Raw genomic sequence first — 57,429 nt, forward strand, 5'->3', positions numbered from 1 at the left:
GGCAGGCGGTAAAGCCCTGGCCCTGCAACTCGATGTGCGTGACGAGAACGCCGTCAAAGTCGCCATGGCCCAAGCCGCCGAGCACTTCGGCGGGATCGACGGGCTGGTCAACAACGCCGGGGCGATCAAGCTGGTCGGCGTCGAGCACTTGGAGCCCAAGCGCTTCGACTTGATGTTCCAGATCAACACCCGCGCGGTGATGGTCTGCAGCCAAGCGGCGCTGCCGTATTTGAAGAACAGCTCCGCTGGGGGGAATAACAGCGCCAGCGGCCACATCCTCAACCTCTCGCCACCGTTGAATATGGACAGCAAGTGGTTCGCCCAGCACGGCCCCTACACCGTGACCAAATACGGCATGAGCATGCTGACGGTGGGCATGAGTGAGGAGTTCAAGAAATACGGTATCAGCGTCAACTCGTTGTGGCCGAAGACCATGATCGCCACCGCCGCCATTGAGTTCGAACTGGGCAGCCGCGAGGCCTTCAAACGCGCCCGCCTGCCGGCGATCATGGCCGACGCCGCCCATGCAATTCTCAGCAGCAGCGGTCGCAGCATCACCGGCCGCCTGCTGATCGACGAGGAAATCCTGCGCGAACAAGGCCAGAGCGAGTTCGAGCAATACCGTTTCGATCCAGCCGGCGGTTCGCTGATTGCAGACCTGTTTGTGGATTGATTAGCTTCACCTCTCCCTCGGGAAATGCCGCAAGTCCATCAGGAGCTACGGTGTCTCCCTCTCCCCCAGCCCCTCTCCCGACGGGAGAGGGGTGCAAACCGATTTGCCGATCTGCCCTTGTTCATTCGCGTGAGGGCCATAGCCGCAAACCAGCGCCCGCCCTAGATTGCTTGTCACGCCGTTTCGCCTGTGCACAACAACGACAAAAGCCAGAGCCATGACCCACGCCGACCTGATCACCCCTACCCGCTTTATCGCCCAGCTGCCCGCCACCCTCAGCCGCGTGCCACGCATGCTGCGCGGCCTGTATTACGCCGGCATTCGCAACCGCGAGAAAAGCCTCTCGCTAGCCTGGGCATTGGAGCGCGCGGCCAACCTTTATCCGAACCGGCCGGCGGTACTGGACGAGCAACGGCAGCTCTCCTACGCCAGCTTCAACTCATGGGCCAATCGCTTGGCGCAGGCGTTCAAGGCAGAAGGTGTGTGCCACGGCAGTGTCGTGGCGGTGATGCTGGAGAGCCGCATCGAGGTGCTGGCAGTCCTCGCCGCCCTGGCCAAGCTCGGCGCGGTTGGCGCCCTGGTCAACACCACCCAGCGTGGCCAGGTGCTGATCCACAGCCTGAATCTGGTCAAACCCAGCCATTTCGTGATCGGCGAAGAGCTGCACGCCCCCTTCGAAGAAGTCCGTGGCGAGCTACTCAAAAGCAGCGGCCACTGCTATTGGGTCGCCGATGGCGACAGCTTCAGCGAGCCCGGTCACGCGCCGACAGGTTGGCAGAACCTGATCCGCCTGGCGCAAAACCTGGCGGGTGAGAACCTGCCGGAAACCGCTCAGGTGCGCCTGAAAGACGCCTGTTTCCTGATCTACACCTCCGGCACCACCGGCCTGCCAAAAGCCTCGATCATGAGCCACGGTAAATGGATCAAGGCCTACGGCGGCTTCGGCCATTCCGGCCTCGGCCTGAACAACACCGACGTGCTCTACCTGACGCTGCCCTGCTACCACAACAACGCCGTCACGGTGTGCTGGAGCGCGGTTCTGGCCGGCGGTGCGGCCATCGCCCTGCGCCGGCGCTTTTCCGCCAGCGCCTTCTGGAAAGACGTCAAACACTACCAAGCCACCTGCTTCGGCTATATCGGCGAGCTGTGTCGTTACCTACTGAACCAACCGCCCTGCCCGGAAGAACAGCACAACAGCCTGACCTGCATGATCGGCAACGGTCTGCGCCCCTCGATCTGGAGCGAGTTCAAACAGCGTTTCGGGATTGAGCGGATCACCGAGTTCTATGCCTCCAGCGAAGGCAATATCGGTTTCACCAACGTGTTCAACTTCGACAATACCGTCGGCTACTCCCCGGCGCCCTACGCCATCGTCCGCTACGACCTGGAGAATGACCGGCCACTGCGCAACAAAAAGCACTTCATGGAGAAGGCCAAGAAAGGCGAGCCGGGCCTGCTGATCAGCGAGATCAGCCCGAAATGGCCGTTCGACGGCTACACCGACCCGGCGAAAAGCGAGGCGGTGATTCTGCGTAACGTGTTCAAGAAGGGCGACGCCTGGTTCAACACCGGCGACCTGATGCGCGACATTGGCTTCAAGCACACCCAGTTCGTCGACCGGCTGGGCGACACCTTCCGCTGGAAAGGCGAGAACGTCTCCACCACCGAGGTGGAAAACGCCCTCGGCACTTTCCCAGGCATCGAGGATGCGGTGGTCTATGGCGTGGAAATCCCCGGCACCAATGGCCGCTGCGGGATGGCCGCCCTGCGCTTGGCGCAAGGGACTGAAATACCGACGGCCGGCTTGGCGGCGCACCTGGATCGCGAACTGCCGCCCTACGCCGCGCCGCTGTTTTTGCGCTTGCTGAAAGAAGTCGAGACGACTGGCACCTTCAAGTACAAGAAAGCCGACTTGAAAAAAACCGCCTACAATCCAGGCGAAGTCAGCGACCAGATGTTCGTTCGTCTACCCGGCGAAGCCAGTTTCCAGTGCCTGGATGCAGGGCTTTACCAAGCCATCCAGTCGGGCTACTACCGCTTCTGAAACGCACCATTTCCCCTTAGCGCCGGCCGTGAGGTCGGCGTTTTTTTATTGCTGGGCTTATTGTTTAAACTCGAACTGCAACTCAGCCCCTTCCACCGACTGCCAATAATCCTGCTCACGATCATTGGTGATCAGCCGGCCATTCAATTGGAACGGGCCTTGCGCGGGCGGCTTTTCTACGAATAAGGGCGGCAACAGGGACTGGTTGATCGGCTGGTCCACGGATTTACCCGGCTCCAGTTCCCCTACCAGATCCGACGGCAAACGCAGGTCTAGTTTGGTCTTGGGCAGGTCTGGTTTAGCCTTAGGTAGGTCTAGTCCGGCCTTCGGTAGGTCTAGTCTGGCCTTAGGTAGTGGCTCTTTGGCGGCCGTGCTGATGCTGGGCGCGGGACCGGGCGTGGGCGCGATAATCGGCGCCGCCTGCTCCCGTTTGACTACCGGCCTGCTGGGCTTTTCGACTTTGCCAGGAGGCCGATCAGGAGCGGCTTTGGCAGCCGCAGCCGGCTCGCTGACAACCGGTGCGGGGGGTGTCGGTGGTGACTTGGGAGGTGTCGGCTCAACAGGGTCACAGGCGCTCAACAGCACCAGTGCCACAGCAAGCCCCACATAGCGGGTAGCAGTCATTGGGAGCACAAGTAGCGAACATAACTTATTAATGCTCTCTCGGAGTAGATCGGTTGGCAAGCCTGTGATTGAGTCGCCTTGTTGCAAATCAAAGTAAAATGCCGCTCAGCGCAATAACCCCAAGACATAAGCCGCCGGGGTTCAGGCTGGGTTCCACACGCCATGCACGGGAGCCGTTCAGCGGCACGCTACAACAACCTGGGTGAAGCGAACCTCTCTCGCCGCTCCCGCCGATGCGATCAATGCCCAGCGAATGCCTGACCGACTAGCGTGAACCACTGGAATTTTCTGCCTTAGCAGCCTGCAAGCGTTCAAGTTCAGCCTGCAGATCAAGCCCTGGATAGCGCCGCTGCAACGCTGCGAGCTGCTCGCTGGCGAGTTTTTGCTTGCCACTACCTCGCAACTGAATGATCTGCTGCAACGCGCTCTGCAGATCTTCGCTCAGTTGCTGCAGGGGCTGAACGGGCGCGACCGCAGCCATGGGCGCTTCCGCTTTGGCAGCGCTGTCAGCGAGCCGGCCACCGGGGCTGGCTACGGACTTGCTGATTACCCGTTCCTCAGCCATCGGCAATTGCGCCTCGGCCATCGGGGCGACCAGCGCGGGCGGCGTCTCGCTCATAGGCAACTGCACGCTGCGCTTTTGCTCCGCCGGCTGCGGCAGCGCGTATGACTGAACGGCCTCCATGGCAGGTACCGGAGCCTGCATCGGCACAGGCGCTATATCGTAGTGTTCAGGGCTGCGTTCGAACGTACGCAGCGTCAGCCCCACACCTAAGCCAAGGGTCGCCAAGCTGGCGAACGCCACGGACCAACGTGTCCGTTGGCTGTCGCCAAACAACCAGCCATGCAGACGCGCCATGACGCCTGGCTGTGGCACCCGCTGAGCATCGGCGGCTGGCATTGCCGCTGCGGCGGCGGCCAAGATGCGCGCATCCAAGGCGGCCGAAGGCTCGTGCGGGTCATGCGCACGGTAGTGTTGCAACAGCGCCTGCTCGTGCGGTGCGAGCGGCGACGAGTCGGGGCTATGCCCTGTAGGATCATGCGGCTCGTGGCTCATACGGAAACCTCTTCGGCAGTGGCCGGGTCGGCCAGCAACCGACGTAACTTTTGCAGCGCGTAACGCAGACGGCTTTTCACTGTTTCCGCCGGGGTGTGGGTCAACTCGGCGATCTCGCCCAGTTCCAGGCCGCCATGGGCACGCAGCAGAAACACCTCGCGCTGTTCGGTCGGCAGATCGTCCAGCGCGGCCTGTAGTCGCTGTTGATCACGCGCCAGGCTAAGTTGCTGTTCCGGATTAGGCTCGCTGGAGACCTCACCATGCAGCTGCTCGTCGAACTCATCCTGTAACGCCTGGCACTTGCCGTGCTTGCGCCAATGGTCGATCAGACGGTTGCGCGCGATCTGATATAGCCAGGTCTTGAACTGCACCGCTTCGCGCAGCGAAGACTCGCTGCGGATCAGGCTTAGCCAGGTTTCCTGGAACACCTCCTCGGCCAGCGCCGGATCGCTGCACAAGCCGCAGAGAAAACGAAACAGGCCAAGACGATGGCGCGCATAGAGCACGCCAAAAGCCTCGGCATCGCCACGCCGATAACGCCGCAGAAGATCGGCGTCGCTATCGGCGAGGAAAGTCGCAACAGTGGCGGATGTCACTCTCAGTCGACCTTGGTCATGCTGGGAACGGAAGTTGAAGCTGAACTTGAAACCACAGTTTGCAGGCTCTGCGCCAGTTCGACTAGCTGGACGAACTCGGCACGCAGACCAAAACGATCCTCGCCCTTGGCGCCGCGGGCCAGTTTGGCGCTGGCCGCCATATCGAAGGTACCGGTGTATTGCCCGCCCTTGAGCTGCTGAGCGAAACCTGCAACGGCCGCGGCGAAGCGCAGATCCTCGCTGGCCTGAGCGATCGGAGTAGGGTTCTGTTCCGCCTTGATTGGTACTTCCAGCAAGCGGCTCTGGCTTTGCTGCGGCCCTTTGTAGCGGATGCGCAGTAGCGCCAGCTCAGCGGTCTTGGCTGCGGTTGTCTCTGTGCTCTGATAGCGCAGCGGTTCCAGCCAACCTTGGCTGCCCGTCGGCACTATCTCGTACAGTGCGGTGACGGTATGCCCAGCCCCAATCTCGCCGGCGTCGACCTTGTCGTTGCTGAAATCTTCACGTTTGAGCGCACGGTTCTCGTAGCCGAGCAGGCGATATTCACTGACGTGCGCGGGGTTGAACTCGACCTGGATTTTCACGTCTTTGGCCACCACCGCCAGGGTCGAGCTCAGCTGCTCGACCAACACCTTGCGCGCCTCACGCAGGTTGTCGATATAGGCATAGTTGCCGTCGCCGGCATCGGCCAGTTGCTCCATCAGTTGTTCGTTGTAGTTATCGGTACCGAAGCCGAGGGTGGTCAGCGAAATACCGCTTTTACGTTTGTCGGCCGCTAGTTTCTTCAGCGTCTCGAAGTCGCTGATACCGACGTTGAAGTCGCCATCGGTGGCCAACAGGATGCGGTTGATGCCCTTGTCGATGAAGCCCTGTTGCGCCTGTTGATAGGCCAGCTGGATACCCGACTCCCCGGCCGTGGAACCGCCGGCGGTGAGCTGGTCGATGGCCGCACGGATCTTGGCTTTCTGCGCCCCCGAAGTCGGCTCCAGCACCACCCGCGACTCACCGGCGTAGACCACCAGCGAGACCTTATCCTGGGCACGCAATTGCGCGACCAACAGTTTCAAGGTGCTCTGCACCATAGGCAGGCCTTCACGCCGATCCATCGAGCCGGAAACATCTACCAAGAACACCAGATTGGCCGCGGGAAGCTGTTCGACCTGCAGATCCGACGCCTTGATCGCCACCTTGAGCAGGCGACTGTTGGCATTCCACGGCGAGATTGCGAGCTCGGTGCTCACACCGAACGGGGTATCGCCCTTGGGCAGTGGATAGGCGTAGGAGAAGTAGTTGACCAGCTCTTCCAGGCGCACCGCCTCTTCTGGCGGCAGCCGGCCATCGTTCAGAAAACGCCGCACGTTGGCATAGCTGCCAGTATCCACGTCGATGCTGAAGGTCGACACGGGTGTCTCGGCCACCGCGTAAATCGGGTTATCTGCCAGCTTTTGATACTGCTCACGCGACACATCACGATAACCCGGCGGCAGCGCTTCACTCATCGGTGTCGGGGCAACCAGGCTCGGCATGGCCATGCCCGCGATGGCGTACTTCGCCGACTCGGCCTTCTGCTCCAACGGCTGTGCGCGTGACTCTTGGGTTCGTGCATCTTCAGCGACTGCGCCGGCCAGCTTCTCCCGCGCTACCGGCGCGCTCGGGTGCTCGGAGTTCGAGGCGCTGCAGGCGGCTAGTGCCAGCAGCAAACCGCTGGCAAAACCACAGAGCAGTGGTTGGCGGGAAATAACACGGTAACGGGACATGCTGGGCGCCTCCTGGGGACAAAAGATCCATTCGCCCTAGTAGACGCAGAGGTCACCGCCTTCGGGTTAAGCGTGCTGAAAGTTTTTTCAGAAACCGCTGGCCGCCTCCTGGCAAAGCTGATTGGCCAGCATCCCCAACGTCATCAGCGCGCGCTCGGCTTCGCGATTCCATGGAATACCGCAGTTCAACCGTACACAGTGATTGAACTGCTCGGTATTACTGAAAATCAGCCCCGGCGCAATGCTGATGCCCTGCTGCAAAGCGCGCACATGCAGATCCTTGGTATTCACCCGCCTCGGCAGACTGACCCAGAGGATGAAACCGCCCTTCGGCCGGGTGATTTGCGTACCTTCGGGGAAGTACTGCTGGACCGCCAGTTGGAAGGCGCTGAGGTTCTTGCGGTACTCCTGGCGGATATAACGCAGATGACGGTCGTAGCCGCCGTTCTCCAGATAAGCCGCCACGCCCATCTGCGTCACACTGCAGGCCGAATGGGTGCTGAAGGTCTGCAAGCGCTGGATATCATCCTGATACTTACCGGCAATGATCCAGCCGACCCGCACACCGGGCGACAGCGTCTTGGAAAAGCTCGAGCAATACACCACCCGCCCCTCACGGTCATGGGACTTGAGCGCCTTGGTCGGCCCCTGCTCGAACATCAACTCGCCGTAGATATCGTCCTCAATGATCTGGATATCGAAATCCTTCGCCAGGCGCAGCAACTGCTTTTGCCGCTCCTCGGGAATGGTGCCGCCGAGTGGGTTGCTCAGCCGTGCGGTCAGCACCATGGCCTTGATCGGCCACTGATTAGCCGCCAGTTGCAGGGCTTCCAGGCTGATGCCGGTGGTCGGATCACTGGGGATCTCGATCACTTTCAGGCCCAGCAAATCGGCCAACTGCAGCAAACCGTAGTAAGTCGGCGACTCGGCCGCAATCAAATCTCCCGGTTTAGTCAGCACCCGTAGCGACATCTGCAAGGCATCCACACAACCGTGGGTGATCACCACCTCCGCCGGATCGACCACGACACCTGCGTCCCGCATGCGGATCGCCACTTGTCGGCGCAACGGCTCAAACCCTGGGCTAAACATGTAACTGAAGGCGCGCGGGCTCTGAAACCGAGTGACCTTGGCCAATTGTTGATGCAGCGCACGCACGGGCAGGTAATCCACATGCGGCACTGCGGCCCCGAGGGGGAATACCCCTTCGCGCCGCGACTCGGTGAGCACCTGATTGATAATGCTGCTGCGGGTGACCAGGCCAGGCCGCTCAACCCGGGCGATATCCGGGGTTGGCGCCGTCAGCGCCGGAGTCTGGTGGACATAAAAACCGGACTGCGGCCGCGCGCGGATCAACCCCTGATCCTCAAGATTGGCGTAGGCCTGAAGCACCGTGGCATGGCTGACATTTAGCTGCGAGCTCATCTTGCGCACCGACGGCACCCGTTCACCCGGCTGGTAGACGCCACGGCGAATATCCTCAGCCAATTGCTGGGCGATGCGTTGGTAGAGCAACAGATTGGTCATGGCAGCCTTCCTCGGGTCACTGAACCGAAACAGTAGTCGAGCAGATTAAAACTGCACCGGCACAGTTTCTGACAATGTTGCCGATACAGTACAAGTTCGCCAGCGACTGTATCGGTTCAATTGGCAGCAAGAAGGAATTGTTTAGGACAGGCGGGTATAAAAACTTTAAGCTCTGCGGCTTTTATAAGCTCTGCGGCTTTTAACAGAGCAGACGCCGTGCGTCTCGGGCTGCATTCCCACGCAGAGCGTGGGAACGATCAAACAATCTTGCGCCCTACTACTCCCGTCATTCCCGCGCAGGCGGGAACCCAATAAACAACAGGTTTAGCGGGCCGAGCCGAGACGGCCCTGCTCATCGGAGAAGACGATCTCCACCCGACGATTTTGTGCTCGCCCACGGGAGGAAGCATTCTCCGCCACTGGGAAATCGGCCCCATAACCACTCACCTGGATACGTTTGCCATCGATGCCCAAGTCGACCAGCAGATCAGCCACGGTTTGCGCACGTGCGCGCGACAGCTCGAGGTTTTCCTGTTTGCTGCCACGGCTATCGGTGTAGCCCTCAATACGCACGACGCGTTTTGGGTTGAGCTGAAGAAACTGCACCAGTTTGAGCACCGTGCGATTGGCTGAGGCTTTCAACTCGGCGCGGTTGGCATCGAACAGCACATCGCCCAAAGTCATTACCAAACCACGCTCGGTCTCGGCGGTGGCCAGGCTGACGATCTGTTCCTCTAGCCACTTGCCCTGCTGTTGCACGCTGAGCAGTTTGGCTTCACGCAGGGTGAGTTGCAGACGCTCACGCTCCAGCTCGAGCTTGGCCGCACGTTCCTGGTTCAGGCTCAACGCGCTGTGCTGAGCAGCGATATCACTGTAACGCTGACTCAGGTAGGCGTAGTGGCTAACGTCAGCTTCACTGCCCCAGTAACTGGAGAGACGATCGGCACGCGCCAATGACTCACCGGCACGAATCACATCCTTAGGCGCGCTTCGCAGTACATCCGAGTCTTCCTTTACCTTCTGGAAGCTCTCCCGCGCCGCTTCCAGAGTTTGCTCGCTGTCTTGTTGACTGGCGCAACCCGCCAGTAACGCGATGGCCAGCCACAGGCTGCCATTCAAGTAAGGTTTGCAGCTCACTGCAGATCCCCCAACTGCTTGCGCAGACGATTGATCCGGGTGCTCAACTCCGCCAATTGTTTCTGGCTTTTCAGCGTCAGCACACGAGCCTCGGCCAAGCGAGCATCCAGTTCAGCTTGTTCGGCGAGCATCCGCGCCCTCTTGTAGTCCTCTTCGAGCATGTTCTTCTGCGCCAGCGCGAGCTTCTGCTCTGCCAGCAGCATTTCCGGTATCTGCTCATTCGCTCCGACTGCCTTGGCTTGCACTACAGCCTGCTCAGTCAGGCGCATCTGCTCGTTCGGCGCAGGGTCGTTAGCACAACCGGCCAAGGCCATAACGACCAGACTGGTTGCCAGTTTGCGTCTATGGATCACGAAAATTTTCCTACTGATTCGGGGCAGTTGCCGGCTGCAACTGCTGCTCTTTCCAACGCTCTAGATTGCGCTGCAGCAAGGTCTCCGGCACACCGGCGGCGGCCAATTCTGTCATCTTTTTCGCCAGTTGTCCGCGTAGCCAGGGCTCGTTGCAGGCTGAGTCATGCGACAAGGTCAGAAACAACCCTTTACTGGAGATCGGTGGCTCAAGCGTCTCCAAATCATTCTGCATACCGAGCGTGTCCGCCAGAGCAGCCCCTGGGTAGCGCTCGTACAGCACAAATTCGGGACTCCCCAGCAACAGTTTCTGGAACGCCTGGGTCAGACTGGGCATCTGTTCGAGGGTCAAATTGGCCTTAGCAAAAGCATCGAATTGCTGACCGAAGCGGTCATTCGCCAGAATCCCGCCTGTATGCCCACGCAGATCCTCCCAGCCGCCATATGGAAAACCGTGCCCCTTGCGCACCCACACCACACTCGGTGTAGAGAATAAGACCGGATGGATGTAATCCATGGTCTCCAACCGTGGCAAGGTCAGTGCGGCTCCCGCGAGCAAATCGACACGGCCGCTGCGCACCTCTTCCTTGGCCTGCGACCACGGGCCAGTGTAGATAATCTCCAGCTTCAGCCCCAAGGCCGTGGCGATTTGCTGCAGCAGATCGGCATTGGCGCCGATCAGTCGCTGCGGGTTCTGCGGGTCGCGCCAGAGATACGGTGGGTACTCTGGATTCCCGGTGGCCACCAGCCGCTCGCATTTGCCAATCGCTAAAGCCCACCCTGGGAGCAGGGCCAACCCCGTGAGCACCAGCAACAGTTTGAAGAAGGGATATTCACGCATGGAGTACTTCTCAACAAAACATTCGATTGGATAAGGACCACACGCGAACGCCGGGATTGATCTTCATGCTAGCTTAACGCCAGCCACAATAATTATTAGCGATAAGGACATGCCATGAAAAAGCTGCTTCTCGGTTTAACGTTGGTTTTAGCTGCGGCTATTGGGGTGCTGTACTTCTCCCCCGCTACCCTGATGGCCAGTGCGCAACTGGTCGAGCGCCAGTTGGCGGGGCTCACAGCCAAGCACCTGGAGGTAAGCGATCTTAGCATCCATTATTACGAGGGCGGCCCGGCGGACGGCGAAACCATACTGATGGTTCACGGCTTTGGCGCCAACAAGGATAACTGGCTGCGCTTTGCTAAACACTTCACTCAGCGCTACCACGTGATTGCGCTCGACCTCCCAGGTTTTGGCGAGAGCAGCAAGCCGGAGGCCAGTTATGACGTCGGCACTCAGGTGGAACGCCTCGCTGCCTTTACCAAGGCCCTGGGCATCGAAAAACTGCACTTGATCGGCAACTCCATGGGCGGACACATCAGCGCCCTGTACGCCGCGCGCCACCCGGAACAGGTGCTATCTGTGGCACTGCTGGACAACGCCGGCGTAACGGCGCCGAAGAAAAGTGAACTTTTCGAGATTCTGCAACGTGGCGAGCCCAATCCACTGGTTGTGAAGAGCCCTGAAGACTTTTCCCGCCTGGTGAGTTTTGTCTTCGTCGAGCCGCCACCATTACCGGACACACTCAACCGCTACTTGGCCGAACGAGCGATCGCCAACAGCGCGCACTACGACAAGATCTTCAAACAGTTGATGGAGCGTTATATTCCGCTGGAACCTGAACTACCGAAAATCCAGGCCCCCACGCTGCTACTCTGGGGCGACAAGGATCGCGTACTTGATGTCTCCAGCATCGAGGTGATGCAACCACTGCTGAAGAAGCCGAGTGTAGTCATCATGCAGAACACCGGGCACGCCCCCATGATCGAGCGTCCGGAAGAGACCGCCGAGCATTACCAGGCCTTTCTCGACAGCGTGAAAAGTTAAGTTTGAATCGCCCCGGGTTTCGTGGAGGCCTCAACTCTTGAGAAGATGAGGCCATGAGAAAGACCACGACCTACTCCCCCGAAGTCCGTGAACGTGCTGTACGCATGGTTCTGGAGCACCTGAACGACTATCCGTCCGAGTGGGCGGCCATCGAGTCCATCGCCCCCAAGATTGGCTGTGCAGCGCAAACCCTACATGGCTGGGTGCGTCGTTATCAGACCAACACCGGGCAGCGGCCCGGTCAAACCACGGAAGAGCATGAGCGCATCAAGACGCTGGAGCGAGAAGTGCGAGAGCTGCGCAAGGCCAACGAGATCCTGCGCCTGGCCAGTGCGTATTTTGCCCAGGCGGAGCTCGACCGCCGCACCAAGTCCTGAGGGCGTTTGTTGACCAGCATCGTGACCGTCTTGGGGTCGAGTCGATCTGCCGCGTCTTGCGGATCGCCCCATCCGGTTACCGGAAGCATGCAGCCCGGCTTCGTAACCCCGCACTGCGCTCCTGTCGTGCTCGGCGTGACGAGGTGTTGATCGCGGAAATCCAGCGAGTGTGGAATGCCAACATGCAGTGCTATGGCGCGATGAAGGTCTGGAAGCAACTCAGGCGAGAGCGCGTCGATGTGGCCAGGTGCACCGTGGAGCGTTTGATGCGTCAGGTCGGATTACAGGGCATACGGCGTGGTCAGGTCGTGCGGACAACGGTATCGGGCGACCAAACCGTATGCCCGCTGGATCGTGTCCAGCGTCAGTTCCATGCCGACCGGCCTAACCAGCTGTGGGTGTCGGACTTCACCTACATTTCGACCTGGCAGGGATGGTTGTATGTGGCCTTCGTGATCGACGTATTTGCACGCCGTATCGTCGGCTGGCGAGTCAGTACCAGCATGAAGACCGACTTCGTACTGGATGCCTTGGACCAGGCCCTGTATGACCGCCAGTCCAGTCGTACGGGCGGCCTGATCCATCACAGCGACCGCGGCAGCCAGTACGTCTCGATTCGCTACACCGAACGCCTGGCCGAGGCCGGCATCGAGCCCTCGGTCGGCAGCAAAGGCGATAGCTATGACAATGCCCTGGCCGAAACCATCAACGGGCTGTACAAGGCAGAGCTGATTCACCGGCAATCATGGAAGAGCCGCGAGGCTGTCGAGCTGGCCACCCTGAAGTGGGTGCACTGGTACAACCACCAGCGTCTGCTGGGCTCAATCGGCTATATCCCGCCGGCGGAGGCTGAGACAAACTTCTACCGGCAACAAGCCAGTCAGGCCATTGCGGCCTGACTTAAACGAAACGGCCTCCACAATAGCCGGGGCGATTCAGTTTGATCATTTGTCGGCAACAAAAAACCCGCTCGATGAGCGGGTTTTTTGTTGGGCGGATAAACCGGATTAAATCAGTTTTTCCAGCTCAGGTATGGCTTCGAACAGGTCAGCCACCAGGCCGTAGTCAGCCACCTGGAAGATCGGCGCTTCTTCGTCCTTGTTGATCGCCACGATCACCTTGGAGTCTTTCATCCCGGCCAAGTGTTGGATCGCACCGGAGATACCGACCGCGATGTACAGCTGCGGCGCGACGATCTTGCCGGTCTGACCGACCTGCATGTCGTTCGGCACGAAACCCGCATCGACGGCGGCGCGCGAGGCACCGACGGCGGCGCCGAGCTTGTCGGCCAGCGAGTACAGGTACTTGAAGTTATCGCCGTTCTGCATGCCACGACCGCCGGAGATGACGATCTTGGCCGCGGTCAGTTCCGGACGATCGGACTTGGCCAGCTCTTCACCGACGAACGCCGACTTGCCGGCATCGTTAGCCGCCGCCACCGCTTCAATGTCAGCAGAACCGCCTTCAGCCGCGACCGGATCGAAACCGGTGGAACGCACGGTGATCACTTTCACCGCCGCCGAAGACTGCACGGTAGCGATGGCGTTACCGGCATAGATCGGCCGCTTGAAGGTGTCCGCGCTTTCAACCGCGATGATCTCGGAGATCTGATCGACATCCAGCTGCGCGGCAACGCGCGGCAGGATGTTTTTGCCGTTGGAGGTCGCGCAAGCCAGCACGTGGCTGTAAGTTTTACCCAGCTCAGCAATCAGCGGCGCAACGTTTTCCGGTAGCTGATGCGCGTAAGCGGCGTTATCGGCGACCAGGACCTTGGACACTCCGGCGATTTTGGCCGCGGCTTCAGCAGCGGCGCCCACGCCTTGACCGGCAACCAGCACGTGAATATCGCCACCGATCGCTTTCGCGGCGGCAACCGTGTTCAGCGTGGCGGGCGCCAGAGCGGCGTTAGTGTGTTCAGCAACAACCAAGATAGTCATTTAGATTACCTTCGCCTCGTTCTTCAGTTTCTCGACCAATTCAGCCACCGACTTGACCTTGATACCGGCAGTACGCGCGGCCGGTGCTTCGACTTTCAGGGTCTTGACGGTGGACGCGGTGGAGACGCCCAGAGCATCCGGAGTGACAACCTCCAGCGGCTTCTTCTTGGCTTTCATGATGTTCGGCAGCGACGCATAACGCGGCTCATTCAGGCGCAGGTCGGTGGTGACGATGGCCGGAAGGTTCAGGGCTACCGTCTGCAGGCCGCCATCGATTTCACGCGTGACATTAACCTTGTCGCCCGCCACTTCGACCTTGGAGGCGAAGGTGCCTTGCGCGAAGCCGGTCAGGGCGCCGAGCATCTGGCCGGTCTGGTTGTTGTCGCTGTCGATGGCTTGCTTGCCGAGGATCACCAGCTGCGGCTGCTCTTTGTCGACCACGGCTTTCAGCAGTTTGGCCACCGCGAGCGAGTTCAGCTCGTCATTGGTGTCGACCAGGATGGCGCGATCAGCGCCCAGGGCCAGCGCCGTGCGCAGTTGCTCTTGAGCAGCGTTCGGGCCGATGGAGACGACGACGATTTCGCTAGCCACGCCCTTTTCTTTCAGGCGCACAGCTTCTTCCACGGCGATTTCGCAGAAGGGGTTCATCGACATTTTGACGTTGGCGAGATCAACGCCGGAGTTGTCCGCTTTGACGCGAACCTTGACGTTGTAGTCAACCACTCGTTTGACAGCTACAAGAACCTTCATGGATTCCTCGTTACTCTCCGGTGAATAAAGAATGTCGCCAAGACAAACCTGGCCGGTGATGCACGTCAGCCGGAACCGACGGTCAGCCTATAGAATGGCCAGCGCAAAACCGCCCGTATCTTGACCGTATCGCCCATGCCGGTCAATACGACAAAATGGCCACTTATGAGCCGCGGACACCCGATTCTAGCAGGGGTTAACGAAATTCAAACAAACGTTTGTATTGGACCTGCCAAAGGCAGTAGATATAATGCGCCCGCACCGCTCAAGGAACGAGCCTAGTCCGCCAATATAAAACATCGAAAAGAGCCTGAGTAGGAGATAGCCTGTGGAACGCGAATTTATGGAGTTCGACGTCGTCATCGTCGGCGCCGGCCCTGCTGGCCTGTCCGCCGCCTGCCGACTGAAGCAGAAGGCCGCACAAGCGGGTAAAGAAATCAGCGTTTGCGTGGTCGAAAAAGGCTCCGAAGTCGGCGCCCACATCCTCTCCGGCGCGGTGTTCGAACCGCGCGCGCTGAATGAATTGTTCCCGGACTGGAAAGAGCTCGGCGCTCCGCTGAACACGCCCGTCAAGCGCGATGACATCTACATGTTCAAAAGCGCCGAAAGCGCGATCAAGGTTCCCAACCTCTTTGTGCCGAAAACCATGCACAACGAAGGTAACTACATTATTTCCCTGGGCAACCTCTGCCGCTGGCTGGCCCAACAAGCCGAAAACCTTGGCGTAGAAATCTACCCAGGCTTTGCAGCTCAGGAAGCACTGATCGATGAAAATGGCGTAGTCCGCGGCATCCTTACCGGTGACCTCGGCGTCGACCGTGAAGGCCATCCCAAAGAGGGTTACTACACCCCAGGCATGGAGCTGCGCGGCAAATACACCCTGTTCGCTGAAGGCTGCCGTGGCCACATCGGTAAACAACTGATCAAGCGTTTCAACCTGGATACCGAAGCCGACGCCCAACACTACGGCATCGGCATCAAGGAAATCTGGGACGTCGACCCGGCCAAACACGAGCAAGGCCTGGTGCTGCACACCGCCGGTTGGCCGCTGTCGCTGGTGGATAGTGAAAATACCGGCGGCTCGTTCCTCTATCACCTGGAAAACAACCAGGTGGTGGTCGGTTTGATCGTCGACCTCTCCTACAGCAACCCGCACCTCTCGCCGTTCGATGAGTTCCAGCGCTACAAGCAGCACCCGGTGATCAAGCAGTACCTGGAAGGTGGTAAGCGCGTAGCCTATGGCGCCCGAGCGATCTGCAAGGGCGGCCTGAACTCGCTGCCGAAGATGGTATTCAACGGCGGCGCACTGATCGGCTGCGACCTGGGCACCCTGAACTTCGCCAAGATCAAGGGCAGCCATACCGCTATGAAGTCCGGCATGCTGGCCGCTGAAGCGGTAGCTGATGCCCTGTTCGTAGGCCGTGAAGGCGGCGACGAGTTGACCAGTTACGTCGAAGGCTTCAAGGCCAGCTGGCTGTATGACGAGCTGTTCCGTAGCCGCAACTTCGGTCCCGCGATTCACAAGTTCGGCGTTCTGGCCGGCGGTGCGTTCAACTACCTCGACCAGAACATCTTCGGCGGCAAAATCCCGGTTACCCTGCACGACACCACCCCGGATTACGCCACCCTGAAGCTCGCTGCCGACGCCAAGCGCATCGACTACCCGAAACCCGACGGCAAGATCAGCTTCGACAAACTGAGTTCGGTATTCCTCTCCAACACCAACCATGAAGAGGAACAACCCTGCCACCTGAAGCTGACCGACTCGAGCATCCCGCTGCTGAAAAATCTGCCGCTGTATGACGAGCCGGCACAACGCTACTGCCCGGCCGGCGTGTATGAGGTAGTGACGCAGGAAGACGGCGAGAAGAAGTTCCAGATCAACGCGCAGAACTGCGTGCACTGCAAGACCTGCGACATCAAGGATCCAGCCCAGAACATCACCTGGGTCGCACCGGAAGGCGCTGGCGGTCCGAACTACCCGAACATGTAATTCAGTCACGGGTATGAAAAAGGGCTCCTTCGGGAGCCCTTTTTTTTGCGCCTGTGTCTCGTCCTGAATAAGGTTTACACCTTCTGACCTATTTTCAGGAGGATGCAATGGATTCGGGGGAAAGGCGCAGTCAGCGCGATTACACACTGACTTTTAAATTGGCGGTCGTCGATCAGGTCGAAAAAGGCGAACTGAGTTATAAAGAGGCTCAAAGGCGCTACGGGATTCAGGGCAAGTCAACGGTGCTGGTGTGGCTCCGCAAGCATGGTCGGCAGGACTGGAGCCAAGGTGCTTCCATTCGCATCCAGAGGAACTGCCCCATGGGCGAGCCAAATCTTCCGCTGACACCTGAGCAGCGAATCAAAGAGCTTGAAGAGAAACTCGCGCTGGCCAACCAGAAGGCCCAGTTCTTTGAAGCCGTCGTTGACGTTTTGAAGAACGATTACGGTGTTTCTGTCGTAAAAAAGCGACCCGGCAAGTCCTCTCCCAAGGGCAAGTCAAAGACCTGAGCATCACCAGGGCTTGCCAATTCATGGGGATCTCCCGTCAGGCGTATTACAAGCGCAACCGGGCTTATGACGCTCGAGTCAGCCATAACCAGCAGGTGATGGGGTTTGTGCTGGAAACACGACGTCAGCAACCAAGGCTCGGCACTCGCAAGCTGCACAGCCTCATGCACGCTAAACCCGATGCGGCCTTGAAAGTCGGTCGGGATCGGCTATTCGATATTTTGAGAGATCGCCGGCAATTGGTTCCCCGCAAGCGGGCGTACCACAAAACTACCGACAGCCATCATCGCTTCCGCCGCCACCCCAACTTGCTCAAGGCGGGCCCGGAGCAAGTCGTCGCCACAGGCCCCGAGCAAGTCTGGGTGGCCGACATAACGTACCTGCCGACCCAGCAGAGCGTCGCTTATCTAAGCCTGGTAACCGACGCGTACTCGCGCAAAATCGTGGGGCATCATGTGCACGAAAGCCTGCACACCACCTCCGTAATCCAAGCGCTGAAGAAAGCCCTCAAGCAGAGAAGAACCGGCCAGCCGTTGATGCATCACTCGGATCGAGGCGTTCAATACTGCTCCGAGCTTTACCAGCGGCTGCACGCCAAACATGGCATCACATGCTCGATGACAGACGGCTACGACTGTTATCAGAACGCTCTGGCCGAGCGAGTGAATGGGATCTTGAAAACCGAGTTTCTGCTACACCGGCCGAAGGATCTCGCGGAGGCAACCCGGATGATTGATGAGTCAGTGTTGATCTACAACAGCAAACGGCCCCATCTTGCTTTGCAATACAAAACGCCCAATGCGGTGCATCGGGCGTTTTGAGTGACGCAGGTGTCAACCTATTTCAGGACTAGACACTGTCATTTAGTCCGGTTGCGGACCTATGGGAAAGAACTGCCCGGCGCTCCACACGCCCAACCAGCCCTGACCATCGATCTCGCGCGGCACGGCCAGCTCGACCAACTGATAGAACACGTTGCGGTGAATCAACGCTTCAAGATTGGCCCGCACATGCACATAGGGCGCAGGCTCCTGAGTGAGCGGATCGAGCTCAACCCGCAGCAGGTGTTCTGCACCAGCAACAGTTTCATCCTCCACATTGGTGGCAAAGCGCAGTACCTGCTCTTCACCTTCGCCTTCCACCTGCACACTGATGGCAACAAACGGCGCATCATCGACCTTGATCCCGACCTTCTCCACCGGCGTGATCAAGAAGTAGGCATCGCCGTCACGACGAATGATCGTGGAAAACAGCCGCACCATTGGCTTACGACCGATTGGCGTCCCCAGGTAAAACCAAGTGCCATCGCGGGCAATACGCATGTCGATATCGCCACAGAATGGCGGGTTCCACAGGTGTACCGGCGGCCGCCCCTTTTTCTCGGTCTTGGGAATCTGCGCTAACAAATCACCAGCCTTGCCTGGATCACTCATACCCTCTTCCTCTTAATCACTCAGCCCCAACAGGCGGCGAGCGTAATCCTGCAGTGGCGGGCCAAGCAGATCATCCGGCCTGGCATCGTAGAACGTCAGAAAACCGCCACGACTGCGAATGCGTGCAGCGTCCACCAAGTAGCGGGTATTGGTTTCGATCAACATCAGCTGGATCACACTGTGGTCTACCCCCAGTCGATCCAATCCCTCCTGATCCTCCCAGTCTTCCGCGGTGCCGATCCGGTCATCGGCATTCGCAAAACGGGCATACAACAGATAATGCGCGCCAACAGCCCGCGCCTGGCTCAGCGACTCTTCCAACCCGGCTGGGTTGCGCGCGCGCCGCACCATAGGGAAATACTCGACAAAACCGTCGAACGCCTCCTCCGCCACCACATTCGGCCGCGGATAGGCATTACCTGGTGGCACGAAATGCCCTTGAGCGATGTAGATAAAAGAGTCCGGCTGCAACCGCCATGGACTGGCCCGCCGGGTTTCGCTGTGATCGAGAAAACCCGCATCACTCAATTGATAGAGAGCACCATCGGTCAAGTCGCTGACCTTCATACAGCCGCCTAGGGCCATTAGCGTCAGCAGTAAAATCAGGCTACGCATCGCAGTTCTCCGGACGCCAGTGACGGAAAACCGGCGGATAGCGCCTCATTGCAGCTTCCGCGCCATCCCCTGAGATTCTCAGCAATAGCCTCACAAACCGCGCTGCCATTCCTGCCATAGGTGAGCCTGTTGTGGCTGTTCGATGGCCTGCCGCACCTGCACCAGCATGCGCGCCTTATCCGCCCCAAGATTGCCCTTGAGCACCAGATAATTGGAAGCATGGTCACTACGGAACACCGTGTCCTTCAGCTCCAGGCCTTGCAGCAGGCGCTCAACCTCGACGAACAAGTCATGCTGACTGAGCGCCTCATAGTCAGCAAAATTCTCGCGGAACCGCGCCTCTCCCTGCGGAAAGCTGACCACCAAAGTCGAGAGAAACTCCGGCTGCGCGGCATTCATCAGACGCGCAGAACTGTCCGCATGCTGCTCGCTCAGAGTCTTGCCACCCAGACCGTTAAGAATCATCACCGAACGGCTAATACCCGCCTGGCCGAGCTTATCCAGCGCGCTCAGCGTCGACTCGAAGGTCTCACCCTTGTTGACCCGCGCCAGCACCTCATCATCGCCAGACTCGGCACCGACATAGGCCATCTTCAGCCCGGCATCGGCCAGCTCCTTGAGCTCTTCGACCGACTTTTTGCGCAAATTGCGCGGCAGGCAATAGCTGGAAACACGATCGACTTCTGGTAGGTGCTCACGAATCGCCGAAAGGATTTTCAGCAATCGGCGGGTCGGCAAGATCAAGGCATCGCCGTCGGCAAGAAAGACTCGCTGAACGATCAGTTGCTCGCCGCAACGGCGGATCTCCTCCAGCACCTCGGCCTCATCGCGGGCGCGGAATTTCTTCTGCGGCGCCGTGTACATCTCATTGTTAGTTACCCCCAAGACACCCCAAAATCGCCTTTCTCTTTCATGCGCGTTGAATCATAAGGTTTTTTTATTGGGCATATCTTAGGAGTATCAATCCTGGCTGGTCCTAAATCTCCGACCTGCATTTCCGACAAGCGGCATCCCTCGTAGCCCGATTGCGAGGACGAAGCGCCGTCGTTAGCCGGGGCTTCGAAGCAGATCAGTTCGGGTCAGCATCTGCTAAGAATGCCTTAAGCTCGTCGTTGACTCGAGCTAGGAGTTCGTCCGTGCTGGCGAACCCTCCTTTCCACAGATACGTCAGGGCAAGAAGCGATAGGGGGGCTGTTTATCCGGGGTCTCGTTGAGCCGCACCTCGATATCCTTAAGCTATTGCATCTTGGCTTTCAAGGTCGCGATTTTTTCGTGCAGGCGTTCGGCTTTGGCCTGCGCGACTGCAGGTTCCTGGCGGACTGCGGTATTGAGCGCCGTCAGGTAACGGTTGATGCTGGATTCAATCTCCGCCATTCGCCGCTGGAGCTTGTTGCCTGTTGGTGAGAGATTGTGATGAATCGTTATTCTTCAGAGGAGTTGTGGGTCAGGTTCGCAATAGTCTCCCTTCGAATTTTGTTCAAGAGGTCGTCCAAAGAGAGGCCGGGCTCTTTAAGTAGAAATCCGGTGGCGAGAATACTCATGGGGTGTACACCCATCACCGTTGCAATCTTTTCTATTTTCTCAAGCGAAGGGCTCTTCAACCCGCGCTCAATACTGCTGATGTAGCTCTGGCTGGCTCCCACCCCCTCCTGGGGCAGTTCTTTGCGTTCCCTCATTCGCCTGATGGCTTCACCAAATGCTTGTTTCAGTTCCATTTGCCGATCTCGCAAAAGGAACGATGAAGCCTTTCGTGCCCGAAAAGCGCTATGCTCTATAGAGCATTATTGCTGAAACGAAACCATTTACCGAACACCGGAGCGTCGATCGGGCCGCAGGTTGCCTTGTTCGGTGAGTTTCCGCATCGGTTGGCCGGTGCTTCCACGTCATAGATAGATACTTTTGATTCAAGGAGCACGAATGTCCGACATGCCTCTGGCGGCTAAGATTCCAATACCCAGGGATCGCAACGGTATCCAAGTGATCGCGCGCGCAGCGGAGATACTTCGTGCGTTGGAAGGTGCCGTGGACGGGGTGGGTGTCGGTGAGCTCGCGAGCCGCGTGAAGCTATCCCGGAGCACAGTTGATCGAATCGTGGCCGCGCTTGCGAAAGAGGAGCTTCTGATACCCGCAGCGAGAAAAGCTAGTGTGAAGCTGGGCCCTGCACTGATTCGTTTGGGAGCTTCGGCCCAGACCTGTGTAGATCAGGTTGCGAAGCCGGTAATGGAGGAGCTCTCACGTGCATTGAATGAAACCGTCGAGCTGTCCATCTTGAGCAATGGTACGGCCGTGGTCATTCAGCAAATCACGGCGGCTCATCGCCTCCAAGCGGTGTCGACGGTTGGTGAGAGCTTTCCGTTGCATTGCTCCGCCAGCGGCAAAGCCCTGTTGGCACTGCTCAATGCACATCAGCTTGCGCGCCATTTGAAGCTTGCGTTCACTCAGCGGCTCTTCGACAACGCGCAGTTGGAGGCGGACCTTGAGCAAGTCAGGCGGGAGCAGGTTGCTTGGGACTTTGAGGAGCATCAGATCGGGGTGTGCGCCTTGGCTACTGCGTTTCTCGATCTGCAAGGGTATGCATACGCACTTTCGATACCAGTGCCGACAGCGCGCTTCAGGGAGAAGATGTTGGAGCTGACACCTCCATTACTAGCTGCACGCGAGAGTCTGCTGCGCTTGGTAAGCGGTCGCGCACGCACATAGTCATTTCGGCATGGATACTTGCGGGGAAGGCGGTCTCGCGTGTGCGGCGAGCTATTTACCGGTACGAAATAAGTGACTCTAGTTGAGATCGACCAGAAAACCTCGCGGCGGAGGGATGAATACATGACGATGCCCCATGAGCGTACTAGATCCGTTATCCAGACACGGGAGTTCCTGATGGAGCTGAGCCGGGATTCGACTCTGCCAGAATCTGTGCGTGGCGAGGCACGGAGGCTTCTGCGTCACTTTCCTTCAAAGGATGATCTAATTTTAGCGGGTAGGCTCGAAGAGCAACACCCATTTGGACCGGTGTTCAGTTCAACAATCGACGGGTGACAGATGCCCGCAAATCTGTTGCCCGCGCTTTTGCGGGCTGTCTTCTCTGTTGGCCCTGCTAGGGGTTAGCGTGCTCTATTCGTGGGGGGATCACCGGTCTAACCCCGTGAATGAGATCCCAAGTGAGGTATTGATTGCTTGGTGTAACGGGGACGCCGAGGCGCGTTACTCGCTCGCGGCCTCATTCGTCTCGTTCAAGCACTGTGCCGAAGAGAATGGTCCTCTGGCCTGGTCCGAACAGGCAAGAGCGCTGCTTGCCCATGCGCCGGACCCTAGAAGCGTGCTGGTGAATTTCGTAAATCGGTTCAAACCGATGAGCTGGAGTGGCTCGCGCGCTTCACTGATGGAGGCGAATACGCGCTTGCTCGATGACGCGCAGATTATGATTCCCGCAGCACTTCTGCCATATGTGGCGGAAGCTAAGGATCTATTGTCACGAGAGATCGCCAATGAGCGACAGTCCGAGACCGAGAGGGATCAAGTCAGAGACGAGCGGTTCGAATGAGTCTGGCGCTCGGCGCAGTAACGGATCGAAAAAAGCTACCGGTAGCCATGCAATTTCCGCTCTTGGCCGGTTCTGATAGCTCGTTACCGGCAGCTACCGACCCATTATAGGTAGTCGCATGCTGGCGATGGCTGGCCAGCATGCGGTCTCTCAAACTCAAAACTAACCGGCAGAGCTACTCCTCTCCGTAATTGAACTTACGCAGGGTGTTTGATTCTTCAGCCCTCGCCCTCTCACTGTCTCGCATGGCTTCAAGTTCCGAGATGTACTTGATGGCAAAGGTTCGAATGCGATCATCTGGGTCTTGGAGCCAGTCCAGCACCTCAAGGCGCTTCCTTTCGTACGCTTCGGCCATTCCATACTCTCCTGAGACCACGCCAGTACTCTGAAGAGCGATCTCGACCTCGGTGACGAGCGGACTACCCGACGGCAAACGCTTGATGAGCTCCCTTGCGACTGGATGAGTGAACGTCTCTCCGTTGTAAGCACGCAGGACACCGGCCACGAACTCCAGCTCTGTATCGCCGCCCTCGCGAATCAATCGCACCAGTGCTCCCTGATAGGTTTCTGAGAACTGCGGGAAGATGGCTTGGAGGAGCTTTGCGCCCCTGAACTCAAAGAGTGAGGAGTCCTTGCGATAGCAGTCCAAAACCTTCTGAGCCACCACTTGGGGGGCCCTAGACAGCGGATCTTGAAGCGTATGGAACTGGAAGGGCAGTTCCTCGTACTCCAACCCTTCCTTCTCGGCTAGCGCTGCGGCGTACTCGTCAGGTTCGTACAGCCGTGCGCAGAGGAACTCCACGACATCGAGCGGCTCGCGCTCCGCAATTACGGCCAGCACGTCCTCGGCTTGATAGTCGATTTGAGGAAGGAAGTGCAGATTCTTCAACACTTCACGGCGTTCCTCTGGCGAGAGTTCCGCGACTATGTCCTTTGTTTCTTCCCGGAACCAGATCTCCCTAACCCAGTTCGCATCTTTAAGCTCGGTAAGATGAGACAAAGCGCGCAAGAAGAGTGCCTTCAACTCGCCGCGGACTTCGTCCGTTGCAGACCTGGCAATGGCAACGGAAGCGACCTGGCGAAGGACAAAGGCATCCTTGAGCTCAGTCGCCTTGTCGAGCAGCTGACCCAGAAGTCCAACATCGACATGCTTAGTCGACAAGAAAAGCTTGGAACACGCGTAGAGGAAATCCGTCTCTTCTGGGCGCGCCTCCTGCACCCATCTCTGTATGAGCGACAGCAGTTCATCACGCTTCTCGCTATCCCAAAGGCCACGAAGAATCGGTATCAGGAACTTCGACAGCTGGTCGGCATCCTTGAGGAGCAGGTCTAGTGCGAAGGCCGGGTATGAACCCGCCACCTCCGCGAGGAACTCGTAGAAGACTGGAAAGGTCGCCATGTCGTTGGACTCAGTCTTGGCGAAAGCAAGGATCCTGCGACGCCATACGTCGAAGCCCTCATCTGTTATCCGAGACGCAATGACACGCGCCGCCTTCACTCTGGAGTCTTGGGACCCAAGTGCGAAGGACTCGTCACGCTTGGACTTCGACCAATCTCCGAAGACGCCCTCGAATCCTACGAGCGTCTTGTAGATTGCATACTCTTCGTTGGCGTCAATGACGGTCTTCACCTCAAGCGCTGCTGACCTCACATTCTCAGATGGACTGTGATAGTGAATCCAGTAGCTGTCGTGTTCGAGCTTCTGAACTATCTGAAGGTCTTCATCTTTGACAATGCGAGCAAAGAAGGCCAGCACCTCCTGCGCATTCGCGGAGATCATGTCCGCATAGGCCCCGTCCACAGTTCCCATATTCTGAGTGCGTGCGGCAGCGTTCAGCGCCCTGATGATGGATAGCTTCTGCGACTTGGTCTCAAAAAGGCCGTAGAGCTTCTTCAGGAGGGCAATGCTCCTTTGTCGGACGGACAAGACGCCTCCATCCGCTGGCGTCGCGGCCCGAGACAGAGTCACCGCGGTCGACGACCACCTGGCGGACTCCATCGACGTCGACAGCAATCCCTCCAAGAGAGTGAGCACCCCTCGGAAGTAGGTCTTCAGCTCCTCGTCACTCTTCTTCTCCAGGGTGTCAATGACCAACAGCTGGGGTGTTGCTCCAATCCCCCGGCCTGACTCGGTCCCCTGACCGTAGTAGACCGACAGGTTGTATTTCGCCAGGTCGCTCAATGCCGACGTGGCTTCTTTGCGCACGGACTCCTCGGCATGCGTCGAGGCCCAGAGCAAGGTGTCGACGATAGCAGGCGTCTCCAGGTAGCGCAGCCCGGACAGCACTTCAATGCCTTTGGACATCAGCGTGAATGCGTTGCGGTACTTCGACAACGTCTCGGCCAGATTTCCATACTCACCAGAGTGCACAATGCGCCTGTCCCCGACCGAGCGAATGAAGCTGTCTATGACAGCGACTGCTTCCTTGCTCCGCCGAAATCCCACCGCAGCCAGCACCTCGATGCTGAACTCCAGGGCTTCGTACTCATTTCCCTCTGCCAGATTCGAGAATGCCTGCTCGCACGCGCGGCCGATGGCCTCGTCAGCAGCAGGCGTGCTTGATTGGGCTAGTCGCCCTAAGACTTTGATGCGGGTTGCGGAATCCACTTCGTCAGTCCCCCAGCCCAGTGAGCTTGATCATCTCAGGCTCTACCAGCTGTGCTGCCATATCGGCCTGGTGCCCCTGCACAGCGAGATAGTTGTGGCCGGTATCTCTTATCGATCCAGCCAGAGCCAAGCGCTCAAGCGCATTCCTTGCTGCCGCCTCTGTTGCGACGCCCGATTGCACGAGCAAGCCAATGACGGTCTGCTTTTCCGTGCGCCCCAGATAGCTGACGAACCCTAGCGCCTTGACGTCGAGTAGCTCAAAAGGCTTCATTTGTGCCGCTAGCAGCGCCTCGAGCTCGCCGTCCGCGACGACCACGGGCTGAGGGGCGTCCTCAGCGGGATCCTTCGGCAGCACAGGTGCAACCCGCTCCGACTGCATGTATGCCTGGATGATCGGATGGTCGTCCACGGGCAGATCGCCGGTAACTGAAGCAGCAATGTCAGCAAATCGTTCCTTCAGCGCGTCGACCAGCGGCATCAATGTCGGGTTCTTTGTGGAGCTATATGCCGTCAGCAACAGGCCCTTGTCTTTAGCTTCCTTCTCGAGATTGGGGGCGAGAACCTGTCCATCGAAGAATGCCGCCTCGTCACGAGAAAGCAACATCACCTCGGACCCTTCCGCCAGGGTGAGCAGGCTCTCCCAGATGAGGCAATCCTTGTAACCGTGGTCCGTCTTGGAAGTTGGTCGGACGCCATTGATCGAGCGGTCGGCCGCAGCAACTTTGAGCTCTGGGGTTGTCGGTATGGTATGGATGACGTCTTCGAGCTGCGCCAAGATATCCAGCGCCTGAGCTTCCCCGAACTGAGTCTTGGGGAGGAGGCCGCTGATGTCATATCCACAGAACGTCTTCAGCTTGTCCAACTCCTTCGTTGCCTTCTGAAGAGCGTCATTTCCAGCCTGGATGAATTGGTTGATGTATTCCATCCGGAGCACTTCGGGCACCAACAGCTTGGCTTTTTTGGCGCGCAGCAAGGCGACAAGGAGCGGCCCTCCCTTCTTTCGAAATAGGTGGGCATCGCGAACCGCCGCGTTGGTATCGCACAAGACGTAAAGCTGTCTGTTATCTGTCATAGCTAACCATCATGCCACAAGCACCAATCTTAGATTCCACTGCACGCTCCCACCTAGGCAATCGCCTTGGTTTGGTCATGCTGAATGGCATCCGTGGGCCTGCCCCAAAGCGGACCTTGGTGAGTGACCGCTCCTGGCCGTTGGCTGGCTTTCGCGAAAGACAGCTTTGGGTCGACTGCTGCCGGCCGTGACAGGCCGAAGTCGACCCATAGCGGCCGGCGATGACCGGCAGAAGCAGGCGAGGAGGAGCCGTTTGAAGTAGGGAAAATAAATCTGAGAATCATCTGGCCGGCCTCCCCACCTCACGGACGTGGCGCAAAATTCAAGGTGCGAACTTAGTCTTTTGCTGTGAGGAGGCCGTAATGAAATTCTGTGGCATAGACCTGCATTCGAACAATAGCGTTGTGGTGGTTACCGACGAAACGGACCGGGTGCTGGTCAGTCGGCGCTGCCCCAATGACTTGCCGATAATCATCGGGCTACTCGAACCGTATCGTGCCGAACTGCTCGGTGTAGTGGTCGAGTCTACTTACAACTGGTATTGGCTGGTCGATGGCCTCAAGGCGGCGGGCTTCGACGTTAGGCTGGCCAACACCGTGGCGATGAAACGCTACGACGGTTTAAAGCATTCCGATGACAAAGATGATGCGGCTTTCCTGGCACATTTGCTGCGACTCGGAATTTTGCCGACCGGCTATATTCATCCACCGCAAGAACGAGCGCTGCGAGACTTGGCTCGTAAACGTATTCAGTTAGTACGCAGCAGGACTCAGCACATTCTGGCCGTCGAAAACATCATGGCGCGCCAGTTTGGCCACCGATTGAGCTGCAATGAAGTCAAAGGGCTGCCAGCCACATCCGTTGACAGGCAGGGCCTGTCAACGGATGTGGCTCTGGCGATGAAAGCCAATGTAGCCATCATCCAGGCGGTGCAGGCTCAAATTGATTTCCTCGAGGACCGATTGCTTCATGAAGCCAGTCTGCGCCCAGAGTTTTCCTTGTTAAAAACGATGCCCGGAATTGGCGAAGTTTTGGCAACGGTCATCATGCTGGAAACGGGAGATATTGAGCGCTTTGCCGACGTTGGCAACTTCGCCTCTTATGCCCGATGCGTAAAGAGTGCGCATTACTCCAACGGTAGCCTTTATCGAAGCCGCTAATTTTGCTCGGCGTTTCAGTGAGGACGCCAAACGCTTTTTCGAAGAAAAGAAAGCCAAGACCAATTCCGTGGTCGTCACTAAAGCGCTGGCTCACAAGCTGGCACGAGCGAGCTACCACATCCTGAGGGAGAAACAGCCTTTCGATGCCAAACGCTGTTTCCCCTGAAGGGCGAGTCAAGGTGATGGCCGGTCAACCAAAAAGGGACTGGGCGTGAACCATAAAATCTGAGTGGCGGCCGGCCGTCACCGCCTGAGTGTGTTGTAACCGGGTCGTCTGCCAAGTGAGCCCGTTGGGACTGGACGTGTGTTTTGCACGAGCCACAGTTCTGTAACACGTTTTGGACACATTGGCGGCACCAACGTTTCTCTGGGGCAGCTGACTGCCAGGGCGGTGCTGGAGGTATCGTTACCGCTTGATCCAAATGGGTGTCAGGCACGACTCGGTCGTAGCCAATGATGAGGAAACGGGTTCGACGGGTTCAACCAGGCAGGTTGCGATAGAGGAGAAACCCTGCAGTAAGAACTGCAGGGCGAGTAGGCTTTTAGCCTTGACTTGAGACCGGCTAATGGGTGTCCCCTTTTCCTGCCCCCTTTTCCGCAGATGCCGACTCTGTGCAGAAATTCAGGGGTGAGGATACATTCATATCACTATTCCCATGGTCCAAAGGCTCTTGTAGTTTTTAAACATCTGTTCTTCGCAACTAAGCTCGCATTCTCACCGCTTGACAGCTGCGGGAATGAGCCCAATTCCTTGAAGTATTCGATACCATGTGCCACACATTCACCGTAGCTAACTTTAACAATACCTTTACTTCTTCTAGCTGCCTCAACTGTCTCGGATCTTTTTATACCATTTTATCTTGGCACTCGGACTCGTGGCTTTGCCAAGCGTGGCCCCCGCAGACGTTCTTGATATACAAATCGACAGAAAAGCCACCCTGGTATTAGATGGAGCCCAGGTGTTGGTCACAGGAACTGTCCTTTGTGACGTGCCGCCTGACACCATATTCTCCAACGCAACTATCTTTCCAGCAGTTATCCAGACAACCGTAGGCAAAAAGATCGTTAATATATCCTTTGCTCCAGGCACGGATAACTTCCCTTGCTCAGACCCTACAACACCCACGCCCTACGCTCTTCTCGTGCCCAGCTCTGGCGTCCCCTTCAAATCAGGCCAAGCAATAGTTGCGATAACGGTTCAGCAGGTTATCTGCAACTCAATTGAATGCAGTTTTGTTCACAGGAACCTGAACCAGAAAGCCGTGCTGAATCCTTGAGCAGGAACTCCCCAGGATGATGGCCAATTGAAGCAGCACAAAGCCCGCCTCGTGCGGGCTTTGTTGTGAGCCGATCAGAACGGCGCCTCCTCTTCCAGTTCCTCCAGGGGCACCAGGCTCCCCTCGCCTACCTGGTGGTCGCCATCGCTCGCCAGGTGCCAATTCAACGTCACCGTGCCGTCGTCGTTGAAGGTCTGCTGCAGCGCCTGGTTCGGCTCGAAAACCCGCAACGTTCCAAATGCGGTCTTGCCCACTTTAAAACCAACCTTCGAGGCGCCATCCACGCGCGGCAAACAGCGGAACAAATGCAGGCGGGATGAACAGGCGGTCTTCCGGATTGGGAATGCGGAAGTAGCTCTGGGGGCGAAGAATCACGTCGTCGTTGCGACTCAAGTCGATGACGGCTCGATTGGGCAACTCACGCCGACCCAAATAGCGCACCTCGAAAGCCTCAAAGCGGAGCGGATTCGCCGGATTGAAGACACCGCTTCCGTTGGCGCGGGCTTGTCGGACAAAGTCGCGCGCCCGGCGCAACGCCGGGGTCGCCTGCGCGACCTGATTCGCGGTTCCGGGATCAAGCACCGCGTCAAGCAGTGGCGTGGCGCGGAACGGGTCGATATTGGGCCAAATGATATACGGCAGGGCCGCTCCGTTTTCGAGCATCCGCTCGTTGTAGGAAAGCGGCCGCGGACCAGGGTTGTTGGGGTTGGGCTGGTTCCGATTAATGAAGGCAAGGAACCGGCCGTAGGCATCGAACACCTCGAATGAGAAGGCGAGGAAGAACGCGAACGTATCCAGGTTCTGTCCCAGAGCGGTGATGTCGGACTGGACCAGTGCGATCAGTGCCTGCTCGGCGTTGTCGCCGTGCAAGCGATGGTTGCTTGCGGCCCCGGCGCCGATGCGGGTGCGCAGGTGATCCGCGAGCGGCGTCTCGAGCGGGAACGTCCCGAATTGGGGGAGAAACGGATCCGTGAGATAGGTCTCCCACTCCGCCGAATCGAGACGCCGAGCGCCGGCCGCGCCAGGCACTTGGAACGACTTCTCGGGCGTATCGATCCCGAGAAAACGGACCGAGCCGCTGCCGGCAACATGAACGCCGACCGTATCACCGTCGGGGATGGCAGCGTTGAGCGATTGCGGCTGGCCGTTGGCATCGCGCCGAATGGACGTGACGGCGCGCGGCAGGCCGCCTACCGTGAAAAAGGCATCGGCCATCTCAAGCCTCCCCTTGCATCTGGCGATGAATAGCCGCGGCCGTACGCAAGGTCAGTGCGGCGATGGTCATCGTGGGATTCGCCGTGGCACTGGTTGTGAACACGCTTGAGCCGACAATCCACAAGTTGGGAACGTCATGGGCGCGACCCCAGCGATCAACCACCGAGTCTTTGGGGTCGTCTCCCATGATGGTCGTGCCCATGATGTGGGCCGCCGTGTTCCAGTTCATGCGACCGGTCTGAGGGTTGATGAGCGGCTTGTCGCTGGGACTAATGGTCGCCCCCATTAGGCCGAAAAGCTCCGTCGCCGTCTCCAGGCCCTCACGCAAGCCGCCCCGGGCATAGTCTCCGACGTCGAAGGTGAAGCGCGGGCGCGGCAGTCCCAGCGCGTCAGTCTTGTCGGAAAGCTCGATACGGTTGGTCGACTCCGGCAGCATTTCCGTGGAGAAGCTCAACCGCAGCATTTTCGGGATGCGCTCGGCGATCGCCGCCGGAAGCGCGGAGCTGTACTTCCCTTCCTTGAGCAACCCGTCGATGACCGTCGCCGGCGACCCAGTCCGTCCCCACCCGTCATTGCCGACGGTCATTCGGAACGCGCTGCGCTGGGCACGACAGGGCCCGTCGCGGAAGTCTTCGATGCTGGCAATGCTCTGCGGTCCCCGGAACGGGTAGAGCGGCTCCGGGAAGATGGCGATCAGCTCGAACTGCACGTGGTCCATCAGGTTGCGGCCCACCTGTCCGCTCGAATTGGCCAAGCCGCCCGAATTAAGCAGGATCTTGGGAGTTTCAATGGCATGCGCCGCGAGCACCACCACCGCGCCTTGGACGCACCGCGGTTGAGGATTGTCGTCCGCCGTCCAATCGATGAAGTGGACTTTGCTCACTCGTCCGTCCTTGCCTTTTTCGAGGCGAGAGACCACGGCGCGAGTCCGCAACTCGACTCCGGGGAGCTGGAGCGCGCGGCGCAGATGCACGGTCGCATCGTACTTAGCTTGGATCGGGCAAAGGGGAATGCAGTTGGAGTGACCCTCGCACGCTGGCCGGTTATCGAAGGCGCGCGTGTTGCGCGCCTGGGGAGTAGTCACGACATGCACGACCTTCCCGCGCACCGACTTGCCGTGAACGCGCCGTTTGACCTGTTGGTCGCTATAGGAGAGTGGGATGCCCAGCATCGGAAAGGCTTGGCTGCGGTAGCCGCCGTGGAGCCCGTCCCACTCCTCGTGGTTGCCGGAAACGCCGAGTTCCCACTCGGCCTGGCAGTACCAGGGTTCGAGTTCGTTGTAGTCGAGCGGCCAATCCCGCCCATGTTTCCGCGCCACGACCAGGTGCTGCCCCACCATGCGGTTGTAGCTCGCCTTGAACGGATCACCGTTGAAGTCAGGCGCGTAGTCGTAGTAGTTGTTCGGGTCGTTCTTTTGTTCGGCCAACTCGCACTGCGCCTTCTCGGCGGCCGGCGCGTACTTCCGGCTCTCCAGAGCCATGTAGGGAGCGAACATGTCTCCGCGAGCGCCTTGCACGTCCATCGTGTGATGGAATTCCACCCGCTGGCCGTGAGAGATGCCGTTGTGGCCGGCCTCCAGAATCAGAATCCGGTATTTCCCAGCCTGGGCGAGTTTCCAAGCGGACAGCGCGCCGGCAACGCCCGAGCCGATCACGATCACGTCGTAGTCGTCTTTCATCAGGGTCTCCTTGATTTGTCTGGGTCAGTCCTGTTCCGCGGGCACCCGCGTCCAGTAGCCGTGCAACTGGGTGGAAAAGCCCAGCGGGTGCGCCCTGATGATGGGCCACACATTGCCTCGCTCGTAGAACCCGCCGTCGATGTGGTGGGCGCCCGACTTGTCATTGAACTGCGAAAAGTACCAAACGTTCACGATCTGTTTGGCGACGATTTCGTTGTCCTTGAAAGCCTGGGTCGCCCGCAGCGCCGCCAGAAGCGCGTCATCAACCGGAGACTTCGGATCGGCGGAGGCGAGAGCCTTGTAGACCTGCAGCAGCGCCGGGAACTCCTGGGGGAACGTGCCCTTCAGTCGGCGGGCATACTCTTCAGCGACTGGGGTATTGAGGGCTCGGTCCTCCGGATCGTTCAGGAGCGGATCGTAGAGGCCCGTCAAGAGAGCGGAAAATTCCATGAATGCTTGAGTGTCGTCCATAGTACCTCCACTAGGTGAACGCTGTTCTCAGTACCTGGGGGCCTTCGCTCGATATCGCGGATCATTCCTCGGTAACCAATACCGCCGAACGTTTAGGTTAAGGGGCCGCGGAACGCGGTCCCAGTGAGCGAAGCGAACGGTTTGAACCGTTTGTTAGGCCGCGCCGCGGATTCAAGCCGGACGCAAAAAGCTGGACGACTTGGCGATGCTGGATTTGTGGGCTTGAGCATACGCGTGCCGAGTTCAGGGTTGAAGCGGGTGCATGCGGTATGTCGGCGAGAGCCAAGCAGATGGTGCGGGTTGGATTCTTCCAGGCGACTTGAAGTGCCAGAATGAAAGCAGATTTTGTGATTGCCTTGCGTAACTTCCATGTGCGCACCTTATTTGCTTTTACCGCCTAACGCTCCGCTTGAGGGGCGCTTTTTGCGGCGTCCCTCTCGAAGCGGTTGTTAGGCAATGCAAAGTCAAGAAATGACCCCCTTACCCTACTTGATCACCGGCGGCCCCGGCTTCTCGCGCCCGAACTCGACGTAGAGGAAATCCGCCTTCTCGGGTGGCGTCGCGCTCGCGTCATTGAGCACCGCGTAGCCGAAGGCGCTGAAGAAGCGCGTATCAGGGTACGCGAGGCGGACGTGGACGTAGTCCCCCCACCGGGTGGGCATCAGGCGGGTGCTTGTGCGCTCACTTGCCGTCCCGTACCAGACGACGAAGTCGCCGAGAATGCCGACCGCGTGGCTGCCGTAGTGCTTGGTGCCGCCGCCCCAGGCGAGCGAGATGCCGACCTCGTTATCCGAGTTGGTCGTCAGGCTCGGGTAGGTGTACGCGTGGTCGGCGTTCCAGACCTGCATCTGCTCCACGAGCTTGTAGTCCTGCCCCAGGTCGAACTTCGCGATCTGCACGTGCGGGTACGGGAACTCAAAGCCGCCGGCGCCGCCTTTGCCGGCGTCCGCAGTCCAGGCGAACCACACCTGGTTGTTGACGCGGGTCGCACCGATGATCTGGTGCGAGGTGCTGACCCAGTCCGACGAATCGGGTGCGGCGGACACGATGTCCTGCCCCGTCTTGGTCGACATCGGCCAGTTATTGACGGTTCGCTCGCGCCACGCGTAGGTGCTTTCGGTCCCTTTCGACGAGTAGATCCGCAGCGTCGAGTTGTTGACGTGGGCGGCCCAGTAATTCTCCCCGCTGATGTTTTGGGCCGGCGACCCGAAGGTGAGCGTTGTCTCGTTGACGAAAGCAAACTGGAAATTGATCGTGCCGCCCGCCTTGAGGCTTGCGAGTGGCAGCTCGAAGAACAGCTTGCCCTGGAAGTCCTTGCCGGTGAACGCGTTGGTGAAGACGTACAGGAACTTATCGTCGTGAGTGATGTCGGGGAAGTCCATCCAACGATCGCCGAGGCCGAAGGTATCCGAGGTGAAATCCCACTGCCGCTGCCACGCCGCGTTGCCACCCTTGTGCGTCTTGAGATCGGCGGGGCTCGCGACCGCGACCTTCACGACGTTCTTGTTCGGGTTGCTCCCGGTGTGGTTCGACTGCACATAGAACACGAAGCAGTCGATCGCTGGCACGTAGTGCAGCACGGGGTCGCCCGCCCACCCGCCGTAGGTCTTCTCCTCGGCGAAGACCTTGGTGAAGTCTACGTCGGTGAACGTCTTGCCGCCATCGGTCGACAGCTCGAACCAGAGATTGCCCGACATCAGCACGACGTCCCCGGCCTTCGCGCCGGTCATATCCGGCGGCCAGAGCGTCGTGACGACGCCATCCTCGGTGAATGTGCGGAAGGTCACAGGATCCTGCGGCCCCGGTGTAGGCGCGCCGCTTTGGTAGTCGAGCGGCTGCGGCGTCAGCGCCGACGGCACGATCGGGCCCACGATCGGTCCCAGCGGCACCGGCGGCAGGTTCTCGTCGGCCTCGTGCGGCACGCGTGGCACGATCTTCCAGGGGGCGTGGGGCCGTTCGCTGTAGGGCACGGCCAGCACGGAGCCGCGCGATTTCATCGAATAGCCGTCCCCGCGACGGATGCCCCCCAGCGGCTTGCACGGCACGTAGTGGCAGATCGTCTCGCATGCGTCTTCCGGCGGACAGCAGCGCTCGATCTCAGCCCGCAGCTTGACAAGCCTGTCGAGTTCCACCGCTGCGGCCGGGTTGACCGTGCGGTACATCTCGACGAGCGCTTCCAGCGATTGCCGGAGTGCCTTGAGCTGCAGGGTGTTCTGATGGACCTCGTTGGCAGTCAGGCACGCGATGCGGCCGATCTTGTCGAGCAGACACGGACCAAGTTCCACATCGCGGCGGATCTCCGCGAGCAGCCGCGTCTGCTCAAGAAGCTCCTTCAACACTGTCAAAGAATCACGATGCGGCTCTTCATGTTGATTCGATGAATCAGATTTCATGATGCTCTCTTTCTTCTTGGCGTGTGACTAGCGGGCGCACTACCTTTTGGATAAGCGCATCTAGCATGAACCAAGTTGCCAAGAAGGCAGCGCACTCCAAGGTGAAGCTGTGGAATTTGAAGAAAAGCTCCGCGATGATCCACGCGAATGTCAACGCGGGCACCTGCTCATAAGCCAATCGTTTTACGGGAAGAAGACGTAACAGTGTGTACATAACAACCCTCCTTAAAGGGACGACGTAGAAAGGGACGACATAGCAGCTTTCCACCGCCTAACTACTATTAGGCGACATCCCCTGTCGTATAACACGCCAGCCAATGTCGCCTAATATTCTGTTGGTTTTCGTACCGCTCTGATTTTCTTGTTATCCGCCGAAGCAAACGCGACAGGTGTCCGGATAAAACGTGACATCAGGGAACAAGCCCTCGTGCCAGCTGGGTGAAACCTTTCGCACTTTGTAGTGAACTTAGTAGCGCTGCTGGCTTCCTGCTAGCGCTTAGAAAAACGATTTCGCGATATACGCAACTTCGAATGGGTCTTTATCCTTGCCCCTGTAGCTCCTCGGGTAAGCGCAACGCCATCCGGGTACTTCCGCCTGGTCACCCCGGATTGCGCCTCCGGCTTATCCGGGCTACGGCAGTAATCCCAGCCTCGACCGGCCCACCCGCGCTAGTCCCTGCGCCAAGGCACTTAATCGCTCTCCATAGGGCCTCCCCGGCATTTGCTTCGTGGGCGCCCCACCCGTACGCAGCGCGATGACGTATCGAGCGAACATATACGGCGCGTCTGGGAGGAAAACTTTAGGACTACGGCGTACGTAAGGTCTGGCGGCAGCTCACGCGTGAGTCGTTGGCGTGGCGCGCTGCACGGTGGCGCGCCTGATGCGGCGGATGGGCGAGAAGGCGTGGATCGCGGCCTACGTCGATGCCCGCGAGGACTGGCTGGCAACGCACGAGAACGAGGCGCTGCACCCCACGGTTTACCGCATGGAGGCCTTCAAGCGACTTATCCAGTTGGACCACTGGGGACTGGACCTGCCGCTGGTGGTGCGCGGCCAGGAGGTTTCCACCGCCACCCTGAATGGGACACCGCTGGGCTGCTATGACGGGCCCCAGCCGGGCAGCCGCGCACTGGCGCTGCAGACCTCGCTGGCACATGGGCTGGATGTGCGACTGGTGCAACTGGGCCTGTCTGGCCGGGGTTCCGATATCAAGGCCGACGGCGTTTGCGGGCAAACCAGCGCAGCGCGGATCAAGGACTTTCAGCAGGCGCACGGGCTGCCGCCCACCGGCATCGTGGACGCCGCGCTGATCGCCCAATTGCTGACGCGACGCGGTCCCACCGCAGAGCGAGCCACTCCTCTGGCGTGGCCTGACCCAAGCAACTGGCAAACCGAGGCAGCGCCTGCCTCGCAGATGGCCCCAACCCACATGGAGCTCCCGACATGGCCGGCTCAACCCACCACCCCTACCACCCGATCATCTACGTGCGCGGCTTTGCTTGATCAATGCATGCTTAGGATCATGCCCAGTAACGACTGGATGCCTCAGCCGTCATCAATCTAACGCCTCTTCACTGGCAGTCGCTCTACGTAGGGCGACTGCTCGATGGCGAACTGTGAACCCAAAGCGCCCGACAACTCCTCGCCGGGCACTTTCACGGTAAACTACAGGCATCCCAACAGCTAGGATGTTGCGAGATGCAGTTTCACAGGGACAATCACTATGTACCGCAGTTTTATCTCAAGCATTGGGCAATAGATAACAAGGTCAAAACCTATCGCTTACTGGTTTCTAACCAGAACATCCCGCCGTGGAAAGCACACTCAGTCAAAAGCATCGCTTTTCACAAACATCTCTACACCTACCTTGCAGCGCAAGGTGAGACAGATGAATTCGAGCGCTGGCTCGATCAGAAATTCGAAGCACCCGCCCAACCTGCCCTAGAAAAACTAATAAAGGGCAACCAGATCAGTCGGTCTGACTGGCAGCAGATTATCCGGTTTCTAGCGGCTCAAGACGTGCGAACGCCTGCTCGACTTATCGAGACGCTGAATCGACAAAATAGAACGCTGCCAGAAGTTCTCGACGAAGCACTGCAAACGTCAGTTTCAGAGCTGAAGGAACGGGCAAGGCTTGGGAAGCCAATTGTTGCAAATCCCGATGCGCCAGATCCTTGGCCCATTAAAGTAAAAGTCGAAAGCGCCTCTGACGGCGACGGCGGGCTTATTCGCGCAGAAGCCACAATCGGCCGCATGTTCTGGCTTCGCTCAACTAAACACTTATTGACGAGCACGATTGCTCATCTACTGCGACAACGATGGACTGTCCTTATGGCTCCCGAGGGAGTCCACTGGCCCACCAGCGACGATCCTGTCATCAAGCTGAATTACTACGAGCAGGGACATTACACGTTTGGCGGCGGATGGGGCTTTCAAGGCTCTGAAATCCTGTTACCGCTAACTCCCAACCACCTGCTCTACTCTCGGGTCGGCAGTCGCCCGCCACAAAGAGGCTCGGTGTTGTCGATGTCCACCGCATTGGAGGTGCGAAGATTCATCGTCGAGCACGCTCATCGATACGTCTATTCACTGCGAGCAGACGTAGATATCGAGAACATCCGCCCAAGGAAGGTTTGCTCGGACGCTCATGCAGCTGAGCAAGCTGCCTGGCAGAACTGGAACACTGAGCAAAGCCAATCGGAAGCCGAGTTCCACAGACAGGATCCTGCATGTTTCTCGCACAGACACCGGATGGTCGAAGAATAACAGCCACGCGCGATGAGGACGGCTTCTGCCCCAGTTGCCAGGAAGTGCTCACAGCTAAACTTGGCGATGTGTACGTGTGGCACTGGGCGCACAAGCCAGGAAGGTCTTGCGACTATCGAAGGAGCGCGACGTTTTGGCAGTACTCTTGGATGAGCTTCTATCATGCCTGCGGGAGCTGGGACATCGAGATCAGAGTTGATGGCTATGACTTCGACGGAATCAATCGGGAGAAGAAGCTTGCGCTCAAGCTCGCCACCAAATTGGATTGGCTTGAAGAGTTTGTGGGGCAGCTAAGGCGGCTGGGTTGAAGCCTGTCGTCATCTTCAATCAGAAGGCCTTCGACAGCTACCTCCTCAAGGACAGTAAATTCCAACCGAAACGGCGCTCGACGAACCACTGGGTGTTCTTCTGGAAGCATGCCATGCAGGGTGATTCAGAGGGACGCTCAGCATCCCTTTGGTTGAACATAGAGGATGGGGTAAAGCCCGACCTTGGGTTGCGTCCTGGGATGTACAACCTCAGCTATTCCGCAGCTTTTTCGGTGCCATCGTGGTCAGCTCCGAACCCAAGGTCAAAACCAAGCAGTGAATCGCCCTGGCTTCCGTAGGCAGTTTTGAGTACCTGCTATTGGCCGACTTCTGCCCATTGTAATAGCGGTAGTCCATCCCATTGCTTCCGGCCGGAATTTGCTCTCCTCGAATGGCTGCACTTGGCCGGTTAGCGACCGTGTGCCGTGATTGATCCACCCTTGCCCTCCCTCAATGCGGAGGACAAGCCATGAAATCCAGCGCCACCTACAACCATTGCCCTTGGAACAAGGGAAAGCTGGTCGGGCAGAAAGCCCCACTGCAGCTCAGAGATAATTGGGCCATTCGGCTAAGGCTCCAGATCGCGGAGAGAACCCGGGATCTTGCTCTATTCGACCTGGCCATCGACAGCAAGCTGCGAGCCTGCGACTTAACCAAGCTTCGTGTGCGGGACATAGCCCATGGAGACCATGTGTCGTCGCGAGCCATCGTGATGCAGCAGAAAACTCAGCGCCCGGTGCAATTTGAGATTACTGAGCAATGACATCTTCTCCAGCACGGCTATACTCCAAAAAATGCCTTGCACCAGACCTGAAAACAGTCGCTCCGTGGTGTTGTTCCCGTCGTCTCAGCGCCGTTTTGGACCAGGGTCGGTCAACCCTGCACGTCAGGTGCCCGGCATGGGCTGCAGCCAATGCAGCGCAAGGAAAACGGACAGCGGGAGGCAGAGTCATGGACATGCTGCTGGCACGGAACAAGAGTGGCGATGAAGTAGCGGAACTTCGGAAGCAACTGGCCAGGGCACTGGCCGACGACGGGCGAGGATTCCCCGGACTTGCAGGAGGAAGTGATTTCGACGCATTGACGGAATCGGCGGTCCGTCACTGGCAATCGGGCATCGGCATAGTGGCGGACGGGCTGGTCGGTCCTTACTGCCAGAGCCTGCTGGGTCTGCGCAAGCTCAAGGACTTGGCCATGGCGCTCAGCGTGGATGCGGTGAAGCCTCTATTCCCCGCAACCAAACCTTCGAACATCCAACGCTACCTTCCCTATGTCGCTGCGGCCCTGGCAGCGGCCGACCTGACAGACAGACCGATGATACTGGCCGCGTTGGGCACCATTCGCGCCGAGACTGAAGGCTTCGTGCCCATTTCGGAGTTTCCCTCGAAGTTCAATACCAGGCCGGGCATGCCGCCGTTCAGCGCCTACGACGGCAGAGCGGCGCTCGGCAACACCGAGTCCGGTGATGGCGCGAACTTCCGCGGCCGTGGCTTCGTACAACTGACCGGGCGCCACAACTATCACGTCTATTCAGAGAAGATCGACTTGGATATCGAAGCGCAGCCGGACCTTGCCAATGCTCCCGAGGTGGCGGCCATCCTCCTTGCGCGATTCCTTGCCGACCGGGCGTCCAGGATTCGTACCGCCCTGGCCAGTGACAACTACCGCGCGGCCCGCAAGGAGGTCAACGGCGGCTCCCACGGCCTCGACCGCTTCAGCGATGTCTTCAGACTTGCAGAGCTGATTCCACAGCCGACTCGCGCCCGTCAGGTCAGGGGCGCGGCGGCGAAAAAGGCTGCAGCGGCGCCAACGCCAGTCGCGCGTCAGCTCGATGCCAGCAAGGACCCGGTGGACCTGCGCGACCGCACCTACATGCCACCGCCCTTGAGCCTGCCCGATGCCTTTCCCAGTGACGATCTGATCAAGGAGTATCTGCCGCGCTATACCCAGTCGGGGTTGATCCTCGACCAGGGCCGGGAAGGTGCCTGCACCGGTTTCGGGTTGGCTTGCGTGGTTAACTACCTGCGCTGGCGCAAGAACGGCAACGGCAAAGTTCCGGAATCGGTCAGCCCGCGGATGCTTTACAACTACGCGCGACGCTACGACGAGTTCGCCGGCGAGGACTACGAGGGCTCCAGTTGCCGTGGCGCCCTGAAGGGCTGGCACCACCACGGCGTGTGCCTGGAGTCCGACTGGCCCTACGATGACCAAGGCACCCTGCCGCCGAAGTTCGGTTATGCCACCCGGGCAACCGACAACACATTGGGCGTCTACTACCGGATCGACATCCGTTCCATCACCGATCTGCAGGCCGCCATCTGCGAAGTCGGTGGGATCTATGTGTCCGCTTTCACTCACGACGGCTGGAACCAACTGCCAAAACCCAAGGGCAAGGTCAACGGACATGGCGCCCTGCCGGCCATTCCGTTCGACGGCAGGCCGTCGCAGAGCGGCGGCCACGCCTTCGCCCTGGTCGGTTTCAATGCCACCGGCTTCATCGTGCAGAACTCCTGGGGCATCACCTGGGGGGGTGGCGGTTTCGCCCTGCTGACCTACGCCGACTGGCTCGCCAATGGCATGGACGCCTGGGTTGCAGCCCTGGGCGTACCGGGGGTGATGCTCGGCCAACTGGCCGCAGGCCGCAGTACGGCAATCGCCGCGGCCGCGGCCGACAGCTCCCAGTGGTGGGATGAACCCAAGGCCTATGAGCACAGCGTGATCTTCGGCAACAACGGACGTATCGATCGCCACCTCACCCAGGACGAGCTGAGCCGTTCACTGCTGTACCAGGCCTGCGGGCTGCCGGACCAGTGGTTCCGTTCCCAGTCGGGCAAGACCAAGCGCCTGGTGCTCTACGTCCACGGCGGACTGAACGACCAGGCCGCCGCCATCGAACGTGCGAGGGCGATGGGGCGCTACTTCCTGGGCAACGGCTGCTATCCGCTGTTCATCGTCTGGAAGACCGGTGTACTCGAATCCATCACGGACATCATCACCGACATGTTCCAGCGCGAACGGGCCCGTGCCGGCGGTTTGCGCGAGAGCATCCAGGACGGGGCCGACATCCTCCTCGAACGGGGAATTGGCCGCCCCCTCGCCCGTCCGATCTGGAGCGAGATGAAAGAAAACGCCGAGTTCGCCAGCCTACCCACCCGTGGCGGCGACAAACTGGTGACGGCCCTGCAGAACCTGGCCAGGACCTGGGGCGACGATCTGGAAGTCCACCTGGTGGGACATTCGGCCGGCTCGATCTTCCTTGGCCATGTCATCGACCTGTTCGCCGCACGCGGCCTCGAAACGAACGTCCGCTCGCTCCACCTCTACGCGCCAGCCTGCACGGTGCAGTTTGCCAATCGCCACTTCGCTCCCCACGAAACGCTGATGCAGAACCTCTACCTGGACATCCTTTCGGACCGCAACGAGCGGGACGACAGTATCGGCCCCTACGGCAAGTCGCTGCTCTACCTGGTGTCCAACGCGCTGGAAGGCGACCTGCGCACGCCGATCCTCGGCCAGGCCAACGTGCTCGATCCCGAGTACAAGGGCTGGGACGGCTCCTCCAGCACCGGCGAGGCACTGGGCAAATGGCGCCAGGCCATCCAGTTGGCGGGCCTGGCCAGGCGCAAGCAGATCGACATCCTCGACGCAGGCACGGTGTTCAGCTACCGATCGGACAAGCCCGCCAACCGCTCCAACGTCACCATCAAGTCGACCCATGGCAGCTTCGACAACAACGTGGATGTGGTGAGCCGGACGCTCAAGCGCATAACCGGAACCGAGCCGAAGCAGGAACTCAAGTTGCCGGTGGACGATCTGCGCGGTTTCTGACAGGAGCCGCGCATTCGCCTTTAGCCCGATGAGGAAGACGTGAACGACGTCTTCCGTGGAGCCACAATATGGAAGGGTTCTACTCCGTTAACACGGAAATTTTATTGAGGCACTAGTCACTATCCTAACAAGCCCTGTATGTGGCCTGCTGGGGCTGTGCCTGTACGCTGCTCTTGGCTTTCCCGTCCATAAATACCTTAGTTCGAAATACCCCGGCGCAAGAGAAATAATTACAGTATTTTCAGGTGCCAAAGGCAGTGAGCCTCAAAGCTAACAATGTGCTCAACTATCGCTCACTTCGTTCGCCGGGCAGCCAAAAGCTACGCTTTGGGCTGCCCGTTAGCTTAATCGTTATGCCTAAGGAAGGAGAGAACGATACATGCAAGTAAATCATGAAGGATTTTCAGCAACTGTTAGTGGCCAAGAAGCAGTACGGGCTCTCTCTGAAATCATGCTCACCCGCATTCGAGAAAAGGAAAAGACCAAGCGCCTTTTAATAGTCGTTACTTTTGTTCTTCTAGCTATTGCCGCCTTTATTCCTTTATTCACCCCAGAAGGCCGGGAGGCAAATAGCTACATAACCAGTGCGGTATTGGCAATTATGGCCCTGGGAGCAATCGGCGCCACAAAATTTTCCATCAAAACACCCGCAGTAGAAATTGAGTCTGAAGTGCAGCAAGTAGTAAATATGGTAAATAAAGTAGGCACCAGTTACTCCGAGTCAAATAATGCATAACAAATCGCTCAACACCGTTCGCTACGCTCACTGGACTCGCCAAAGCTGTGCTTTTGCTCGCCTGTTAGCTTAATCGTTAGGCCTTATAGGAGACCATGATGGCAGCACAACCTGGGCCTGAAGACCCCGACCTAAAGGCCGCCCAGATTGAAAAACTGCGCGCCGAGACAGAGAAGCTCAAGGCCGAAAAGACAAAGCTCGAACAAGAAGCTGCAGCGGTACCCCGACAGGCTAGGGGATCCTACTGGTCTGAAGTCATCAAAATACTCGGTGCAATCGTCCTAGGAATAGGTGGAGTCGTCACTGCGGGTGGAAGCTACTTTGTAGCGAGGAACCAAGTAGAACTCGCTGAAATCAAGTCCTCGCAGGCGAACGAGAAGGCCAAAATTGCCGAATCTACTGCGGCAGCAGCCGAAGCCGAGGCTACTGCCGCTGTCAAACTGCGTGACGCGGCTCGAAAGGAGGAAGCCGATGCCGCGAAGTCTGTTCAAGAGCTCAGAAACAGCCTTGCCGAACTAACCTCGAAGGTTCAAACAGCAAATCCAGACTTGCTAAAGCGTCGCTTGGTATATATTCAGTTCCAGGGTGATTTGAGCCGATCACTTATCAACGAGTTGCGAAAAACTCTTGAAACACAAAGCTACTCCGCTCCAGGAGCAGAGCGACTAGCAGGCGAATACAAGGGGCTTGTCAAATACTTTCGCCCGGAAGACGAACAAGCTGCAGCTTCGCTACTTAAGTCTACCGAGGCTTTCTTTTTATCAAAGGGATGCCCCATCCAACTTCGCGCGATACAAGCGCAAGCAGCAACTACTGCCCCTCCGCTTGAGCTTTGGCTTTCTCACTCATGCAAGCAGTGAGACCTACCCCAACCGCATTCAGTCCAGCCGTCGCCTGGAGCGCGAACCTTCAGCGCCTCGTAAGTGCTGCAGTCAGTGAGCTACATACCAACGGCGTCCGCTTCGTTGAGCTTAGAAGTAGCGTTCTTTACCTAGCGGCTATTCAAGAGTGCTCGGTACCCGAAGCACTTCACCGGTTAATCACCTGCATAAGTCAGGCAACAAAACTATATGCAATGCAGTGGGGGCTAGTCTTGACGGTCACCCGTGGTGACTACAGCTCAGTTCACCTGGCAGCTCTACTTTCAGCCTACGATGCACTGGGTCGGCCAAAAAATATCGTTGGAATCGATCTCGCTGGAGATGAGCACATTCCCTATCCCATTGAGCTTCCCAGTTTGTTTAGGAAAGCAAAGGACGACTTTGGTCTCGGTATCACTATTCATGCCGGAGAAACGGGCCGTTCGGAAAACGTGCGTGCAGCTGTTGAGCTTTTCGGTGCCGATCGCATTGGGCATGGCACCGTGGCTGGTAGTGACCCCTGGCTCACGGAGCTTCTAGCAAAGCGAGATATTTGCGTAGAGGTGTGCCCAATCAGTAATCGGTTGACTGGTGCGGTACCGCCAGAGAAAGCCCACCCGCTATGTGATTTTTATGAGCATGGCGTACCGTTCGTGATCTGTTCAGATAATCCTGCGATACATGAACGCGGGCTGAATGAGGATCATGCGACTGCATTGGCTGAGGGGCTTCCGACTCATGTACTTCATGAACAATACACACATACTAAACGTTACTCCTTTATCAAGGATATTTCATGAAGATCAGATTCCTGTCAGGAAATCAGCACAAGCTTGAAGAGGTGCGCAAGATTCTTGAACTGGCAGGCGTTGAAGTAATTGCGGTCAGGGAGAAGATCGAGGAGCTACAAACGGACGACGTGGAACGTCTTGTCCGTGACAAGCTTTCAAAGGCGTTCGCACTAATTGGCAGACCCCTATTTGTAGAACACACAGGGCTCTATTTGGCCGGGATGAACGGGCTACCTGCAGGTCTCACACAAATATTCTGGGACAAACTTGAGGCGGACAAATTCACAACCTTAGTGCAAGGCCTCGGTGATGCTTCGGTGACCGCGAAAACAGTTCTTGGGTATTGTGATGGCCGACAGATTCACATTTTTTCAGGTGAAGTACACGGGATGGTGCCTGCGGCCCCAGCAGGGCTCCGAGATTTCCAGTGGGACTGCGTGTTCGTACCAAACGGGTACACGGAGACGTTTGCAGAGATGGGGGATCGCAAGAACGATATCTCGATGCGACGTAAAGCATTGGACGCCTTCGCAGCATTCTTGAAAGCAGTAAAGGGTGTGGCATGAAGGCAGAACTGATGCACGCATATCAGACAGGCAAGCTCGTTCTCTTCGCCGGTGCTGGAGTGTCCGCGAACCTTGGCCTCCCCTCTTGGGGGGAGCTATTTTCAGGCTTGCCGCTGAACTAGGCTACGACCCACAGATATTCTCCTCGTACGGCAGCCACCTTGCCTTGGCTGAGTTCTACCGCAGAAAGAAGGGCACATTGGGACCGCTTCGGAGCTGGATGGACCGGGAGTGGCACAAGCCAGGCATTGATGTCGGTGGTTCAGAGGTTCATCGATTCATCGCCCAAGGTAACTTCTCGAAGATATATACGACGAACTACGACCGATGGCTTGAGCTTGCACACGATTTTTACGGGACGGCCTACACCAAGGTTGCAAGCGTATCGGATCTCGTAGCTGTGCATGATGGCCATCGTCAGATCGTCAAGTTCCACGGCGACTTTGACGACGACGCTTCTATTGTTCTTGATGAGACAAGCTACTACGAACGTCTCGACTTCGAGTCACCATTGGACATCAAGCTTCGGCACGATGTGTTGGGTAACTCCGTGCTATTCATCGGATATAGCATTACCGATCTCAATATTCGGCTGCTCTTCTATCGCTTGACGAAGATGTGGGGCAGCCATGCTCTCGCTGCTGCGCGCCCTAAGTCATATCTCTTCACCAATCGCCCCAATCCGGTGGCTGAAGAGGTACTTGGACACTGGGGCATAGAGATGCTTGTGTCAGAAGAAGATGACAGGGAGGCAGCGCTGTCGAAGTTTCTTGCTGAGCTAGTTCAGCAGTAATTGCCCGCGAAGGGTCGACTCCGGCCGGTCACGACCGGCAGCAGCCGACCCGAAGCTGACTTTCGCTGGTGTCTATCCGTCACGGGGCGATCCAGAGCTACAGCGGGCCAAGGTAAAGAACCATTCGAACCAGCCCCGACAGATCAATATCGCGAAATCGTTTTCCTAAGCGCTAGCAGGAAGCCCGCAGCGGTACTAAGTTCATTACAGCGTGCGAAAGGTTTCACCCAGCTGGCGCAGAGTCTTGTTTTCTGATGTCGCGTTATGAACCATAGGTAACAGACCATGGATACGCGGATATTTGCAGACTCAGCCCTAGGCTTTACCAAGAGCCCACTCGGAATCATTGCGCTCTTCATAGTGCTTGTGTACGGATTCGCGTCGTTGGTGGTCGGCCTAGGGCAAGGGCTCTCCGATCACATTGCTCCGCTTATCTATTTCATGGTTTTTTTTCCGGTTATAGTCTTTTCGGGCTTTCTTTGGCTTGTTGCCAAACATCACAACAAGCTTTACGGCCCTTCAGACTTCAAGAATGAAGAAAACTTTATTAAAGCCCAGATGGCTTCAGTTGCGTCGCTAGCCGCCGCTACCGCCAAGCAGCCAGGTCACGAGTCAGGGGTATCGGTGGCGCAACTGAGACAAATCGTTAACATAGTATCAAGTACTCCAAAACAGCAAAAATCAGAGCAGTGGAAGAACCGCGTACTGTGGGTAGACGACCGGCCAGATAATAATGTCTATGAACGACAGGCATTTGAAGCCCAAGGTATCGAGTTCTCATTAGCGCTTTCGACGAACGAAGCACTTGAACTTCTCAAGGCGAATAAGTTTGCCGCAATTATTTCAGACATGGGCCGAAAAGAAGGCCCTCAAGAAGGGTATGTCCTGCTAGATAAGCTACGTATATCTGGCGACCTGACCCCGTTCATCATCTACGCCGCTTCAAATTTACCAGAGCATAAGAAAATGGCAAGAGAACGTGGTGCAACTGGATCAACAAATCGAGCTGAAGAGTTGTTCAAGCTAGTAATGAGCGCAGTGGCGTCAAATGGCTCATAACAAGTCAAGGCTCGACGTCCACCCTGCGCTTCGCTTCGGGCGGCCGCGCCCTTAATCCAACGTAAGCCGTTCATTTTGCTCCACACAGGAGAAAGTCAATGCAGACCCTTATGGCAGTAAAGTTTCGAGCCAGCATATTGGTCGCGCTTGTAGTCACGTTAGCAGCGTGCGCCACGCAGCTTGCGCCGTTATACGACAAAGCCCTTGTGGATGGCCTAACGTCCGCAAATGCAGACACTATGGAATTGATTGCATCAGCAGCGGGTGGAACTACGAAGGAAACATTCCCCAGCAGAGAAGCCCAATACAACAAGGTCATTGGCAGCCTTGATGCGCTTGCCTTACAAGCCGCCGCACGCCCCGTTCCGACAAACAACGTGTTTGACGCTGTCAAGAAGATAGTTGGGTCGAGCAACGCGCCGGTGCTAAGCCAAGTCATTTCAAGCTCCACCGCGCTAGCGGGAATTTCAGAGACAGTCTCGAAGATGCGAGAAACGGACAAAAAGCAGGGCGTTACCGGCTTGGAAGTTCAGGCATTTAAGGGCCAAGCGCTTATCTACATGGACCAGGCACTGACCTACGAAGCTGCACTTGAACGCTAACTTCCTCTCATCAGGAGAAGACAATGGCAGCAATCGATATAGACCAATTGGTCACAGATATTAAGAACGCAGCTAATAAGATAATTAACAAGGACATTGCTACCGTTAAAGGATTTTCTGAACGCCAGCTGAAAGCAATCGGCCAGCACGCCGCACTTGTGGCCGGCGGGATAGTGACTGGCCAGATAACGGACGAAACGCGGGAGTTTTTCCTCGACGGCATTGAAAACATGACCCAAAACTTTCTCGAGACGTTACAGGGTCTATTTCGGCTGACCGTTGAGAAGCTTTGGAATGCAGTCGTAGGGGTGGTTTGGGGAGCAATTAATGGTGCCATTAGCGCAGCGACAGGCCTTGTCCTTCCGGTCCCGACGAAGGTGTAGTCACGGCTAACTAGGTGAGGGCCTTCATCATGAACACGACGCATGTCGCAACCCTGCAATTCGACCCCAATTTCAATGAACTGGGCAACAACAAGGCGCTACGGGATGGTCTGTCCGCTGTCTTGCAGTGCGACCGCACGCTCTGGGTGGCGAACGACGAAACTCTTAGCCTGGAACGCCTCACGCGCCTCCCGGACGATGGCCCTGGCGCCTGCCGGTACGGCCAGCACAGGCAATTCCCGCTCAGTGATTACCTTGCGCTGCCGGTAGCGGCAGCCGAGGATCCGGCCGATCTGGAAGAGGCGGACGTTGAAGGCCTGGCCTGTGCCGGCGGCTACCTTTGGCTGGTGGGCTCGCACAGCCTGAAGCGCAAGAACCCGAAGCTTAAGGAGGGTCACGACAAGGCCAGCAAACAGTTGGCCAAGGTCAGCCGCGACGGCAATCGCTATCTGCTGGCGCGCATTCCGCTCCTGGACGGCGACGGCACCTGCCTGCTGGCGAAACAAAGTACCCAGGATGGCAAGGAACTGTACGCCGCCCAGCTGCAGGGCAACGACCAAGGTGACGAACTGACCGAAGCCTTGCAGGACGACGAGCATCTCGGGCCATTCCTCGCCATCCCGGGCAAGGACAACGGCTTCGATATCGAAGGCCTTGCCGTGGCGGAGGAACGGATCTTCCTCGGCCTGCGCGGGCCAGTGCTGCGCGGCTGGGCGGTCGTGCTGGAGGTGGCGGTCGACGAGGGCGACAGCCCATCCACCTTGCGCCTGGCACCGATAGGGCCGGACGGGCGCCTGTACCGCAAGCACTTCCTTCAGCTCGGTGGCCTGGGTATTCGCGACCTGTGCGTGCAGGGCTCCGATCTGCTGATTCTCGCCGGGCCGACCATGGATCTCGACGGTCCTGTCAGCGTCTTTCGCTGGCTGGGTGGTAGCGCACCCGACGGCGAAGTACTGGTGCCGGCTAGCGAATTGCAGCGAGTCCTGGATGTGCCTTACGGCGAGGGCACGGACCATGCCGAAGGCATGACCCTGTTCGCGCCGAACGGCGGCCAAGCGCACTCGTTGCTGGTGGTGTACGACGCTGCAGCTGAGCGTCGCAAGTCGGTGCGAAGCACGGTAACGGCAGACATTCTCGAACTGCCATGAGAATCGTAGGCCGGATGACCGATCCAGCTTCGCCATCATTGGGTAAAAGGAGGTGCAACATGTCCAGCTTGTTTGATGATCTCGTAAGCCGATACAAGACCTTGAACATTGCCTTCCCGGCGCTTAAGCCGGTGACGCTCGCACAATGGATACTCGAGTCCGGTCGCGGAGCGTCCCCCCTGGCGACCCAGCACCTGAACTTCGGGGGCCTGAAATGGCGCTCCGAGATGGTCGGATTCGCCACGCCGGTTGAACACGAAGCCCACGACGGACTGGACTTCTACTGCAAGTTCGCCAGCCTCGATGCCTTCATCCTCGGTTACTGGAAGTTCCTTTCCCGCTCCCCCTACAAGGGCTGGGAGGAACGCGCCGCCGAGAGTCCGCAGGCCTTCATGCGATTCATCGGCCCCATCTACAACCCGGCTGGCGATGCCTACGTGAATCAGGTCCTGGCCTTGGTCGGTGAGGCGACGCAGCGCCTGGATGCGGCGCTCGCCGTCGCCCAACCGCAACCGCCCGAGGTCGCCGGGGCACCCGTCGTGATCGTCATCGATCCCGGCCATGGCGGGGTGGCGAGAACCGGCGGCAGTAGCCCGAACAACGCCATCTCGCCGTCCAGCGAACAGGAAAAGAACTGGACGCTGGACTTTGCCAAACGCACCCGGGCCGCCGTGCTGGCCAAGGCGCTGGCAAGCGGCAAGAACGTCAAGGTGGTGCTGACACGGGAAACGGACGTCAACCTCGGCCTGAACGCCCGCGCCAACGTCGCCAAGAGCAAGGGCGCGAAGCTCTTCCTGAGCATTCACCTGAACGGTTTCGACAAGCAGGTGCGTGGCGTGGAAGCGCTGATCGGCAAGGTCAATATCAACAAGGCGGCGGATCGCGCCTTCGCGCAGGCGATCCACGACAAGGTGGTCGCCGCCATGCACAGGATTGACCCGACCACCCTGGATTTGCCGACGCATCGCCGGGGCGTAAAGGAGCAGAGTCTGGGTGTCCTCAATGACATCGCGCTTGGCAATACCACATCATCCCAGCCCTGCCGCGCCTGCCTGGTCGAGCTCGAGTTCATGGATGTGCCGGCAGTCGATGCCCTGCTCCGCCTGAATCCGCCGCAGGCGACCATGGCCGAGAAAACCGCCCAGAACCGCCAGCAGATTGCCGACGCCCTGGCCGACGCCCTGCTGTCGCAAGTGTAAGGAGGACGCCCCTGCGAAACGGGCACCATGGCCGGCAAGCTCGCTTCGCCCTCGGGGGATGGACCGGGCAGCTTCCAGCACACTGCGCCATGCTTGTCTCGCAGGTGGGCAGGTGGGCAGGAGGCACAGGCTTCAGCTCCGCCACGCGAGCCGTAATCTGCACCATTGGAGGGCCACATCATCGACAAGCTCGCCCGTGCCCTGATGATCGCCTATGGATTTACGCTCGGCGCCTGCCATAGCAGCGGAGTCGATGCGAAGGACAGTTACCTCTATTGCGGCAAGCTCCTCTGGCCGGCCCAGCGAGAGGACTATCTGCCGTTTCCAGAAGGAATGGAAGTCAACCATTCCTCGCAACCTGGCATCGCCCAAGCCATCGAACAGCGGGAAAAACACCGGATAAGGTTCGCCTACGAGGATATGTCAATCTCCTACAGGGTCATGCAGGAGGCAGTCGACATGATCATCCGTCAAGGCTCCAACCATGTCTGCCTGGAAGCTGGAACGCTGGAGGAAGCGGACAGCGGCGTCCCCCTCGAGGTTTCTCCACTGCCGGCGGCGGATGGGCGCGTGATACTCGAATCCACCCCGGATCGGAAGAAGTAAAGGCAGCGTTCTACTTGGCGGTTGCGCAGGACATTGGCCCGTCCCGTGTTTTTTTTGGCCCCTTGCTAGATCACGGTGAGTCCCTGGTTCCCTAGCGACCCACACTTGTCCCCTTCTGGCCGGACTGGGACGCCCAGCGTTGGCGGAATAACGTCTTGATAGGCAGCGGGTGTAACCCCGCAGTAACCCCGACCTGAAACGACAACGGCGGCCCGACCGGCGTAGGCAAAACCTGGTTGGCCTGCGCACTGGCGCACAAGGCCTGCCGGGACGGCTACAGCGTGCGCTACCTGCGCCTGCCGCGCTTGATGGAGGAGCTGGGCCTGGCCCACGGTGACGGCCGCTTCGCCAAACTGATGGCCGGTTATGCCAAGACCGATCTGCTGATCCTTGACGACTGGGGCTTGGCGCCGTTTACCGCTCAGCAACGGCGCGACATGCTGGAGCTGCTGGACGACCGATACGGTCACCGCTCGACGCTGGTCACCAGCCAGATGCCGGTGGACAAATGGCATGCACTGATCGGTGATCCGACCTTGGGCGATGCGATCCTCGACCGGCTGGTGCACAACGCTTACCGCATCGAACTCAAGGGTGAATCGATGCGCAGGCGCTCGACGAAATTGACGACAGCGGATACTTCAGACTAACAATGCGAACCTGCGTCGCTGCGCTCCGACTGCCGGCCGGATGAGCGTGGAACAGGTGGCCGGATGTGCGTGGACTGGGCGGCCGGATGGCGTGGAATCCGCAACGTTCTGTCTAAAAAACAAAAGAACACCGGAAAAAAAAAAGGAGTAGAACTGTTTTCGGAGCGTTGCTGACCACGTGTGCGATCACGACGTTAAGCGCGATAGGGCTTCGATCTTGCCTGCATTTATTCGTCGTGTGGACGATTCTTGGCGATAGCGCCCCTTGGTGACAGGCTGCAATCGACGCTTTGCAGACATTCATAACGTTTGGTTAAGGGGCGGGCTTTAGCCCGTCCCGAGTGAGCGAAGCGAACGGCTTGATTGTTAGGCTGAGAAGCCAAGCCGGACACTGACGATGAATACCGCACTAGGCGGCCTCAGGTTCCAAGTGCAACACCTTACATCAGGTGTTGCACTTGCTCCTTGAGGCCGCCGTCTCGGGCCAGCGCAAGAAGCTCGTTATCGGCAATTCAGTAGTGTTCCATCGTAGAAGAAGTGCACGGACCGACCGCCTGCAGAGTAAGAGCCGGAGGCCGTTTCCCGTAACTCTCCGTGCCTTGACAGGCGCTTGAGCCGTTCTGCGCGCGAGATGCTGGGAGCGCAGTGATCAAGACGGCTCTGTTCTTCCTTTACGTCGGGCGCAAGATCTGGCGGGACCTTGGTTTCCAGGGTCCATTCGACCTGAAGACGCTGAAACCTCTTGTAGTCCTCAATTGAGACATATTCTTGCAGTTGAGTTCGAAGGCCAATTTTCTCGCCCTTTGCGCCTACGATGCCACTAAATTCGGAAAGCACGATTGGTTTGCTGAAGACTCTGAAACCATCCAGGTCGACGAAGTGGACGATGAGTTGTGCCTTCTGGTTTCGTTCGGCTAAGCGAGGGTCCGATAGATAGGCGGGATATCCGACGACATCTACGGATAGCAAGAGCTTCCTGGACACTAACTTTGTCTTGGCCTGAAGTTGCAAGCCGAGATTCGCGGTGAGGTCTGCTGACCACTCCTTGATGGTCTCGTACTGCTTGGCCTGGCTACTCTCGTAGCTATCGGTTGCCCAAGAGTAAAGCGCGATCGTGATCGCGAGGGCCAAACCTGCAAGGAAGAGGCCTGTGGCGAGTTTCGCTGCAGCGAGAAGAAAGTTCTTCATAATGACGCCTAACGTTGGAGTTAAGGCCGCGGCTCAGACGCAGCCTGAGACGTCGGGCGGAACGAAGTGGAGCGAACCTTGTTAGGCGATTCTGGCTTACTCAACAAGACAATTGCCTAGCATTATCGATGTTGATTCCACCCCGGTAGTTGTAAGCGAGGCTTTATAGGGCCCACGTAGCGGCCTCTTATTTGCACCGAGCTCATGGGACAGGCTTAAAATTTCATTAAAGTCACCGATATAGGTGCTCTCTAAGGTTTCCCAGCCCGCTGGGGTGGCGGCCTGCCAGATATTGCTATTTGTTGCTCTCTTGGCGCCATCAAGCTTCAGTGTATTGCTATCTGTCTTTCCCTGAACTATGCGCATGCCTTGATGGATAGGCGATTTTCTTGAGTTTTCAGGTTCCGCATGTGAGATGCCGATAAAAGACTCAAAAGTGCATGACATGGTTGGCGATATTTCTGCAGATGCATTTATTGAGATTATTGATGCTGTCAGTGCAAGGATTATTCTTCTCATGGTGAATATTCCACATTCGCCTAACGTTTGACATGAGAGGCGGCGCCCGGCTTGCCGGGCGACGTCCTCTCGATGGAAGAGTTAGGCGTCTTCTTTGAGTGCATTTCGCCTCGCCTTGATCTCTTTCAGAAGATGAAGATTGAAGTCGTAGACGCTGCCTGCGAGTCGATCGAGCCGCTGTTCTAGCTCCTCGGCATTAGCTTCAGATGTGCCTCGGATGGTCTGCTCCAGAATGCGGCCGATTGCGACGTACTCTGCACCAATCTCGTTGTCGATGGCATCGCGGAGTTCGGCGCTGAAGTGGATGGCAAGCAGTGCCAAGATGCGATTAACATTGTCGTTCCACTCGAAGACGACGGCTCGGTAGTCGGATAGTCTGTCCTCTATAAGGTCTTGTCCACGGTCAAGCGACCAAAGCAGCCGCCGCGTCCGATACAAGCGACGGTCAAGAATCCGACTGACTTCCTCAAATACAGCCTGTGCTTCTGAAAGCTCCTTCTCCCACCGAGTCCGCAACCACTGGTATCGAGCATGACGACGCTGAAAGGCAAAGCCGAGCAAGCCGCCGCACAAGGTTGTAAGCATGAACCCGACGGCGAGCTTCAGTAGATCGTCAGTCATAACGCGCTCCTCGTTGAGACGCCTAACGTTGGAATTGAGGGGCGGCTTTGGCGCAGCCAAAGACGTCCCACTCGAATGACTTGTTAGGCATCACTTTCGCCCACGAACTTGGTGACGGCCTGATTCATTACGCGCTCGTAGTAGTCGAGAACCAATCGGGCTACAGCATTTGGCGATCGGTCGGCAATTGGATTGCCACTGTGCGTCGAAGGTGCAGGAAAATTCTGCTTGTGGCGCTTGTTCTCAATCGTTGGCAGGACCGGTTTCCCGGGGGCATGTTCTACCAAAAGCGATTGTCCAGCGGGATTATTTGGCTCAGCTTGGGGTTCATAGCTTCCGTCAGGGTGAATCCGAAGCCCATACATTCGTCCAGCAAATCCACGGCCAATTATCAATTGAGGTTCCTCCCACGCCATTGGGATTCGCCCGTGCTGGCTTTGGTGCCTGGCTTGATAGAAATACTGGAGCGTTTCATCGTCCTTGCGCTCTTGATCAATCGCCCCGGCCCAGGGCTGGAAGTTGGTGAAAGCTGTCTTTCCCTCGTCGAAGAAGCGGCACCAGAACTCTTCAATGGAGTCAACAAACTGGCTCCAAGCTGCCTCGTAAGAGACTCGATCACGAGCAGCGTTCATCTCCGCAAGGGCTGTTTCTGCTTCGCCCAGCTTTTCGCGGGCAGCATCCCATAGGTCGCGGATGGTTGGGGCGATTGCACCTTTCTCTGGCTGAATGAACTTGCGTGTCATGTCGGGTGTGATTCCTAACTACTATTAGGCGACATGCCATGTCGCGTTTCTTGTCGTGATGGCGTGTCGGATCACGTTCCTTGTCGTCCTGTAAGTCCTTGTCTAGCTTAGAGGTGGTCGCGGCAAACGCGACATCGCCTAGAGAGAAACACGAAAGCAGCATCGGTGACGCTACCTATTTGCCATCACTGTGTCCACCGTCCGCTCCTGGCCGATAGCTGCCAGTCGTGAATGTCTGCTTTCAGCTGTGGATTCAACCAGTCGAGAGTGGCAGCTTTGGGTCGGTTGCGGTCATTCGCGAAAGGCCGCTTTCGACCCGATACTCAATAGCTTCTACAAAATAGGGGCGATTCACGGCTCAACTCGAAGATGAGTCAATGAAGCAAAGATTTAGGTCTTAGCCCATAGTCTCCATAGGCTGACCGTTAAAAGCCCTCCAGCAGCAAGCAAGGAGAGCAGCAGCAACAATTGTCGCGGGCTGCGCTTGTCGATGCGTCCCTCCAGGCATCGCGCCAAGCCATAGCCGGCGACTACCCCGGGAGCCAACTTGAACGTCGCGCTCAGGTAGTCGAGTGGCATGCGCCCCTGGTAGAGCAGGAACAGCAAGGAGACGGGGGTGGTCAGTAGAAAGAAGGCCGCCAACTCATCGCGGGTGTTTACTCGGCTGCACCCCTGATAGACCAGCGCCATGGGCGGGCCTCCCACCGAGGTCGCGGTGCCCATGAGCCCCGAGCAGAAGCCAGCGATGGCCAGGTTTTGCGGAGTGCAGCGCACCTCCAGCCAGCGGTAGCTGAAGATCGTCGCCAGCAGCACGGAACAGCCCAGCAGCAGGCCGAGCCAGGCCGAGGACAGCCAGGCCAGCAGCAGCCCCCCGCACCAGGCGCCGGGCAGCCGTGCCAGGATCGCCGGCATGGGCCGGCGCCAGGCCAGCGGCTGGCGATTGCCGAACCGCATGCAGAGGGCCAGGAGAAAACCCAGCAACAACACCGGCCCCGGCACATAGCGCGGCTCGAGCAGATACAGCAGGGGCGCCGCCAGCAGGGCGAAGCCGATGCCCAGCAGCCCTTGCACCAGGCTGCCGAACAGCACGATCAGCAGTGCCAGGCATTCGATGCCGCTGTAGCCCATGAGTGCTTGCCAGCGACTAGCGCTTCAGCGCCCGCCGGCGCCGCTGCGCGAGTGCTCGGAGTTTTCCACCAGTACCGCCTCGGCCAGGTGGTTGAGGCTCTGCCACAGCTCGTTCGAGATATCCATGCCGCCCTCCAGGGCCCCCTCGCCCGCACGGGCGAACTGCTCCGGAATGACCTGCCGATAGCCCGAGCGCTTGGCTCCTGCGCCGTGCAACTGACCCTGCAGGTCGATGCGGGTGCTGAACATCAGAGTCAGGGTCTGGCTATCCGCCGCCGTCCCCGAGTCCGCCAGCAGGGCTTCGCTGTAACTAGGGTAGCTCGCCCCCGCCGCGATGCTGGCGACATGCTCGCTGGCCGGCTGTTTGCCATTCTGCCAGTAGGCCAGCACGCTGATGCCGTGGCGGGCGCTGTCGACCAGCAGCTTGAGGATGAACTTACGGTTGTGGCAGTTGCGCACCTTGACATTGACGCAGCCCTGCTCCAGCACTTTGGTCTGGGCCAGCTCGACTATGGTCGGCAGGCAGTTCAGGCCACTGCGCCCGTGACAGTCGAACAGCAGCGCCTGACTCTCCTCGGCGAGCAGCTCCAGTGGCGGGCGCTGGCTGTCGGCGACATAGGGCAGCGAGCGCTGCAGTTCGGCAAACCCCTGTTCGCCATGCACCTGCAGCCACTTGACCAGGGCGGCGGCATCCTCGTAGTAGCCGATGGGATAACCCATGCCCTCGAACACCCGCTTGAGCAGGGCGGTCAATTCATTCGACGAGATCAACATCAGCGGGTCTCCAGGGACGGGGCCAGTGGCAGGAACCAGTCGTCCTCGAACGGCTGGCCGATATCCTCCAGCAGCGGCGCGCCCTGGAACATGGTGTTGCGCACCCACAGGCGCGAGCGCGGATCGAACTTGCTCACGCCGAAGAAGGCCAGCTTGCAGCGCAGCAGGTGCATCGGCAGCACCTGGCGATCCAGCAGGTTGGCCTGGATCTCGCCGTAGTGGGTCTTGGCTATGCTCTGGATGCGCCGGACGATGCCACGTTGATCGGGGTGGCGCAGGAGGAAGCTGGCGGTGCACTGTTGCGGGTTTTCGTCCAGGTAGACACAGAGCTGGCGATAGCACTGCTGCACCAGGTAGCCGATACCCAGCGGCATCTGCTTGTCGCGGCCAGTTTCCAGATTGCAGTTGCCCAGGCGCGGCTCCTGCTTCTCCTCGGAGCGGTACCAGAAGGTCTCGGTGGCACCGTCCGTGTCGAAGTCGATGGCCAGCGCCCAGGCGTAATGCTGCTCGATCAGCGCGCGCAGTTGACTGGCCGCCATCTCCGGTTGCAACTCCAGCGACTCGACCAGGGCGAAGCGGTCTTCCAGGGCGTCCACCAGCTCCGGATAGAGTTCCAGCAGGATGCAGTTGAGCAGTTCCTGGCCTTGCAGGCTGAGCTGTCGCTCGGCCCAGGCCAGCAGTTGTGCCCAGTTGTCCAGGTGATGGCCGCCCAGCCAATCCTGCAATGCGGCGAAGTCCTCCAGCACCACGCGGTTATTGCCGGTCTGCCAGCCGTCTTCGGTGACGGTTTCCTCGATATGACGAATGCCACGGGCGACCAGTGCATGCAGGCGCGCCAGACGCTCGGCCGTCACCTGACCTAGGCCGCGTACCCGTGCCAGGGCCAGCTCGCGCATCTCGATCCAGCGGCTGATCAGCTGCGGGTGATTGATCAGGTAGGGCGCCATACCGAGGCCCGTGGAGTTGCCGATGCCGAAGTAGCGCTTGAGCGCCGGCTGCAACGGCACCGCGGTTTCCGGCGCGCGCTGCCGGGCAATGTATTCGGCCTGCTGCAGGCTGAAGTTGCGCAGCATGAAACAGTTGAACATCTCGGCGGCGAAGGGTCGGGCGAAGTCCGGGTGCTTGCCGCTGACCTTCTCCCAGTCGGCCATGCCCAGCTTGCCACTGCCATAGACCGCGGTGGTGCGGTAGAGGTAGCCGACCCGGGCGATCTGCTCCACCGCCGGCTGCTGGCCGGCGCTCAGGGCCGCCACCACGCTGTCGAAGTTGCGCACGCTGCGATTGGCCCGCGACAGCACCATCACCCGCGAGTCGAGGCGCCCGGCTTCCTGCAGCGGCACGTTGCGCCGCAAGTATTCGACATAGTCGTCGTCCACCTCACCTTCGCACAGCGCCATGGTCAGGTCCCACTCGCTGGCGATCACCCGGTCGTTGCGCTTTTCCGGGTCCAGGTACTGGGAAAACAGCACGAAACTGAAGAGATC

52 protein-coding genes, 5 pseudogenes and 1 other annotated feature (2 of these 58 running past the window's edge) are annotated in these 57,429 nt (G+C 58.5%); of the genes and pseudogenes, 27 read left to right on the plus strand and 30 right to left on the minus strand.

Going from position 1 to position 57,429, the window contains the following annotated elements; translation table 11 throughout:
* On the plus strand, positions 1-673 hold the 3' portion of the coding sequence (locus tag D3879_RS09830) for an SDR family oxidoreductase (RefSeq protein ID WP_119954073.1). Its footprint begins 173 nt before the window's first position; 673 of the gene's 846 nt are visible here — the last part of the coding sequence; its start codon lies beyond the left edge, outside the window; the stop codon is at positions 671-673.
* A 217-nt stretch (positions 674-890) separates the two neighbouring features.
* Complete coding sequence (locus D3879_RS09835; protein WP_119954074.1) at positions 891-2,717, plus strand: long-chain-acyl-CoA synthetase; 1,827 nt, start codon at positions 891-893, stop codon at positions 2,715-2,717.
* A gap of 57 nt (positions 2,718-2,774) precedes the next feature.
* Here D3879_RS09835 and D3879_RS26275 read toward each other — a convergent pair whose 3' ends face one another.
* From D3879_RS26275 to D3879_RS09870, 8 genes are all read right to left on the minus strand, one after another.
* Positions 2,775-3,341, minus strand: a complete 567-nt coding sequence (locus D3879_RS26275) for a hypothetical protein (protein WP_147411122.1) — start codon at positions 3,339-3,341, stop codon at positions 2,775-2,777.
* 265 nt (positions 3,342-3,606) lie between these two features.
* The gene (locus D3879_RS09840; RefSeq protein ID WP_119954075.1) at positions 3,607-4,398 is read right to left on the minus strand and encodes a hypothetical protein; all 792 of its coding nucleotides are present in this window, start codon (positions 4,396-4,398) and stop codon (positions 3,607-3,609) included.
* Positions 4,395-4,994, minus strand: coding sequence for an RNA polymerase sigma factor (locus D3879_RS09845; protein WP_119954076.1), 600 nt, complete (start codon positions 4,992-4,994; stop codon positions 4,395-4,397). Before D3879_RS09845 ends, D3879_RS09840 begins: the two co-directional genes overlap by 4 nt.
* A gap of 2 nt (positions 4,995-4,996) precedes the next feature.
* Positions 4,997-6,748 carry a vWA domain-containing protein gene (locus D3879_RS09850; protein WP_119954077.1) on the minus strand — a complete coding sequence of 584 codons (1,752 nt, stop codon included), beginning with the start codon at positions 6,746-6,748 and terminating at the stop codon, positions 4,997-4,999.
* An 87-nt stretch (positions 6,749-6,835) separates the two neighbouring features.
* The gene (locus D3879_RS09855) at positions 6,836-8,275 is read right to left on the minus strand and encodes an aminotransferase-like domain-containing protein (RefSeq protein WP_119954078.1); all 1,440 of its coding nucleotides are present in this window, start codon (positions 8,273-8,275) and stop codon (positions 6,836-6,838) included.
* Positions 8,276-8,599: 324 nt separating this feature from the next.
* The gene (locus tag D3879_RS09860) at positions 8,600-9,412 is read right to left on the minus strand and encodes an OmpA family protein (RefSeq protein WP_238474219.1); all 813 of its coding nucleotides are present in this window, start codon (positions 9,410-9,412) and stop codon (positions 8,600-8,602) included.
* Positions 9,409-9,762 carry a DUF4398 domain-containing protein gene (locus D3879_RS09865; RefSeq protein ID WP_420800924.1) on the minus strand — a complete coding sequence of 118 codons (354 nt, stop codon included), beginning with the start codon at positions 9,760-9,762 and terminating at the stop codon, positions 9,409-9,411. The genes D3879_RS09860 and D3879_RS09865 overlap by 4 nt, the downstream gene beginning before the upstream one ends.
* 13 nt (positions 9,763-9,775) lie before the next feature.
* Positions 9,776-10,603: a substrate-binding periplasmic protein gene (locus D3879_RS09870; RefSeq protein ID WP_119954079.1), complete on the minus strand. Its 828-nt coding sequence runs from the start codon at positions 10,601-10,603 to the stop codon at positions 9,776-9,778.
* Between the two features lie 114 nt (positions 10,604-10,717).
* Between D3879_RS09870 and D3879_RS09875 the strand changes: the two genes are divergently transcribed.
* A complete protein-coding gene (locus D3879_RS09875; protein WP_119954080.1) occupies positions 10,718-11,647 on the plus strand; it encodes an alpha/beta fold hydrolase in 930 nt (309 codons plus the stop codon).
* Positions 11,648-11,700: 53 nt separating this feature from the next.
* Positions 11,701-12,923 (plus strand): IS3 family transposase gene (locus D3879_RS09880; protein WP_119953679.1). Its coding sequence is split into 2 segments (ribosomal slippage): positions 11,701-11,986 and positions 11,986-12,923, totalling 1,224 coding nucleotides; the frame shifts between segments, so codons are not numbered across the junction.
* Positions 11,979-12,095, plus strand: a sequence feature (AL1L pseudoknot). It overlaps the preceding gene by 117 nt.
* Before the next feature lie 108 nt (positions 12,924-13,031).
* Here D3879_RS09880 and D3879_RS09885 read toward each other — a convergent pair.
* Positions 13,032-13,961, minus strand: a complete 930-nt coding sequence (locus D3879_RS09885; protein ID WP_119954081.1) for an electron transfer flavoprotein subunit alpha/FixB family protein — start codon at positions 13,959-13,961, stop codon at positions 13,032-13,034.
* On the minus strand, positions 13,962-14,711 hold the full coding sequence (locus tag D3879_RS09890; RefSeq protein ID WP_119954082.1) for an electron transfer flavoprotein subunit beta/FixA family protein: 750 nt from the start codon (positions 14,709-14,711) through the stop codon (positions 13,962-13,964).
* 328 nt (positions 14,712-15,039) lie between these two features.
* Here D3879_RS09890 and D3879_RS09895 point away from each other — a divergent pair, with 328 nt between their 5' ends.
* Both D3879_RS09895 and D3879_RS09900 read left to right on the plus strand, forming a co-directional pair.
* Positions 15,040-16,704 (plus strand): electron transfer flavoprotein-ubiquinone oxidoreductase, encoded by a 1,665-nt coding sequence (locus D3879_RS09895; RefSeq protein WP_119954083.1) that lies wholly within the window; start codon positions 15,040-15,042, stop codon positions 16,702-16,704.
* Positions 16,705-16,811: 107 nt separating this feature from the next.
* Positions 16,812-18,034 (plus strand): IS3 family transposase gene (locus D3879_RS09900; protein ID WP_119954084.1). Its coding sequence is split into 2 segments (ribosomal slippage): positions 16,812-17,163 and positions 17,163-18,034, totalling 1,224 coding nucleotides; the frame shifts between segments, so codons are not numbered across the junction.
* A gap of 42 nt (positions 18,035-18,076) precedes the next feature.
* Here D3879_RS09900 and D3879_RS09905 read toward each other — a convergent pair.
* From D3879_RS09905 to D3879_RS09925, 5 genes and pseudogenes are all read right to left on the minus strand, one after another.
* Positions 18,077-18,646, minus strand: coding sequence for a DUF1285 domain-containing protein (locus tag D3879_RS09905; protein ID WP_119954085.1), 570 nt, complete (start codon positions 18,644-18,646; stop codon positions 18,077-18,079).
* Positions 18,647-18,658: 12 nt separating this feature from the next.
* Complete coding sequence (locus D3879_RS09910) at positions 18,659-19,261, minus strand: DUF4823 domain-containing protein (protein ID WP_119954086.1); 603 nt, start codon at positions 19,259-19,261, stop codon at positions 18,659-18,661.
* Positions 19,262-19,351: 90 nt separating this feature from the next.
* Positions 19,352-20,128, minus strand: a pseudogene (locus D3879_RS09915) (radical SAM protein); the annotation flags it as partial.
* Between the two features lie 372 nt (positions 20,129-20,500).
* A pseudogene (locus D3879_RS09920) lies at positions 20,501-20,659 on the minus strand (IS5/IS1182 family transposase); the annotation flags it as partial.
* Positions 20,660-20,682: 23 nt separating this feature from the next.
* A complete protein-coding gene (locus D3879_RS09925) occupies positions 20,683-20,976 on the minus strand; it encodes a helix-turn-helix domain-containing protein (RefSeq protein ID WP_119953242.1) in 294 nt (97 codons plus the stop codon).
* Between the two features lie 202 nt (positions 20,977-21,178).
* Here D3879_RS09925 and D3879_RS09930 point away from each other — a divergent pair, with 202 nt between their 5' ends.
* The 3 genes from D3879_RS09930 to D3879_RS09940 all read left to right on the plus strand — a co-directional run bounded on the left by D3879_RS09930 (position 21,179) and on the right by D3879_RS09940 (position 22,802).
* Positions 21,179-21,961: an IclR family transcriptional regulator gene (locus D3879_RS09930; RefSeq protein WP_119954088.1), complete on the plus strand. Its 783-nt coding sequence runs from the start codon at positions 21,179-21,181 to the stop codon at positions 21,959-21,961.
* Between the two features lie 129 nt (positions 21,962-22,090).
* A complete protein-coding gene (locus tag D3879_RS26970; protein WP_338014878.1) occupies positions 22,091-22,297 on the plus strand; it encodes a BPSL0761 family protein in 207 nt (68 codons plus the stop codon).
* A 106-nt stretch (positions 22,298-22,403) separates the two neighbouring features.
* Positions 22,404-22,802 carry a hypothetical protein gene (locus D3879_RS09940; RefSeq protein ID WP_147411124.1) on the plus strand — a complete coding sequence of 133 codons (399 nt, stop codon included), beginning with the start codon at positions 22,404-22,406 and terminating at the stop codon, positions 22,800-22,802.
* A gap of 175 nt (positions 22,803-22,977) precedes the next feature.
* Here D3879_RS09940 and D3879_RS09945 read toward each other — a convergent pair whose 3' ends face one another.
* Both D3879_RS09945 and D3879_RS09950 read right to left on the minus strand, forming a co-directional pair.
* Positions 22,978-25,410 carry a hypothetical protein gene (locus D3879_RS09945; RefSeq protein ID WP_119954091.1) on the minus strand — a complete coding sequence of 811 codons (2,433 nt, stop codon included), beginning with the start codon at positions 25,408-25,410 and terminating at the stop codon, positions 22,978-22,980.
* A gap of 4 nt (positions 25,411-25,414) precedes the next feature.
* Positions 25,415-26,482, minus strand: coding sequence for a PIN domain-containing protein (locus tag D3879_RS09950; RefSeq protein ID WP_119954092.1), 1,068 nt, complete (start codon positions 26,480-26,482; stop codon positions 25,415-25,417).
* Between the two features lie 362 nt (positions 26,483-26,844).
* Here D3879_RS09950 and D3879_RS09955 point away from each other — a divergent pair, with 362 nt between their 5' ends.
* Positions 26,845-27,642: an IS110 family transposase gene (locus D3879_RS09955; protein ID WP_218567818.1), complete on the plus strand. Its 798-nt coding sequence runs from the start codon at positions 26,845-26,847 to the stop codon at positions 27,640-27,642.
* A 1,351-nt stretch (positions 27,643-28,993) separates the two neighbouring features.
* Here D3879_RS09955 and D3879_RS09960 read toward each other — a convergent pair.
* From D3879_RS09960 to D3879_RS09985, 6 genes are all read right to left on the minus strand, one after another.
* A complete protein-coding gene (locus tag D3879_RS09960; protein ID WP_119954093.1) occupies positions 28,994-29,173 on the minus strand; it encodes a hypothetical protein in 180 nt (59 codons plus the stop codon).
* 1 nt (position 29,174) lies between these two features.
* Positions 29,175-30,134: a hypothetical protein gene (locus D3879_RS09965; RefSeq protein ID WP_119954094.1), complete on the minus strand. Its 960-nt coding sequence runs from the start codon at positions 30,132-30,134 to the stop codon at positions 29,175-29,177.
* Position 30,135: 1 nt separating this feature from the next.
* Positions 30,136-31,812 carry a GMC family oxidoreductase gene (locus D3879_RS09970; protein ID WP_119954095.1) on the minus strand — a complete coding sequence of 559 codons (1,677 nt, stop codon included), beginning with the start codon at positions 31,810-31,812 and terminating at the stop codon, positions 30,136-30,138.
* A gap of 24 nt (positions 31,813-31,836) precedes the next feature.
* Entirely contained in the window at positions 31,837-32,283 is a 447-nt protein-coding gene (locus D3879_RS09975) for a hypothetical protein (RefSeq protein ID WP_119954096.1), read from the minus strand.
* 485 nt (positions 32,284-32,768) lie between these two features.
* Complete coding sequence (locus tag D3879_RS09980; protein WP_119954097.1) at positions 32,769-34,676, minus strand: hypothetical protein; 1,908 nt, start codon at positions 34,674-34,676, stop codon at positions 32,769-32,771.
* On the minus strand, positions 34,666-34,890 hold the full coding sequence (locus D3879_RS09985; RefSeq protein ID WP_119954098.1) for a hypothetical protein: 225 nt from the start codon (positions 34,888-34,890) through the stop codon (positions 34,666-34,668). The genes D3879_RS09980 and D3879_RS09985 overlap by 11 nt, the downstream gene beginning before the upstream one ends.
* A 640-nt stretch (positions 34,891-35,530) precedes the next feature.
* Here D3879_RS09985 and D3879_RS09990 point away from each other — a divergent pair.
* From D3879_RS09990 to istB, 17 genes and pseudogenes are all read left to right on the plus strand, one after another.
* Complete coding sequence (locus D3879_RS09990; RefSeq protein WP_218567819.1) at positions 35,531-36,241, plus strand: peptidoglycan-binding protein; 711 nt, start codon at positions 35,531-35,533, stop codon at positions 36,239-36,241.
* A 134-nt stretch (positions 36,242-36,375) separates the two neighbouring features.
* The gene (locus D3879_RS09995) at positions 36,376-37,443 is read left to right on the plus strand and encodes a DUF4238 domain-containing protein (protein ID WP_119954100.1); all 1,068 of its coding nucleotides are present in this window, start codon (positions 36,376-36,378) and stop codon (positions 37,441-37,443) included.
* Positions 37,407-37,751 (plus strand): competence protein CoiA family protein, encoded by a 345-nt coding sequence (locus D3879_RS10000; protein WP_119954101.1) that lies wholly within the window; start codon positions 37,407-37,409, stop codon positions 37,749-37,751. Before D3879_RS09995 ends, D3879_RS10000 begins: the two co-directional genes overlap by 37 nt.
* Before the next feature lie 469 nt (positions 37,752-38,220).
* Positions 38,221-38,511, plus strand: a pseudogene (locus D3879_RS10005) (site-specific integrase); the annotation flags it as partial.
* A gap of 191 nt (positions 38,512-38,702) precedes the next feature.
* Positions 38,703-41,579: a C1 family peptidase gene (locus tag D3879_RS10010; RefSeq protein ID WP_119954102.1), complete on the plus strand. Its 2,877-nt coding sequence runs from the start codon at positions 38,703-38,705 to the stop codon at positions 41,577-41,579.
* A 379-nt stretch (positions 41,580-41,958) separates the two neighbouring features.
* The gene (locus D3879_RS10015; protein ID WP_119954103.1) at positions 41,959-42,315 is read left to right on the plus strand and encodes a hypothetical protein; all 357 of its coding nucleotides are present in this window, start codon (positions 41,959-41,961) and stop codon (positions 42,313-42,315) included.
* 98 nt (positions 42,316-42,413) lie between these two features.
* The gene (locus D3879_RS10020; RefSeq protein WP_119954104.1) at positions 42,414-43,175 is read left to right on the plus strand and encodes a hypothetical protein; all 762 of its coding nucleotides are present in this window, start codon (positions 42,414-42,416) and stop codon (positions 43,173-43,175) included.
* Positions 43,163-43,975 (plus strand): amidohydrolase family protein, encoded by an 813-nt coding sequence (locus D3879_RS10025; protein WP_119954105.1) that lies wholly within the window; start codon positions 43,163-43,165, stop codon positions 43,973-43,975. The genes D3879_RS10020 and D3879_RS10025 overlap by 13 nt, the downstream gene beginning before the upstream one ends.
* Positions 43,972-44,532 (plus strand): non-canonical purine NTP pyrophosphatase, encoded by a 561-nt coding sequence (locus D3879_RS10030; protein WP_119954106.1) that lies wholly within the window; start codon positions 43,972-43,974, stop codon positions 44,530-44,532. Before D3879_RS10025 ends, D3879_RS10030 begins: the two co-directional genes overlap by 4 nt.
* Positions 44,529-45,325: pseudogene (locus tag D3879_RS10035) on the plus strand (SIR2 family protein). Before D3879_RS10030 ends, D3879_RS10035 begins: the two are co-directional and overlap by 4 nt.
* A 285-nt stretch (positions 45,326-45,610) precedes the next feature.
* Positions 45,611-46,384 (plus strand): response regulator, encoded by a 774-nt coding sequence (locus D3879_RS10040; RefSeq protein ID WP_119954107.1) that lies wholly within the window; start codon positions 45,611-45,613, stop codon positions 46,382-46,384.
* Positions 46,385-46,482: 98 nt separating this feature from the next.
* Positions 46,483-46,986: a hypothetical protein gene (locus tag D3879_RS10045; RefSeq protein ID WP_119954108.1), complete on the plus strand. Its 504-nt coding sequence runs from the start codon at positions 46,483-46,485 to the stop codon at positions 46,984-46,986.
* A gap of 23 nt (positions 46,987-47,009) precedes the next feature.
* Positions 47,010-47,369, plus strand: a complete 360-nt coding sequence (locus D3879_RS10050) for a hypothetical protein (RefSeq protein WP_119954109.1) — start codon at positions 47,010-47,012, stop codon at positions 47,367-47,369.
* A gap of 29 nt (positions 47,370-47,398) precedes the next feature.
* Complete coding sequence (locus D3879_RS10055) at positions 47,399-48,517, plus strand: DUF3616 domain-containing protein (protein ID WP_119954110.1); 1,119 nt, start codon at positions 47,399-47,401, stop codon at positions 48,515-48,517.
* 59 nt (positions 48,518-48,576) lie between these two features.
* Positions 48,577-49,716 carry an N-acetylmuramoyl-L-alanine amidase gene (locus tag D3879_RS10060; protein ID WP_158592074.1) on the plus strand — a complete coding sequence of 380 codons (1,140 nt, stop codon included), beginning with the start codon at positions 48,577-48,579 and terminating at the stop codon, positions 49,714-49,716.
* 165 nt (positions 49,717-49,881) lie between these two features.
* On the plus strand, positions 49,882-50,322 hold the full coding sequence (locus D3879_RS10065; protein ID WP_238474220.1) for a hypothetical protein: 441 nt from the start codon (positions 49,882-49,884) through the stop codon (positions 50,320-50,322).
* Between the two features lie 206 nt (positions 50,323-50,528).
* Positions 50,529-50,972: pseudogene (gene istB / locus D3879_RS10070) on the plus strand (IS21-like element ISPre4 family helper ATPase IstB); the annotation flags it as partial.
* A 501-nt stretch (positions 50,973-51,473) separates the two neighbouring features.
* On the opposite strand, the gene D3879_RS10080 reads toward istB, so the two are convergent.
* The 7 genes from D3879_RS10080 to D3879_RS10105 form a co-directional block, all read right to left on the minus strand.
* Entirely contained in the window at positions 51,474-52,160 is a 687-nt protein-coding gene (locus D3879_RS10080) for a hypothetical protein (protein ID WP_119954112.1), read from the minus strand.
* 96 nt (positions 52,161-52,256) lie between these two features.
* The gene (locus D3879_RS26280) at positions 52,257-52,679 is read right to left on the minus strand and encodes a hypothetical protein (RefSeq protein ID WP_147411126.1); all 423 of its coding nucleotides are present in this window, start codon (positions 52,677-52,679) and stop codon (positions 52,257-52,259) included.
* A gap of 81 nt (positions 52,680-52,760) precedes the next feature.
* Entirely contained in the window at positions 52,761-53,300 is a 540-nt protein-coding gene (locus D3879_RS10085; protein ID WP_119954113.1) for a hypothetical protein, read from the minus strand.
* A gap of 83 nt (positions 53,301-53,383) precedes the next feature.
* Positions 53,384-54,043: a nucleoside triphosphate pyrophosphohydrolase family protein gene (locus D3879_RS10090; RefSeq protein WP_119954114.1), complete on the minus strand. Its 660-nt coding sequence runs from the start codon at positions 54,041-54,043 to the stop codon at positions 53,384-53,386.
* Between the two features lie 390 nt (positions 54,044-54,433).
* Positions 54,434-55,171 (minus strand): sulfite exporter TauE/SafE family protein, encoded by a 738-nt coding sequence (locus D3879_RS10095; RefSeq protein ID WP_119954115.1) that lies wholly within the window; start codon positions 55,169-55,171, stop codon positions 54,434-54,436.
* Between the two features lie 24 nt (positions 55,172-55,195).
* Positions 55,196-55,945, minus strand: a complete 750-nt coding sequence (locus tag D3879_RS10100) for a DUF3726 domain-containing protein (protein WP_119954116.1) — start codon at positions 55,943-55,945, stop codon at positions 55,196-55,198.
* Positions 55,945-57,429 carry the 3' portion of a hypothetical protein gene (locus D3879_RS10105; RefSeq protein ID WP_119954117.1) on the minus strand. Its footprint extends 237 nt past the window's final position, so only the last 1,485 of its 1,722 coding nucleotides appear in the window; its start codon lies beyond the right edge, outside the window; its stop codon occupies positions 55,945-55,947. The genes D3879_RS10100 and D3879_RS10105 overlap by 1 nt, the downstream gene beginning before the upstream one ends.

It is taken from the genome of Pseudomonas cavernicola (assembly GCF_003596405.1).
Classification (GTDB): Bacteria; Pseudomonadota; Gammaproteobacteria; order Pseudomonadales; family Pseudomonadaceae; genus Aquipseudomonas; species Aquipseudomonas cavernicola.

What these genes read in the sequence shown, in the direction of transcription:
- D3879_RS09835 (WP_119954074.1), top strand. Translation starts at nt 891, where the DNA reads ATGACCCACGCCGACCTGATCACCCCTACCCGCTTTATCGCCCAGCTG.
- D3879_RS26275 (WP_147411122.1), bottom strand. Translation starts at nt 3,341, where the DNA reads ATGACTGCTACCCGCTATGTGGGGCTTGCTGTGGCACTGGTGCTGTTG.
- D3879_RS09840 (WP_119954075.1), bottom strand. Translation starts at nt 4,398, where the DNA reads ATGAGCCACGAGCCGCATGATCCTACAGGGCATAGCCCCGACTCGTCG.
- D3879_RS09850 (WP_119954077.1), bottom strand. Translation starts at nt 6,748, where the DNA reads ATGTCCCGTTACCGTGTTATTTCCCGCCAACCACTGCTCTGTGGTTTT.
- D3879_RS09855 (WP_119954078.1), bottom strand. Translation starts at nt 8,275, where the DNA reads ATGACCAATCTGTTGCTCTACCAACGCATCGCCCAGCAATTGGCTGAG.
- D3879_RS09870 (WP_119954079.1), bottom strand. Translation starts at nt 10,603, where the DNA reads ATGCGTGAATATCCCTTCTTCAAACTGTTGCTGGTGCTCACGGGGTTG.
- D3879_RS09875 (WP_119954080.1), top strand. Translation starts at nt 10,718, where the DNA reads ATGAAAAAGCTGCTTCTCGGTTTAACGTTGGTTTTAGCTGCGGCTATT.
- D3879_RS09885 (WP_119954081.1), bottom strand. Translation starts at nt 13,961, where the DNA reads ATGACTATCTTGGTTGTTGCTGAACACACTAACGCCGCTCTGGCGCCC.
- D3879_RS09890 (WP_119954082.1), bottom strand. Translation starts at nt 14,711, where the DNA reads ATGAAGGTTCTTGTAGCTGTCAAACGAGTGGTTGACTACAACGTCAAG.
- D3879_RS09905 (WP_119954085.1), bottom strand. Translation starts at nt 18,646, where the DNA reads ATGAGTGATCCAGGCAAGGCTGGTGATTTGTTAGCGCAGATTCCCAAG.
- D3879_RS09910 (WP_119954086.1), bottom strand. Translation starts at nt 19,261, where the DNA reads ATGCGTAGCCTGATTTTACTGCTGACGCTAATGGCCCTAGGCGGCTGT.
- D3879_RS09925 (WP_119953242.1), bottom strand. Translation starts at nt 20,976, where the DNA reads ATGGAACTGAAACAAGCATTTGGTGAAGCCATCAGGCGAATGAGGGAA.
- D3879_RS09930 (WP_119954088.1), top strand. Translation starts at nt 21,179, where the DNA reads ATGTCCGACATGCCTCTGGCGGCTAAGATTCCAATACCCAGGGATCGC.
- D3879_RS26970 (WP_338014878.1), top strand. Translation starts at nt 22,091, where the DNA reads ATGCCCCATGAGCGTACTAGATCCGTTATCCAGACACGGGAGTTCCTG.
- D3879_RS09950 (WP_119954092.1), bottom strand. Translation starts at nt 26,482, where the DNA reads ATGACAGATAACAGACAGCTTTACGTCTTGTGCGATACCAACGCGGCG.
- D3879_RS09955 (WP_218567818.1), top strand. Translation starts at nt 26,845, where the DNA reads ATGAAATTCTGTGGCATAGACCTGCATTCGAACAATAGCGTTGTGGTG.
- D3879_RS09965 (WP_119954094.1), bottom strand. Translation starts at nt 30,134, where the DNA reads ATGGCCGATGCCTTTTTCACGGTAGGCGGCCTGCCGCGCGCCGTCACG.
- D3879_RS09970 (WP_119954095.1), bottom strand. Translation starts at nt 31,812, where the DNA reads ATGAAAGACGACTACGACGTGATCGTGATCGGCTCGGGCGTTGCCGGC.
- D3879_RS09975 (WP_119954096.1), bottom strand. Translation starts at nt 32,283, where the DNA reads ATGGACGACACTCAAGCATTCATGGAATTTTCCGCTCTCTTGACGGGC.
- D3879_RS09980 (WP_119954097.1), bottom strand. Translation starts at nt 34,676, where the DNA reads ATGAAATCTGATTCATCGAATCAACATGAAGAGCCGCATCGTGATTCT.
- D3879_RS09985 (WP_119954098.1), bottom strand. Translation starts at nt 34,890, where the DNA reads ATGTACACACTGTTACGTCTTCTTCCCGTAAAACGATTGGCTTATGAG.
- D3879_RS09995 (WP_119954100.1), top strand. Translation starts at nt 36,376, where the DNA reads ATGCAGTTTCACAGGGACAATCACTATGTACCGCAGTTTTATCTCAAG.
- D3879_RS10000 (WP_119954101.1), top strand. Translation starts at nt 37,407, where the DNA reads ATGTTTCTCGCACAGACACCGGATGGTCGAAGAATAACAGCCACGCGC.
- D3879_RS10010 (WP_119954102.1), top strand. Translation starts at nt 38,703, where the DNA reads ATGGACATGCTGCTGGCACGGAACAAGAGTGGCGATGAAGTAGCGGAA.
- D3879_RS10015 (WP_119954103.1), top strand. Translation starts at nt 41,959, where the DNA reads ATGCAAGTAAATCATGAAGGATTTTCAGCAACTGTTAGTGGCCAAGAA.
- D3879_RS10020 (WP_119954104.1), top strand. Translation starts at nt 42,414, where the DNA reads ATGGCAGCACAACCTGGGCCTGAAGACCCCGACCTAAAGGCCGCCCAG.
- D3879_RS10025 (WP_119954105.1), top strand. Translation starts at nt 43,163, where the DNA reads ATGCAAGCAGTGAGACCTACCCCAACCGCATTCAGTCCAGCCGTCGCC.
- D3879_RS10030 (WP_119954106.1), top strand. Translation starts at nt 43,972, where the DNA reads ATGAAGATCAGATTCCTGTCAGGAAATCAGCACAAGCTTGAAGAGGTG.
- D3879_RS10040 (WP_119954107.1), top strand. Translation starts at nt 45,611, where the DNA reads ATGGATACGCGGATATTTGCAGACTCAGCCCTAGGCTTTACCAAGAGC.
- D3879_RS10045 (WP_119954108.1), top strand. Translation starts at nt 46,483, where the DNA reads ATGCAGACCCTTATGGCAGTAAAGTTTCGAGCCAGCATATTGGTCGCG.
- D3879_RS10050 (WP_119954109.1), top strand. Translation starts at nt 47,010, where the DNA reads ATGGCAGCAATCGATATAGACCAATTGGTCACAGATATTAAGAACGCA.
- D3879_RS10055 (WP_119954110.1), top strand. Translation starts at nt 47,399, where the DNA reads ATGAACACGACGCATGTCGCAACCCTGCAATTCGACCCCAATTTCAAT.
- D3879_RS10060 (WP_158592074.1), top strand. Translation starts at nt 48,577, where the DNA reads ATGTCCAGCTTGTTTGATGATCTCGTAAGCCGATACAAGACCTTGAAC.
- D3879_RS10080 (WP_119954112.1), bottom strand. Translation starts at nt 52,160, where the DNA reads ATGAAGAACTTTCTTCTCGCTGCAGCGAAACTCGCCACAGGCCTCTTC.
- D3879_RS26280 (WP_147411126.1), bottom strand. Translation starts at nt 52,679, where the DNA reads ATGAGAAGAATAATCCTTGCACTGACAGCATCAATAATCTCAATAAAT.
- D3879_RS10085 (WP_119954113.1), bottom strand. Translation starts at nt 53,300, where the DNA reads ATGACTGACGATCTACTGAAGCTCGCCGTCGGGTTCATGCTTACAACC.
- D3879_RS10090 (WP_119954114.1), bottom strand. Translation starts at nt 54,043, where the DNA reads ATGACACGCAAGTTCATTCAGCCAGAGAAAGGTGCAATCGCCCCAACC.
- D3879_RS10095 (WP_119954115.1), bottom strand. Translation starts at nt 55,171, where the DNA reads ATGGGCTACAGCGGCATCGAATGCCTGGCACTGCTGATCGTGCTGTTC.
- D3879_RS10100 (WP_119954116.1), bottom strand. Translation starts at nt 55,945, where the DNA reads ATGTTGATCTCGTCGAATGAATTGACCGCCCTGCTCAAGCGGGTGTTC.